Origin of the sequence: Thermoanaerobacterium sp. RBIITD, assembly GCF_900205865.1 — a bacterium.
In the GTDB taxonomy this organism is placed as follows: domain Bacteria; phylum Bacillota; class Thermoanaerobacteria; order Thermoanaerobacterales; family Thermoanaerobacteraceae; genus Thermoanaerobacterium.
Genome location: NZ_LT906662.1, coordinates 576714 through 634384, shown reverse-complemented (window position 1 = coordinate 634384; position 57671 = coordinate 576714). Strand labels below are relative to the sequence as shown.

The following is a 57671-nucleotide window of genomic DNA, read 5'->3' as shown; positions in this document are numbered from 1 at the left end:
AGTAATTGGTATCATTGTCTTTCCTATATCGTGCAGTAAACCACCCTTATAAATATAAAGTTGTTCACTTCTTTCTAATTGAATAATTTTAGATACCTTAAAGGATAATTTTGCAACTCTGATACTATGTAGATATGTTTCAATATGATAATTTTTTAAAGCATTTAAAAGATGTAATATAATTTTATTTTCTGTATAATGATTCATAACTCTTTTTTCCTCTTTTCGACACTGTTTTTATTAATATAACATAAATCGAGTTAATAGTCAAATTATGGCAGATATGTTACAAAATTTCAAAAAAAAAAAAAAAAAAAAAAAAAAAAAAAAAAAAAAAAAAAAAAAAAAAAAAAAAAAAAAAAAAAAAAAATTCAGAAAAGTGTTGTAAGGATTTAAAATATACCGAGATCTTGACTAAAACAAAATTTCCTTTATAATATAAATAGGAACTAATGTTCGTATAAAAGGAGAAATGAAAATGAGAGGCATTGAAATACCTGATATATATCTTGCAATTTTACCTGTTTATTTAGATGAATATGGAAATGGAACAGAGCTAATTAATATTGATGGCAAAACTACATATATAAAATGTAGGGTAAAAAGCTGTTTAAATAAGACATTAAAGAAATATGCAGTTGATATAAACGCAATAAGGGAAAAGTACGCAAAAAGCCTTGGAATAAGAAATGCCTTCCCAATTCCACTTGCACAGGATTTCACTTTAATACAATTAAAAGCAAGGATACCTAGAGTGGAGAAAGATACGGCATATGGATATGTATATTTTGAGAAAATAAGTAAAATCATCGAAAATGGTGCCTTTTGTACGATTTATATTGGTAATACAAGCATACAGATACTACAAAAAAAGGCATCGATAGAAAGACATATGAGAAATGCTTCTATGATGAAAACATTTTTTACTAATTTAAAGTCGTTAAATAATATTAATGATAAGGCGATGTATAATCTTCCTGCAACAAAAGCGGATATCGCACTTATATACGAAGAATTAGTCAAGATAAAATTTAGAATCGAAAAGATGTGATTTATACTTCAAATAATGACTAAAATAATGTACAATATTAATTGATAGAAATCGAAAAACTGAGAAGCAGGAGATAAACATGGTTGAAATAGAAGGTACGGTTGAAGAAATAATATATAAGAATGATCAAAATGGATATGCAGTACTTGAAATAAATTCGAAAGAAGACTCCATTACTGTAGTTGGATATATGCCATATGTCGGTATCGGTGAGACTTTAAAAATTGAAGGCGAATGGACAACACACCCAGATTATGGTGAGCAGATTAAGGTTTCAAAATATGAAATGGTTGCACCCGCAACGCTTTATGGCATGGAAAGGTTTCTCTCATCAGGCCTTATAAGAGGCATAGGACCTGTTATGGCTAAAAAGATAGTTACAAAATTCGGTCTTGAATCACTTAATATAATAGAGACACATCCTGAAAGGCTTACAGAAATACCGGGTATAGGCGATGAAAGAGTCAAAATGATATCAGAATCCTATGAGAAGCAAAAGGGACTTCGTGAAGTAATGGTATTTTTGCAAGGCTATGGCATATCTACTACAAATGCCATAAAGATATATAAACAATACGGAGACGATTCAATAAACCTAATAAAGCAAAATCCGTATAGGCTATCTGATGAGATATTTGGCATCGGATTTCGTACTGCTGACAAGATTGCATCTAGTATGGGTGTCGATGCACATTCAGCATATAGGATATCTTCTGGTGCGAGATATGTTTTGATGCAATACGCCGCAAATGGCCATACATACGTACCTATGGATTTGCTTGCAAAAGAGACTGCAAGATTACTCGATGTAACTGAGGATGAAGTAAATGATTCCCTTGTATTATTAGTACAAAACGGAAAGGCTATGTTTGAAACATTTGAAGATGGATCACATGGCGTTTATTACATTCCATATTATACTGCAGAAACAAATACTGCCGATAAAATAATGAAGATGACATTGACAGATGTAAAACCAGGCGACATCGATATAAAAAAAGAAATATCGAAAATAGAAAACGAGATGGGAATAAGATTAGCTGAAAATCAAAAAATCGCAGTAGAAGAATCTATAAAGAATTCTATACTTATTATAACAGGTGGTCCTGGGACAGGGAAAACGACAATTATAAACTTTATCATAAAACTTTTTAAAAAGTTTGGTAAATCAGTAGCTTTGGCAGCTCCTACAGGAAGAGCTGCAAAAAGAATGAGTGAAGCTACAGGTTATGAAGCAAAAACAATACACCGATTACTTGAATATTCCTATTCGGATGAAGAAGGAAGAGGATTTGGCAAAGATGACAAAGATCCAATAACAGAAGATGTAATAATAATCGATGAAGCATCTATGATAGATATTCTCTTAATGAATGCTCTTTTAAAGGCTATTCCTTTAAGCTCGAGGCTAATACTTGTCGGAGATGTTGATCAATTGCCATCAGTAGGTGCCGGGAATGTATTGAGGGATATAATAGACAGTGGTTTAGTAAAAGTAATAAGGTTAAAGGAAATTTTTCGCCAGGGGAAAGAAAGCCTTATAGTTGTCAATGCCCACAAGATAAACAATGGAGAGTACCCTACATTCAATGATAAAGAAAATGATTTTTTCTTTATAAATGCAAATAGCCAAGAAGATATCTTAAAAATTATTCTGGACCTTAATAAAAGGAGACTTCCTGATGCATACGGTTTTGATCCCATGTCAGACATACAAGTATTAAGCCCTATGAGAAAGGGGCTTATAGGCGTTGTAAACCTCAATAACGAACTTCAAAAATGCCTTAACCCACCAAAAAAAGGATTAAATGAAAAACCTATGAAAGACTTTATATTTAGGGTTGGCGATAGAGTTATGCAAATAAAAAATAATTACAAGATGAAATGGGTAAAAGGTGATGAAAAAGGTGAAGGGGTTTTCAATGGGGACATGGGAGTTATAGAGTCTATCGACAATGATGCACAGGAACTAAACGTATATTTTGACGATGATAAATATGTAAAATACGATTTTTCTGATATAGATGAGCTAAATCTTTCATATTGTGTTACGGTTCATAAAAGCCAGGGAAGCGAATTTCCTGCCGTAATAATGCCTATGAGCTTTGGCCCACCAATGCTATTGACGAGAAATCTTTTGTATACAGCTGTAACAAGAGCCAAAAAATTAGTTGTAATTGTAGGACAAGAAAAATATTTAAAACATATGGTAGATAATAACCTAATATCAAAAAGATATTCGGGTCTTTTGCCAAAACTAAGAAAAGCATTAAGCTTTATGGTGGAAAATTGATATATTTGTCCTTCAGAGTGAAATGATGAATCACAAATAAATGATTTAAAATATTAAAAAATATGCCGATATAAATATTAAATAGACAGATCGGAAGGATGCATTATGATATTTCTCGATTTACTATTTCCACCAAAGATAAATTGCATACTTTGCGGCAAAATAATTAAAGATGGCAGTGTATGTGAAGACTGCGAGAATAAATTACCATTTATAACTGGTAATAGATGCATTGTATGCGGTAAGCCAATAGAATTAGGCGAGAAATGTCCTGATTGCAAAGAAAATGACCATATATTTAAACGAAATGTAAGCGTATTTGAATATGACGATATGATGAAGTCACTAATAGCAAGGTTTAAGTATTACAAAGAAAGACAGTTGTCTGAGTTTTTTGCAAAATACATGCATAAATATTTGCTTAATACGGATATAAAATTTGATGTCATAGTACCGGTACCACTCCATAAAACAAAACTTGACGAGAGAGGATACAATCAGGCAGAACTACTCGCAAGAGAACTATCATATAGGTTTGATATAATATTGTCAAAACCTATTAGGCGTATAAAAAACACTAGATCACAGACTGCTTTAAATAAAGAAGAAAGAGCCAAAAATTTAAAAGGAGCTTTTAAAGTTGTATATAGCGAAATGGTAAAAAATAAAACAATTCTTCTTATTGACGACATATTAACGACCGGATCTACTCTTGATGAATGTGCAAAAGTGCTCATTGAAAGTGGTGCTATATGTGTATATACAGCCACAATTGCTACGGGAAGAAATGTATGAGGTGGAAATATGAATTTAAGAAATTGTAAAAGATGTGGGAAATTATATACATACAATGGTATAGACATATGTCCTGAATGCTATAAAAAAGATGAGGAAGACTTCAAAAAGATTAGGGATTATATTGATGCGAATCCATCAGCAACAATGATAGAGGTATCACGTGCGACAGAAGTGACAATAAAAAAGATAATGGACTTTCTAAAAGAAGGAAGGCTTATATTAGGATCACAAAACATCAATATTATACTAAAATGCGAAAGATGTGGGAGACAGATATTATCTGGAAGGTATTGCGAAGACTGTTCGAGAGAAATTGAAAAAACACTTAGGAAGGGATTATTTAACAATATTAATACAGAAGGCAGCGACGATCAAGATAAGCTATATTTAAGAGATAGAATTAAAAATAATAGAAAGAGAATATAGTTAAAGAAATTTTATAAATAGTCGATATAATTTACGAAAGGTGTGAGAATATTGAAAATTTATAATTATAATATTAACAATATTTATGAATTATATAAAGACTCTAATAACGAGAGGCAGACTATAAGAAAATCGGAAAGCCTCGATAAAATAGAAATATCAAATGGAGCATCGAAGATAAAAAAGAGCTTTGAAGATTATGAAAAGACAAGGGAAACTAAAATACAAAACCTAAAAGAAATGATTGATAAAGGCACATATTATGTAAAATCAGAAGATGTCGCAAAAGCGATAATTAAAGGGGTAATATTAGATAAAAAGATATAAGGATGGTATGAATTATGCAGAATATCAATGACCTTATTGATGTATTGAATGGGGAAATGCTTTTATATAAAGATTTACTTGAAATATCAGTGAAAAAGACGGATATTATAGTTCAAGGAAAGATAGCAGAACTTGATAACATAACAAAAGTTGAAGGAAATATATTCATGAAACTTGCAAAGCTCGAAGAAGAAAGAGAAGAAATATTAAAGAAGTATGATGAAGGGGAAAAAATTACTGTAACAAAATTATGTAAATTATTGCCAAATGATGAAGGGGAAAATCTTAAAAATGTAAGTAAAAATTTATCAGAAATCTTAAAAAAACTTCAAGAACAAAATAGCCTTAATAAATCGTTATTACAACAATCACTCGAATATATTAATTATTCCATTGGGGTCATATCAAGTAATTTGGAGCAGGATAATGGGATTTACGGGGATAAAGGCGGCATTAAACATTATAACAGCTTAATCGATAAAAAAGCATAAAAATGTGAATATGTACATACATACTCTACTTTCATTCTAAACGAAAGAGAAGATTTTCAGACCCTATAGGAATTCCTAATAAAAGCATATTCACATAATTCATGCTGTGAAAGGAATGAGAAAATCGTGTCTACATTTCAAGGATTAGAAATTGCAAAAACTGGGCTTTTTGCAAGCCAGCAAGCACTGGATCTAACAGGACATAATATTTCAAATGCCAATACACCCGGTTATACAAGACAAGTTATTGATTTGTCTGCGATTGCTCCATCTTCAACATTCGGTATGTATGACCAATGGGGTAAAGCGATTGGACATGGTGTCAATGTCGATGGTTATAGACAGATTAGAAATCAGTACCTTGATATGCAGTATAGGAGAGAAAACAAGACACTCGGTGAATGGGAGACAAAGTCAGAGACGTTGTCAGCAATAGAATCTATATTTAATGAACCATCAGATAGCGGTATTAGAACCGTACTTGATGACTTTTTTAATTCTCTGCAGGAGCTTAGTAAAAACCCTGAGAGTTTGACTGTAAGAGCAGAAGTAAGGGAAAGAGGCATTGCTTTAACAGATACGCTTAATTCAGTTTATCAACATCTTGATGATAAAGAAAATGAACTTAATAATACAATTGTAAGTCGGGTAAGTGAAATCAATTCATATGCAGATAGAATATCAAAGCTTAATAATGAAATATACAGGTTTGAACTCACAGGACAGACGGCCAATGACTTAAGAGACCAGAGAAATTTACTGGTTGACCAACTTTCAAAAATTGTAAATATAACTACATATGAAGATTCAAATAAAAATTTCAGAATAGATATTGGTGGACAAGCACTTGTTGATGGAAACAATGCATACACAATGAGTGTAGATGAAAAAGGCGCAGTAAAATGGGACCTTGCAGGAACAGATGTCAATCCATCAAGTGGCATATTAAAAGGGCTTTTAGATATGCGTGACGGAGACGGAACAAATGGAATTAAGGGGATACCATACTATAAAGAGCAGTGGAATATGTTAGCATATAATATTGCTACAGTTTTTAATGCTGCGCATAAAGTAGGTTATGGACTCGATAACACAACAGGAGTAAATTTCTTCAATATTACAGGATCATATAATCCATCAGTAGAATATGCTCACGATATAAAAGTATCATCGGAGATACTTGCGGATAATGGATTGCAAAAAATAGCTGCTGCGGGTGATGCAGCATCATTACCAGGTGATAACTCAAATGCAATAAAACTTATCGCATTAAGAGACCAAGGTGTTGTGGGATTAAATGGCGCATCATTTGACGATTTTGCCCGTTCACTAATCTCAAATCTTGGCGTAGATGCACAACAGGCGAATATGATGAAACAAAACCAAGATGTAATGGTAAAACAGGTTGATTTAAATAGACAATCAGTATCAGGAGTATCCCTCGATGAAGAGATGACAAACATGATAAAGTACCAAAAATCCTATGCAGCATCTGCAAGAATGATTACAACAATGGATGAACTTCTCGATACATTGATAAATAGAATGGGTGTAGTGGGAAGGTAGGTGTAAAAAGTGCGCGTAACGAATAACATGCTTATTATGAACTTCATGAACGACTACAACAATAACCTTGAACGCATGCAAAAAGACCAGGACATGTTGGCATCAGGAAAAAGGATTAATAAACCATCAGATGACCCTGTCGCTGTCGCAAATAGCCTTAGGATAAGGACAGACATGTCAAGAAATGATGCATATACAAAAAACGTCGATGATGCAAAATCATGGCTTGATCTTACTGATTCATCACTTGGCCAGATAGGTGACTTATTGCAAAGAACGAGAGACCTTGCTGTACAAGGTTCTAATGGTACATTGACACAAACTGATATGCAGAATATAGCAGCAGAAATAGATCAACTGAAAAAGCAAATGATACAGGTGGGGAATACCCAGTACAACGGTAGATACATATTCGCAGGATTTAAGACAGATACACAGCCATTTAATGAAACATCAAATACATATAGCGGAGACAATGGAACAATAAAATTTGAAGTAGGTGCAGGCGGTAATAAAATGCAGATTAATGTAACTGGTGATAAAGTATTTGATGTATCAAGTGGCACATCACAGCTTTTAAATATGATGGATAATCTTAAAAATGCATTAAATAGTGGTGATCATCAAGCCGTGAGCAATACCATTGCTGATATTGATAAAGAGCTTGAAAATGTACTTTCAATAAGAGCAGATGCAGGTGCCAAATCAAATAGACTTGATTTGACCAAAAATAGGCTACAAAGCGACAATTATAACTTTACAACACTTCTTTCAAAAAATGAAGATGCAGATATGGCTCAAGTTATAACAAACCTAAAGATGGACGAAAATGTCTATAGAGCTTCTCTTGCAGCAGGTGCGAGAATAATTGAGCCTTCACTTATCGACTTCTTAAAATAGTGCTTTTCCATTGTCATTCAGAGCGAAAGCGATGAATCTCTGGCCCAAAAGGGATACTATTGTTAATCCTTAACCATAATGGAGGAAATCATGAACATATCAATACATCAAACATACGGCAGGATAGGTATCGATACTACTCCTGCCGAAATTAATATAAATAACAAAAATGCAGACCTTGATATAAAACAAGTACCAGCAAAAATGGAGATAGACCATAAGCTTCCACAAGTACACATTGACCAGTATCAGTGTTTCTATGAATCCGGTTTAAAAAGCATATTCGACTTAAACCACGATGAAGCAGGAAAAAGTGCTGAAATCGGTCTTGAGGCAATAGGCAAAATTGTAGATGATGGTGATGCATTGGCATCAATAGAAAACCATCAGGATGTTATTACAGAGCTCGCACAAGAAGCGGGAATCCAGGATACAAATTTCAATGTAGATCTTATGCCAAAATCAAGACCAAAAATTTGGTTTGATGGATATTTGAATATAAACTGGATTGAGGGCGGAGTAGAAATAAATGCAATACCGCATAAACCAGAAATCAAGGCTATACCCGGTAGTATCAACATATACATGATCCAGTATCCCTCAATAAAGATAGACTACGTCGGTAAGAACTTTAACCGATCAATATGATCCTCTTTTTCATTCAGAGCAAAAGCGAAGGATCTCAGATTCTTAAATAGTGACCATAGAATTTATCCTATAAAAGAAAGCGAGGCAACAAAATGCAAATATCCACAAAAAACTTTGGACAAGTCCAGTACAATTCCGAGGATATAATCCACTTTGATGATGGAATACCAGGTTTCGAGGGATTCAAAGACTTTATTCTGTTAAGCACCGATGAGGATACCCCATTCAAATGGCTGCAGTCCCTCGATGATGCAAATATAGCCTTTGTTATACTTGACCCAAAGGTAATAAAACCAGATTATGCCGTAAATCTTGATGAAGGTACAATAAAATCCCTTGAAATAGAAGACATAAATCATATCCTTACATATGTGATCGTTGTAATACCAGAAGAGATAAAAAAGATGACAGCAAACTTAAAAGCCCCTGTAATCATAAATGCCAAAAACAATAAAGCTGTGCAGCTTGTACTTGATGATGATAGATATATGATAAAACATCCTATACTGGAGGAACTGAAAAATGCTCATACTCACTCGTAAGATCGGTCAATCATTGATTATAGGGGATGACATTGAGATAAAAATATTAAGCATTGATAGTGAAAACATAAGCATAGGAATAACTGCACCAAAAAATCTTTCCATAGTAAGAAAAGAACTCTTAGAAGTTAGGGATGAAAACAAAAAAGCCATAAATATAAATAAAGTAACATTAAGGCAGATAGAAAATTTTATCAAAAAAGACTAAACTAATATAAAAACATATCGATATATATAGTGTAACAAATGATAAGCAGTTGGCCAGCTGTTGAGTATCTTAAACAAAAGATAAAATCATATGAGAAAAACCAAATCAAATCATTAATGGCAGGGATGCCGAATAAAAATTCAAGGAGGAAGGAAAAATGATAATAAACCACAACATAAGTGCTTTAAATGCATGGAGAGCACTTTCCATTAATAACACAAACACACAGAAATCTTTAGAGAAACTTTCATCAGGCTACAGAATCAATAGAGCTGGTGACGATGCAGCAGGTCTTGCTATATCAGAGAAAATGAGAGGCCAGATCAACGGTCTTAACATGGCACAAAGAAATGCACAAGACGGTATATCACTAATTCAGACAGCAGAAGGTGCATTAAATGAGACTTCATCAATACTACAAAGAATGAGAGAACTTGTTGTACAAGCTGGAAATAGTACTAATACTCCAGATGATTTAAAAAATATTCAATCTGAATTAGGACAGTTAGCGGCAGAAATTAATAGAATATCAGGCCAAACTCAATTTAATACTAAGAATTTATTAGATGGAACAATTAGTGGAACTTCGGCTTTAACATTCCAAATTGGTGCAAATGGAAATCAAACAGTTCAGTTATCAATTAGCAATATGTCATCTGCTTCTATTTTAACAGTAGGTGCATTATCAGTTAGTGTTGACAATACTGGCGCTATAAGTGGAACATTATTAGCGGTTTCATCTTGCTATGACACAGCTTCAATAGCAAGTGATTTAAGTGCTATTGATAATGCGATAAATGCAGTATCAGCACAAAGAGGTAGTCTTGGTGCACTTCAAAACAGACTTGAACACACTATAAACAACCTTGGCACAGCATCAGAAAACTTAACAGCTGCAGAGTCACGTATAAGAGATGTTGATATGGCTAAAGAGATGATGGAATTCACAAAAGACAACATACTGAATCAGGCAGCGACAGCAATGCTTGAGGAAATGGCTGCATAAGCCGTTTCGCACAGGCGTCCTGAAGAGTAATTTTCAGGATTACTACCGGGTGAATTGCTGGGAAACCCTTAGAGCCTCGCACCCTACAACGTAATCCGAAAGGATAAGCGTGATAGGTTGAAAAGTGTAAGGATATGGGCAATCAGCAGCCAAGCTCCTGTACTGAAAGGTTGGAGAAGGTTCAACGATCAGGACATACCACCTAAAGGCATAAAGCCCTTGGTGATGAAGTCCGTAGGGATTAACCCGAAGTGCCCGGCTCCTATCAAACGATAGATAGGATGAAGATATGATCTATTCGGTATCCGAAAGGGACCGGCCTGGAAGAGCTCAGGCAAATCAACAACCACAGACAGTTTTACAATTACTCAGATAACAATAAGGGAGGCTTTGCCTCCCTTAAATCTTATCTTTCTTTTTTAGATCTCTTATTTTCCATACGATACCCCAATATGATCTATTTAACTTATTAGCAATTTCTCTATCGGAGTAACCATTATTTTTCAAATCAATAATTTTACTTATATCATCATTTGTATATGATAAGAATTTTCTATTGTAAAAATTACTTAAATTTATTCTATTATCCTTTTTACATTCTTCAATAATTCTTTTATCAATATTCCATTTATAATCCATACAGGATATTTGACAAGCATATGGTTTTACAATATCTGTAAAATTAAAGACCTCTTCTCTTTTTCCAATTGTTAAAATATATTTTTTACCATCTGGATGCTCTTTTAAATTGAATTTAACATTAAAAGTTTTATAAATATGTTCTTGTAAAATAATATTTTCTTTTTCATAGAAGTTTAAGGTATATAATGTTATAATAGGATTAACAGTTATATTAGGCTTTTTATTTTTTGAAATTACTAGGCTACAATCATCCATATAAAAACATGCAAGACCTACTGCATCATTAAGAAATTTAATATTATTATAAGTAATGGTTTTTCGATTATCAATATAAAATTTTTCATATAAATTTGAGAATATTGGATGAGATATTGATTGCAGAGTATTATTTTTATTTATCTTAAAGCCTAAATCTTTTAACTGTGTACATTTCCACAGTCTATATTCATATTGCTGTTGGCAAAAATGCTCTCTATAATAAGCATTCCTACTTCTCGGCGCGTATGATAAATTTCCATCACCCAAAATACTACCGACAATTATATTTAATTGATAATTAGTTGGTCGTATATTCGGAATAAGTGAAAGGTATTTTGCTTCTTTCACTTTTAAAAGTAATTCATGCTGCTTTTTTATGTATTCTGTACTTTTCTATATATTATTTTTTGATGCCAATCTTCTGACAGATTGCTCAGATATACCGAGATAATTTGCTAAAATTTTATTATCTGTATTAGGATAATATTTTTGTAGATATTCCATTTTATCCATAATAGCACCAACTTTCGAACATACGTTTTTTCTATTATAATATATTTAAAAAATAAAAGTCAAATTTTTGTTAAAAAATTTAAATTTGATACTATACTAATTTAGAAAGGTGGTGCCTGATTAAATAGATTACCTAATATGCCGCATCCGAATATAAACGCGTAATTTTTATTTTTCTACTTAATTTTGCGAAAAATTTGCCGATACATATAAACGGATAAACTATATGAGTGGTGATTATATGAAAGGAATTATATGGCAGGAGGAAATGGCTCAAGTTGTACCATGTTGATGACATAAATTTGACAGATTATAATGCACCAGCAAAAGGGTTAAAAAATTCTGTTCTTGATAATTATATGTTGAGACAAAGGTTTAATTATAAAATGCAACATTGGGAAGATGTATTAAAAGAGTGTTTAGATTACATATAAGATTTACTTTATGGGGAGGTAAATGTTATGGGTGCAGTATCAAGCTTTAGCCAAGTTTTAGTAGCTAATATGTCTATATTAAATTTCAAATTAAGACATAAGAACTTTATGAATGAATTAATTGAAATTATTCAAAAGTATAAAGATAATTATTTTATTTACACAAAATTTTCTTTAATATACAGAGATTTATTTAGAATCATTCTTGAAAGAGTTCATTTAGGAATTCGATACAAAGAACTTTATAATGAAATGCAAAGAGATGTTAGAGATCTAAAGAGAAAATATTACTCCGAGTTTTTGGAGTTCCAAGAGTTAGTAAGAAATAATGATATAGGTTATAACAATATAGTTAGACTTATTCTTGGTGAAAGTGCCAGCGATTTGTGCAATGATAAAATAATATAAGACCGGGTGATTAGATGAAGATATTATATATTAGTTCAGGATTTCCATGGCCTCATAATAATTTAGATTATGGTATAATAAATGGTTTTTTAAAGTTAGGTCAACAAATTATTTCTATTGAAGTAAGAGAAATAAAGAATAATCTATTTTATGAGACATTAGAACAATTTAATCCAGATTTTATATTTACACTACATGGTTTAAATTTGGATGTAAATAAAGTTATTGAAATTAGAAAATTAGGTTATAAAACAGGAGTATGGTTGGTAGATGATCCTTATGAAATTGACAGTAGTTTAAAATATGCTTTAAATTATGATTATATCTTTAATACAGAAAATTATGTTATAGATATATATAAAAGGCACACGCAAAATGCATTTTATCTTCCACTTGGAAGTAACGATAATGCTTTTAAAAAGGTTATCGATAATAGATATAGTTCTGATATTTGTATAATAGGATCAGCATTTAAAAATAGATTGGATGTAATTGATAATATATATGATTATTTAAAAAAATGCAATTATAATATAAAGATTATTGGTCAATGGTGGGAAAAATTAAGATGCTTTGATTATATAAAAGATAAAGTTTTTTCACATGTCATTACTGATGAAGAAGCAGCAAAATATTATTCAAATGCAAAAATTAATTTGAATATTCATAGAAGTTTTGATGATAAAACATTAGGTTTAAATAGGCAAAACATAAAAGCTGTCTCTCCTAATAACAGGACCTTTGATATATCAGCAGCAGGTGGATTTCAGATAACCGATTATAGAGAAGATTTAGATAGATTTTATAAAATTGGCGAAGAGATAGTGGTATATGATGATATTAAAGATTTAATTGATAAAATAGATTATTATCTAGGACATGATGAGGAACGTAATAAAATTGCTGAAAATGCATATCAAAGAACAATAAAAGAACATTTATTTACAAATAGATTAAGTAAAATACTTGAGATAATAAGCAAATAACATTAATTGATGAGGTGAAAATATTGAATTTGAAATTTAAGTTGTCAAACAATTTTGATAAATATCAGCTGTACGACACAATACCGAATATCGATTGGGAGCTTTTTTCTGTAAATGTTCATATACTGAATAACCAGATGTTCTTTGATTTATTATTATTTAGCGAAAAAAGTAATAAATTAGTACCTATATTTCTCAATACATTGAATGATTATGATGAAATAGAGATACCCTCAATGCTTATTTCTATAGATAACAATACGCTAAATAAAGTATATTTAGAAGCAGTAAATATTATAAGTAGTAAGAAGTCTATACGTCAACCTAATGATATTTTTTTTACCGACTTATTGAGTAAGGTAGATGTATTAAGGGCCAATATTAATCCACAAAGAAGACCAATAGTAGGACTTAATGATTATATGAATACAATAAAATTTATTTGTAACTATACTCATATAAGACAAATAATAGAGGACTTTGAGAAAGGAAATTATAACAAAAAATACAAGATATTAGATTGTGGATGTGGATGCGGATATGGTTCTATTATTTTAGGAGGGCTACCCAATTCTCAAGTTATTGGGGCAGATATTGACAATGAAGCGGTAACCCTGGCGAATCTAATAAATATTGAAAGGAAAAATGTAAGCTATGTAAAATCTTCTTTTGAGGGCTTGAGAGATAAAGGATATAAATTTGATTGTATTGTGAGTCTTGAGACTTTGGAGCACGTGGAAGCACCGGAGAAATTTGTGAAAGATGCTTTAAAACTGTTAAATAATGATGGTCTTTTAATTGTTTCAATTCCTCATTGGAGATACCATGGCACTGATTTAAATTCCGATCATGTAGCCAACTGGAGTATAGAAAAAGGCAAAAAGTTTTTTAGTAAGTTGTTTACTAGATACAAATTTTTTGTAACAGAAGTAGTTGATTTAAAAGATGTGCTAAATTCAACATTTGATTTTAAGGAAGTTAATGAATGCAATTATAAAAAAGTTGAACATATGTTTTTTATATGTAATAAAAGGGACATTAAAATCGATAATCAAGTAGTATCTATAAGTAGAAAACAAAAGTTAAGAATATTGTTTGTCAACCATTCAATACCACCTTATGAATATACAGGTACTCCTATAGCTACATATATGGAAATGAGATCACTGCAAAAATTAGGTCATGAAACGGCTGTATTAATACCTAACAAAGGTACATCGGTTGGTCCAATAAAAGAATTCGTAAACAATATTACTATATATAAAGTACCTTCATTAAGTTGGGGTCAAACTTTTTTAGAGGATGCTTATTTTGGATACAACATAAGAAATTATTTAAGTATAGTCGAAGATGTTATTAAGGATTTTAGCCCTGACATTGTACATATAAATGACTATGTTTTTATGTCTGCAAAAATTATAGAACTCTTTGAAGCTATAGGCTTACCCATGGTCAGGTTTGTACATGCTATGGAGGAATTATGCTTTAGAACACATCCATTTTACAAAGATGAACTTTGTAATGGTCCTGAAACACCTATAAAATGCGCTAAATGTATTTTAAAGGATAATTATAATAGAAATAATGTTTTTCGTTTGAGAAATGAATCCAATTATTTATGTAAAATAAATGCTAGATTTGAGTATATAAACTATCTCTATAGCAAATATGATGCAATTTTATTTATGACAGATAAATGGAAGGAATACATAAGTAAATTTATTAAGTATGACAAAACGAAGAGTTTTATAGTGCCGCTAGGTATTAATTTATCTGTAAAGAGAGAAGAACAGATAAAGAAAACTAATGATGTTATAAATTTTGTGTATATAGGAACTATGGCGAAAGTTAAAGGAGCCAATTTACTTTTAGATGTATTTAGTGATAAAGAAATATTAGAAAAAAACTTTACATTAAATATTTTTGGTGTTGCCGAGGACGATTTACAAAGCAAAATTAGAGATGTTGAAGTTATATCTAAAGGCAAAATAAGATATATGGGTCCGTATAAGAAGGAAAATTTATCACTATTATTAGATAAAAAAGATATGGGAATCATGCCTTCTTATAGTGAAACTTATTCAATTACAACAAGAGAGCTGTTGTATGTGGGTATTCCTTCAATAGTTTCAGATATATATGGAATTGCAGATATAGTTAAAGACGGGTACAACGGTTTAGTTTTTAAAACTGGAGATTTTCAAGGTTTGAAGCAAAAGGTAATGATGGTATTAAAGGACAAATCTTTAATTGATAAATTAAAGGAAGGGGCAATAAATACAAGTATACCTACACCTGAAGATGAAGCAAAGCAACTGGAAAATATATATTTAAATATATTGAGCAGTGATTAAAATTAGACTTGATGGAAGGAGAAAACTATGATTAAAGGGCTTTGTAGTATTATTATATTGACTTATAATCAACTGGATTACACAAAACAATGTCTTGACAGTATACGCAAATATACAGATGTACCTTATGAAATTATTGTTGTTGATAATGGTTCTACCGATGGAACTGTAGATTATCTTGAAAAGCAAAATGATATCACACTAATTAAGAATGGCGAAAACTTAGGATTTGCTAAGGGGTGCAACCAGGGCATCGATGTTTCCAAAGGAGAATTTATTGTATTACTAAATAATGATACGATAGTCACAAAAAATTGGCTCCGTAATTTGGTGGACTTTATGAATAATCATGAAGATGCAGGTATTGTAGGTCCTGTTACAAATAATATATCGGGTATGCAAAAAATCAATGTAGATTTAAAGACAATTGAAGATATTCATAAGTTTGCAGAAAAATATAATAACAGTGATTTAAAATATAAAAAGGTACTAAGGTTAGTTGGTTTTTGCATGTTGATTAGAAGACAATTATTAGATCAAATTGGCTTATTGGATGAAAATTTTGGCATTGGAAATTTTGAAGATGATGATCTTTGCCTAAGGATTATTTTAAATGGTAAATCTCTTTATATGTTAGAATCTACGTTTATTTTTCATTATGGCAGTGTGACATTTAGAAATAATGAGTTAGATTATAAAAAAATAATGGAAGATAATTTCAAATATTTTAAAAATAAATGGAAGTTCAACTTTGGTTATTTTGGAAACTCTAATTCTGTTATTGTTTCAAAGATTCCTGTAAAAACAAAACACTTATTAGATATTGGATGTGGATTAGGTGCATTAGGACTCGAATTAAAAAATCATAATAAAGATATTGAGGTACATGGTATAGAAATAAATGAAAGTGTAGCCAAAATAGCATCAATGCTATTAGATAAGGTATATATAGGAGATGCTGAACAAATAGTCAATGAACTTGAAGAAAATTATTATGATGTAGTGATCTTAGGCAATGTATTAGAGCATATGCATATTCCATGGGAGTTTATAAAAAAGATAAAAAGGTTATTAAGTAAGAATGGTATTATTGTTACAAGCATTTCGAATATAAACAATATCAGTATTATAAAAGGTCTTTTATCCGGAAAATGGGAATATGCAGATGCGGGATTATTAGATAGGACACATTTGAGATTTTTTACATATGAATCGATCAAAAAGATGTTTGATGATGCTGGATTTTATATAAAAGATGTTACAAAATTAGTTTCAGGAATCGAGTCATCAAGAGATAATACATTATTATATTATCTAGACAATATTTCAAGAATATTAGGTTATTCCTACAATTATAAAAATGAAGGTGATGCATTTCAATACGTAGTTGTAGCATGTGAAAAAGTTCCATCCACTCTCTCCCTCTGCCTTATTACCAAGGATGAAGAGAAAAACATTGCCAGATGCATAAACAGCGTTAAAGATATTGTGGATGAGATAGTTGTGGTGGATACAGGCTCAAAAGACAAGACGGTGGAGATCGCCGAAAGCTTTGGTGCCAAAGTTATAAATGCGAAATGGGAGGATGATTTCAGTAAAGCCAGAAACATTGCTATAGAAAATGCTACATCTGACTGGATATTATTCCTTGATGCTGATGAGGAGATTAAAAAAGAGGATGTCGGTAAGATAAGACTGCTCTTGAATGATGATACGGTCGAGGCGTATATATTAAAGTTTGTAAATTATGCCGGTACAAATTCAAGTAACGGCTTGACTGAAATTCATTACAATTTAAGGTTGTTCAGAAATAACGGCAAGCTTAAATATATTTATCCTGTACATGAGAATTTGAGAAATATTGAAGAAAATAGAGTACCAGTATCTAAAAATGCAGATGTAACTATACTGCATTACGGATATTTGTCCGAAATAAGAATTGAGAAGAATAAAACAGAGAGATATATTAATCTTATTTCAAAATATCTTCAGGAGCATCCAGATGATAAATTCCAGCAAGGCAATCTTGCGGTAGAATATTTTAATGCCGGTGATTATCACAAGGCATTGAAGCATCTTTTGATAGCGACAAAAGGCATGGATGTAAATTCATATGCCGCAACGAGGCTAATAAGATATTTGATAGCTACATATTCAGCATTGAAAGATTATGACACTGCATTGAGAATCATAAATGATGCAAAGGCGTATTATACCAATATACCTGATTTCAAATTTCTTGAAGGCATGATATACATTGATCAGAGGCGCTATGAAAAAGCGATTGAGATGTTTAAAGAATGTGTTGCAATGGGGGATTATAAAGGTATATTTATAACAATGGGTGGTACAGGCAGCTACAGGGCAAGATACATGATAGCTCTTTGCTATGAGAAGCTTGGAAGATTAAATGATGCGGTAAAAGAATATATGGAAATATTAAAAGAAAATCCGAATTATCAGGAAGTATTTATAAGACTTTTTGACATGTTTGTAAGAAATGAAGAAGCTGAAGCAGTCTATGATTTTTTTAATAAACATGTTGATACAAAGTCACCTGTAAATTTTGCAATAATGGCAAGACTTTATATTAATATTGGAAGATTTGATATTGCAAAACAATATACTGACAATATAAATATTGAGGTTGAAGGGCTTAATAATCTGAGAGGAATAATTTATATGGGCTTAAAAGACTATGAAAATGCAATAAAGCATTTTGAGTTGGAATATGGCAAAGCCAAGGAAGAGGCCAATTATCGTGAAGCCTTGTGCTACATTATATTAAAGGATATTAATAAGGCTAAGGGTTTGCTCTGGAAGATATCTGATTCATCTGATAAAAAGCTATATATGACGATAGTTGGGGAGATGAAGGCAAAATTTGATGAAGTTAAAGACAGCTATTTTAATCTGCTCGACTTGCTTTTAAAGCTTAAAGAATTTGATTTATATAATGAAGTATTAAGCTTATATGTTGGTAGGTTTGCAAGGGAAGAATATGAGAGATATGGGCAGATGATGATAAATTACGGTCTAGAGGATTTAGCTGTTGAAGCATATATAAAGGCTGCTGATTTAAACTGTCAAAATCCAGAAGTTTATAGATATCTTGCTGATAAAGCACTTAAACAAAATTTGTACAATGAAGCATTATCAATTGTAAGCAACGCGTTTAATATTGATAGGACGGATGTAGATACTTATAAATTGATATATAAGATTTATAAGGCTATGGGACAAAATGATAATGCAAAAGAAATAGAAACTATGTTAGAAGAGATATATCCCGAGGTGAAGCTTGAAGATGCAGCTTCTGTTCAATAAATCGAATAAGTAATAATATAATAAAGGGATTTGAAGTGATATCCTTAAATATAGGGCTATAAATGGAGGCATAGACATGAAAATTAACAATATTGAAACATTACTAATAAAAGCACCTGTTAAAAAGCCATTTAAAACTTCATTAAGGACTGTATTTGAAGTAGAAGATGTAGTTGTAAAGATGACCACTGATGATGGCTATATAGGTTATGGCGAAGCAGCTGAAACAGCTGTTATTACAGGTGATATTAAGGGATCTGTAATTGATGCAATTGAAAGATACATAAAGCCAACCATTATGGGTATGGACATCCTTGATTTTGATAATCTAATGCTAAAACTTGATAAGTGTATTTTGCACAATTCAAGTGCAAAAGCGGCATGTGATATAGCTATATATGATATACTTGGACAATACTATAAAACACCATTATATAGATATCTCGGAGGCTATAGAAATAGCATTAAGACAGACATAACTATAAGCCTCAATGACGTTGAAACAATGGTAAATGATACACTTGATGCGATTCAGGAAGGCTTTGATACGTTTAAAATTAAAGTTGGAGGTAATTACAAAAAGGATATAGAAAGAGTTAAAGCAATAAGAGATGCGGCGGGAAAGGATGCCAAAATACGCCTTGATGCTAATCAAGGCTGGAATGCGAAAGAGGCAATATATGTTATAAATAAGCTTTCTGACTATGATATTGAGCTTGTAGAGCAGCCTGTAATAGCACATGATATTGATGGGTTAAAAATGGTTACAGATAATGTTCCTATTCCGGTTATGGCAGATGAGAGTTTATTCTCACCGCAAGACGCTTTAATGATAATAAGCAAAAGAGCCGCGGATATCCTTAATATAAAGCTTATGAAATGCGGCGGAATACACAATGCACTAAAGATAAATGCGATGGCTGAAGCTGCAGGGATAGAGTGTATGATAGGAAGTATGATGGAGTGCAAGGTATCTGTTACAGCGGCTGCACATTTTGCTGCTGCATGCCACAACATTACAAAATATGACCTTGATGCCGCATATCTCTTAAAAGATGACCCTGTTATAGGTGGTGTTATTTATAATGGACCAGAGATATCTTTTTCTGATGGTACGGGACTATGCATAAAAGGAATAAAAAGCTAATATGTATACTTATTGATTTTTTAAAGATAACATCATGAATTTATTAAAGGCGTATTTTCAGTTTTACTTGTTTATATGCAAAATCTTTTTTAGCTTTTTACTGAACAAATAATGTAGATTTTATGATATTACTTAAAAAAGTTATAACAATGGTAAGGAAAAAATAATATTGATTATGTGCTTTGGTTTAGCAGCCAGCTATGCTTATGAGAGGAGTGGTATTATCAATAATATACCTGGAACCACAGATGAAATGCTTCATGCGGATTATTGGATCAGAAAAATTCATGATGCCGATAAAGTAATAATGACGAAAAATGAGATAAGCGAATTTAATCAAAAGATAATAGAAAGAATTAATAAAGTATATAATCTTGAAAAATACAAAGAAAGTCTTACAAAAGATGAATTGATGGAGTATATTAGTGAATACAAAGTCCCTACAAAAGAAAGATATTTTGCTAATGGAAATGCTGTGGCAAAAGATTTTTATGATTCTTTAATAGAAAATACAAATTTAGTTGGTATCAAAAAAATAAACCCTGTAAAATATGGTATAACTGTAAGAAATACTTCCATACGGACATTTCCGACAGATATCGGTATATACAGCATAAAAGGGGATATTGAATTTGATAGATTTCAAGAAACGGGATGTCAAGCAATAGAACCTGTTATTATACTTCATACAAGTTATGATGGTAAATGGTTTTTTGTGCAGATGTACAATTACAGGGGATGGGTTAAAAAAGATGATATAGCCATTGCTAAAGACAAAAAGGAAATATTTGATTATTTAGATACAAAGGACTTTATAGTTGTAACGGGTAATCACATAAGGACACAGTTTAACCCATTTGATAAAGATATTTCAGAACTAGAATTTGATATGGGTACAAGGATACCCCTAGAAAATAATAAGCTTGTAAGTATAGGTAATCAAAATACATTTGGAAATCATGTTGTTAAGTTGCCTACAAGAGATGTTAATGGAAATCTTGTATTTAAGGATGCATTGGTATCAATGTTGCAAGATGTAAATATAGGTTACCTTCCATATACGAGAGCAAATATTTTAAGACAGGCATTTAAACTTCTTGGTGATAGGTATGGCTGGGGTGACAGCTTTAATGGAAGGGATTGCTCAAGCTTTATAATGTATGTATATAAGACATTTGGATTTAGACTTCCAAGGAACGCCGATGAACAAGAAGGCGGTGTAGGTCTATCATATAAATTTGGAGAAGATACAAAAGCACAGGATAGAATAAAGCTTTTTAATGAAGTAAAACCAGGTGCCGCTATATATATGCCTGGTCATGCTATGATGTATATAGGAACTGAAAATGGGATTCCATATATTATACATGACTTTAGCGGATATGGTGTAAAAAAGGGTAATGAATATAAATTTGTTCCGGTAAATGAAGTTGGAGTGACATCGACGCTTTTACTGACTTCATCAGGAACGCCTTTTATTGAGAAATTTACATCAATTCTTCAATTTGAAGATAAGATTCGATAAATTGAACCGATACGGTATAAAATATATCCATTAGAGCAGGCATATTAAGACTTTTCTACTAGTAGATCCCAGTACTTCTTTGGCATGTTTTGTCTTTGAAGTCGGGGGTTTTTTCTTTCTTTTATGGCAATATTTTCATAATAAACCTTCCAGAGATTTTCGTAATTTTCTTCATCATTGGTTAACATAATATTTTCGGGTAACATATCTGTTATTATCCAATCATTTTTATCATATATCGCGGTTATATTTCTTCTGATGTCATTTATCATGAAATACTGGTTTTGAAATCTCGATGCGAAATGTGGCACTATAAGACATAAAACATTGTAGTCCGGATGTATCTTTGCATAATACAAACCTTTTTTTATTTCTTTAAACCTAATAAGTTCTATCATCTTATGTGACTCATGCGATACTTTTTGCCTAATTTTATGTACATTAAATACAGTTTCATTTGAGAGGTAGTTATCGATTTTTTTACCTAATTTAAATCCCATCCTTATATATTTGTATATTAAAATGTATGAACTGTCGAGTTCCGATAAATAGGCATAGAAAATATTTTTTAATGATTCACGGGATATTTTGTTCTTAATGGCATTTTGGACTTTTTCTGATTTTTCTATATCTGTTTCTATGTAAATATTTTGACTTAGCATATTTTGCTGCAATTCTCCTTTTATAATAATATTATCAGGTACTTGATGCTTATAATATGATTCATAGATAACTGTCATTAGACCATCAAATGATCCATCAAAAAGATAATTAAGCATATGTATTCATTCCTTTCCATATAAATCTTGCGTATTCCTAATGGGTCAGAGGTTCTTCGCTACGATCTGAATGACAGGCAAAGGAGCTCTTTGCTGTACATATTATGAAATCCATGATTATTTATGTTCTTAATACGGGCAAATTTGTTTCTGCAGAATTTTGAAATAAGCTAAATATAGAAAGCTGTTCATCTATTACATTGTTCTTTGTTGATAATTTATTTCTTATCATATTATCATCTAACTCGCATCCACCATAATATTTGCCATTGCAAGTTATAAAATATTTTGCCCTTTTTAAGACGACACCTATATTTTTAAGTGCATCATAATTTAAGGAACAAACACGCCTTGCGGCAATTATACGCTTTGCTGTTTTCACGCCGATTCCTGGGACTCTTAGAAGCATATTGTAATCAGCAATATTTACTTCAACAGGAAAGAGATGAAGATTTTTAAGTGCCCAATCGCATTTTGGATCCAGAGATGAATCAAAGTTTGGATTTGATTCATCTAGCAATTCATCTGCGTTAAAGCCATAATACCTTAAAAGCCAGTCAGCCTGATATAGGCGGTGTTCCCTCAATAATGGCGGTGATGATATAGCCGGAAGATTAGCACCCGATGCAACAGGGATATATGCAGAGTAATAGACTCTTTTTAGATTGTACTTCATATATAGATTTTCAGAAAGTTTTAGTATTGTTCTATCGCTTTCAGGTGTTGCACCGATTATAAGCTGTGTTGTCTGACCCGCTGGTACAAATTTATCTATATGACGAATGAGCTTTTTTGACTCCTTATTTTCTACTAACTGATTATGTATATATCTCATGGGCTTTAAAATTGCCTCTTTTTTCTTTTGCGGTGCTAATAGCTTCAACGATTTTTCAGATGGAAGTTCTATATTGACGCTCATACGATCTGCATAAAGACCTGCTAACCTTATTAAGTTTATATCAGCGCCTGGTATCGCTTTAAGGTGTATGTATCCATTAAAATTGTATTCTTCCCGCAGTTTTTTGACTGTTTTTATTAAAAGCTCCATAGTATAATCAGGACTTTTGTACACTGCTGAGCTTAAAAATAATCCTTCTATGTAATTGCGACGGTAGAAATTAATCGTGAGATCTGCAAGCTCATCTGGTGTAAATGCTGCTCTTTCAACATCATTTGTACATCTGTTTACGCAATAGGAACAGTTATATATGCAGATATTTGTAAATAATATTTTTAGAAGTGATATGCATTTTCCATCATCTGACCAGCTATGGCAAATGCCATAATATGCGGCATTGCCAATACCACCATTATTATTTTTTCTATTGCTACCGCTCGACGAACATGATACATCATATTTTGCTGCATCAGACAGGATTCTTATTTTATCAAAAAGATCCATACAGCTACACCTCTATCATTTTTATATACATATTATAGCACAAACATTTGTTCATTAAAAATTATAAAAGAGCTTTTTGGATAGCTCTTTTATAATAAAAAATAATCGCATAGATAGTAAAGCCGCTTTATAAAAAGGTCATTCGTAAATTGCTGCTCATATATTATATATTGTATTAATGTATGCTATACTGTATTATCTTTTCCTATGAGTTTAAATTGATTTACTTATACTAAAGTAATATTATAATCTTTTAGCCAGAAATTAATCTGAACAAGATATGCGAAAAGCTGCGGTCCTCCCATAAGTTGTGAGAACCATGCCGGATCAAATGCTTTTGCGTCTGCATCGATTAGCTTTTGTACTTCTTCTTTATTTATCAGTTGTAAAAGGGGTGAGGTAGGATCATCTATTATCTCTTGTACCCATCTTCTTACTACATTTCTAAATATCGGATTGTGTGTTTTTGGATACGGGCTCTTTTTTCTTTCAACTACTAAATCAGGTATATAACCTTTTAAAGCATGCCTTAACAATCCCTTTTCTCTGTTATTTAGATTTTTCATTTCCCAGGGAATGTTCCATACGTATTTGACAAGCCTGGGGTCCAAGAATGGAACACGAACCTCTAAGCCAGATGCCATACTCATCCTGTCCATACGATCAAGAAGCATGGATAGAAATCTTGTAAGATTAAGGTAAAATATTTCTCTCATGCGTGCGGCATGTTTATCTTCGCCAGGAAGGTGTGGTACTTCATTGAGTGCCTCTGTATATCGGTCATTTAGGTATTCAATTGGACGGATTGATTCTACAACATAGGGTGAGAGCAGTTTCATCCGCTCATTTACCATTCTGATCCATGGAAAAGTATTTGATTCTATTGCACTTTTATTCCTAAACCATGGATACCCGCCGAATACTTCATCGGCACCTTCACCTGAAAGTGCTACTGTTACATCTCTTTTGACTTCCCTTAAAAAGAGATATAATGATGAGTCTACATCAGCCATCCCAGGCAAGTCTCTTGCATATAATGCAGGTTTTAATGCGTCTGCTAATTTTTCATTGTCAATAAAGACGTAATTGTGCTTCGTATCTATCTCTTTTGAAACCTTACCTACAAAATCTGCATCTGTATTTGGCTGGAATTGATTCGGCTTAAAGTATTTATCATTTCCTGCATAGTCGACAGAATATGTTATAAGCCTACTTCCAAGTTTTTTTAGTTTTTCATTTGCAAATGTAGATACTGCAGTAGAGTCAAGGCCACCTGATAATAGTGAACACAATGGTACATCTGATACAAGCTGACGTTTAGAAGCATCATCCAGAAAAAAGCGGACTTTTTCTAAAGTTGTATTAAGGTCATCTTCATGTGGATGGCTTTCAAGTGACCAATATTGATTTGTTTGTATCCCATTGCGGTTGTATATTAGATAATGACCTGGCTTAAGTTCATATATGCCTCGGAATATTCCATTGCCTGGTGTTCTTGTCGGTCCCATGACAAATATTTCTGCAAGGCCTTCCGGACCTATTTCTGCTTTAATATCGGGATGCGCTAAAATAGCTTTTATTTCAGAGCCAAAAAGGAGAGAACCATTTTTTAATGTATAAAAAAGAGGTTTTATGCCCAAGTGGTCTCTTGCGAGAAACAGCCTATTTTCATGATCATCCCAGACTGCGAAAGCATAAATGCCGTTTAGCTTATTTACACATTCAGGACCCCACTCAATATATGATGTCAAAAGGACATCTGTATCAGAGTGTCCGCTAAAAGTATGTCCAAATGATTTTAGTTCATCTCGCAATTCATCTGTATTATAAAGTTCACCATTATATACAATAACATATGTCCTACTGCCAAATTTTTTGATCATAGGCTGGATTCCACCTTCAGGATCTATTACGATGAGCCTTCTTTGTGCAATGGCACAATGGGGTGATAACCACATTCCAGAGCTATCAGGTCCTCTATTAATAAGTTTTTCTCCCATTGCTGCAAGTATTTTATCTTTATGTGATAAGTCTATTTCAAAATTTACCCATCCTGCAATGCCACACATTCTAATGCCCCCTCAAAAATAAATTGTTAAGATAGTGAGAATAAAATCAAATGAAATTGACTTTCATCTGTAAATAATATATGAAAGTCTTATGTAAAGGGTGAGAAATTTTGTTATAAAATCTTAATAAAATTTTAATTTATCCGATATATAATATATGATATAATGTGGATATCATAATATTATGGAGGAAAATATGGCAAAGGTTATAAAAGAACACTATTTTAAAAAAGATGATGTTGAAAGGAAGATAAAATGCCTAAAGGGGGAGTTAAATAAGTGCAATATTGATAAGCCAAAAGCGCTTGAAATAAGTCAGGAACTTGATAAGCTTATTGTAGAATATATGGAACGAAAAAAAAGTAGCGGAGAATGAATCCGCTAATTTTTTTAATTGCTTTGCCGATATAAAAAATAGTACATTATAACAAAGGATAAAAAGTTTTTAGGAGGTAATTTAAGTGATTAAGGGAGTTTCTTTAGAAGGAGGAAAGAACAATTTCGTAGACAATGTATTGTCTGACGAGATAAATAAAGTAAAGGACATATTAAAAAGACCAATTAATGATAATTCTTTAAAAGACGAGATAAATAATGAAAATAATAGGATAAAAAACAGCAATGGAACATATTTTGAATTTTCTGTACATAAACCAACAAATACGATAGTTGTAAAAATTGTTGATAGTGCTACGAATGAGGTAATTGACGAGATACCACCAGAAAAAATATTGGATTTGGTCGCAGGGCTATGGAAGATTGCCGGAATATTTGTTGATAGAAAAATATAGGAGGGAAAATTATGGATCCAATTAGTATGCAAAGCTATAACACTAGCAATTTGTTAAGAGTAAGCGGACTTGCATCTGGGCTCGATACAGAATCAATGGTGAAACAGCTTATGCAAGCTGCGAGTATACCACTTGACAAGCTGAGCCAGCAGAAACAGTGGCTACAGTGGCAGCAGGAAGATCTAAAAGACATTAATACACAGCTTTTAGCTTTAAGAGACAATAATTTATTTAAGATGAAACTGCAGGGAACATATCTTGCAAAAAGTGTTACATCATCAAATACTGCAGTTGCAACTGCAACGGCAGGTAGTGGCGCAGTAAATGGAACATACACTTTGACAGTAAAACAACTGGCATCAGCGGCAACTGCAACAAGTAGTGTAATTTCTTCTACCGATAATTTAAATACAACGACTCAAGATATAACATTTACATTATCAAATGGAGAAATTAATACATCAGCAACTATAAGAATAAAACCTGGTGCTACAATAAATGATGTTGTTACAGCAATAAATGATGCAACTAGTACAACCCATATAAGTGCTACATATGATAGTAATTTGGGCAGGCTATTTTTAATTTCAAATACTACGGGTTTAAAATCGCAGATTAATTTTAGTAATGATACTTCTTCATTTATTACTAATACTTTAAAATTGTCGATAATACAAGGTAAAGATGCACAGTTTACGTTGAACGATACTTCTACTAATGCAATAGTTTATTCAGAAAATACAAATAATTTTCAATTACTTGGCATCAACGTTAATCTAATAGGAACTGGAACAACAACTCTTTCAGTCCAAAACGACACAGATACGATATACAATACCATAAAGAGCTTTGTTGACAGCTATAATAATATAATAACAAAGATAAATACAAAATTATCTGAAAAAAGATATTATGATTATCCGCCACTTACAGATGCCCAGAAACAGGCAATGAAGGATAACGATATAACATTGTGGGAACAAAAGGCGAGAAGTGGTGATTTAAACGGCAATGACAGCCTTACATCAATATATTATTCATTGAGAAATGTTATATCAGGTACTGTAACGGCTTCTGACGGAAAAAGTGTGACGTTGAGCTCAATTGGAATTACGACGGGACAGTGGTATGAAGGAGGAAAACTATATATAGATGAAACTAAGCTAAAAGATGCTATACAAAATAACCCACAAGAGGTAATTGACCTGTTTACGAAAGTAACAGATTCTACAAAACCAGGTGCAAATAGTACTGACGGAATAGCATCACGACTTTATTATGCAGTTAATAAAGGCATAGATTTGATTACTAATGAGGCAGGAGGCGGGCAATATCAATTATACGATAATAGTTTCATAGGTCAGCAAATAAGAGAATTGGACCAAAGAATGGCAGACATGCAAGACCATTTAAATACACTTGAACAGCAGTATTATGCCCAGTTTACACAGCTCGAGACATATATAGGACAGATGAATTCGCAGAGTCAATGGTTGAGTCGTCAGCTTGGCGGTACTTCTGGTTAACTTATATAAAAAAAGAAAGGGGAATTTATAAATGTTTGATCCATACATGGAGTACAAACAAAATTCTATAATGACAGCGAGCCCAGAAGAATTAGTTTTGATGCTATATAATGGCGTTATTCGTTTCATAGAAGAAGCAAAGTTAGCCATAAAAGATAAAAATATCGAGAAGGCTCATAATAGTATTATGAGAGCACAGGATATAGTTTTAGAACTAATGGCGACGCTTGACATGCAGTATGATATATCAAAAAATCTTTATAATATATATGAATATATTTCAAGAAGGCTTGTAGAAGCAAATCTAAAAAAAGATACAGAAGCTCTTGATGAGGTAAAAACATTAGTAAGTGATTTAAAGGATACGTGGACAAAGGGTGTAAATAAAGTTCGTTCAAAAGTATATTCAAAGGGTTGATATAATGATTAGCGATGTAAAAAGGCTCATAGAATTAGCAGAAGATAAGTTAAAATTTTTAGAAACTTTACTAATCCTTAATGATGATCTAAACACAGCCATAAATTCACAAAATCTCGACGATATCAAAAATCTGTTAATAAAAAAGCAAGGTATTATAGACAATATAGATAAGATTGATACAGATTTTATACCAATGTATAATTTATATAAAAAGGTTAATAAGATAGACAGCATATTTAATACATCTAATAATAATACTGATAAAAGCAAATTAAAAGGCATATTAATAGATATAAAGTCAACATTATCAAAGATTAAGGAAAAGGACGACAAAAATATGGAAGACATAAATAAAACCTTTAAAAAGGTTGAAAGCAAGCTAAATGAATTATCAAAAGGTAAAAATGGTTACATTGAATATGTGAAATATTATTCTCCAGATAGCTATTTCGTTGATAAAAAGCGATAACTTCTAATAAAGTTTGATAAAAAAATTTATACAATTAAAAAGTTTTTTAAATTTTGTTGATAAAATTTTGTTGTGGTGGTATAATATTACCGTATAATCTAAGTGATTATACGGTAAATTAATTAAATCAAAGTGAGGGGATTATTTATTATGTATCAAGACAAGACATTGGTCTGCAAAGACTGTGGGGCAGAATTCGTTTGGACTGCCGGCGAACAAGAATTTTACGCGCAAAAAGGTTTTCAAAATGCACCAGTAAGATGTAAAGCTTGCAGAGATGCAAAAAAACAAAGAAACAATCAGTTTAACTCCAGAAGAGACAGAAGAGTTGCTGGAGTAAATAAGTAATCCCCTTCACTTTTACCACAAATAAAGTAAAGAGGATTATTAGGGGCATCTATAGAATGGATGCCCTTTAATCTTTTTTTAATGAACATTTCAAATCACGTATCTTTTACATTAATCCTTCGAGTATGACTCAATATAAACAGCTTTTTATAAATGGTATAATAATGACAATTGAACTGACACATATATCAGTCGCATTTGGTGCAATATTGGGTCTACTTGTGGCACTTTTAAAAATGTCAAACATAAAGATTGTAAGTTTTTTAGGAACGACTTCCACATAAAATGAGGTTTGCAAGGGAAGTAGCAGATAAAGTGGTTTTTGTTAATGATGGGAAAATATTAGATTAAGGGGTACTATCAGAAGTTTTTAAAAATGTTCAAAACAAAGACAAGAGAATTTTTAAGTAAAATTTTATGATACCGAATTAATCGGTATTTTTTTAATTATATGGATTTTATTTTACAATAGAGGTTTGAGTTATCACGCCCTTAAATATTTGAATAATGATGATTTATCTAAATAAACTTCAGAAATTAAATATAATTAGCTAACAATACTTCTTTTAGAACTTGCAGGGATATTATTTTTTGTGTAGAATTATTATAAACACAGAGAGAAAGGAGTTGTATAAAATGAAAATAACAGTAAGCGGGAAAAACGGAATGATAATAACGGATGGGCTTAGAAATTCAGCTAATAAAAGTCTTAGCAAGATTGAAAAGCTTTTTACCGAAGATACTGAAGCAAGGGTTGTACTAAGCGTTCAAAAAAATAATCAGATTGCTGAGGTTACGATACCATTTAAGGGAATGATTTTTAGAGCTGAAGAAGTAAGCGATGATATGTATGCTTCTATTGATAATGTAGTTGACAAACTCGAAAAGCAGATATTGAAATACAAGACAAAGATAAAAAATAATTTTGCAACTGAATCTATAAGATTTGATATTCCACAGGATTACATAAAGAATGGATCATCAGAGGAAAACGAATTTGAGGTAGTTAAGACAAAGAGATTCTCAATTAAACCTATGTCAATTGAAGAAGCTATACTTCAAATGAATTTACTTGGACATAATTTCTTTGTTTTCACTAATTCTGAGACAGACGATTTTACAGTCGTATATAAGAGAAAAGATGGGCGATATGGTTTAATAGAACCGACAATGTAGGGCAAAAAAATTTGAGGGTAAAACCTCAAATTTTTTTTATTTAAAAAGAAGGAATATAGCAGTTTTTGTAGAATATATTTTTATATGTGAGTATGGATATTTATAGATAGGGTGTGAATATTGTGGCTGAATTAACTAATGATGTCATCAGTTCCATGGAAGAATTGATAAATAAAGTGCAAAGTGTGATTTCAAGCAAAGTTGTTGCAAATGGAAATGAGATAGTAGAAATTCATGTCCTCTCAGATAACTCTAGAAGTGCTAAGCAGATAGCAAGAGACGTACAGTCTGTATTAATGGCTGAGTTTAACATAGATATTAATTATAAGATAATTAGTGTTGCACAGATTGAGACAGGTGGTAGAGCATATAACGATAATAGACTTGCTTTTGTCAGCCTTACATGTGTGAACACGGGAATAAATATGGAAGCGACTGTTACATTGACACGTGGTACTGAAATATATGAAGGGGTAGCTCGTGGTCTCAATACTTCAAGGAATAAAAACAGGATAATCGTAAATGCAACAATTGACTGCTTATCCAAGATAATTTCTGATGAACACAATCTCATTTTAGAAGATGTTGATATATTTCCAATTGCAAAAAATCATGTTGTAGTTGTTGCCCTTACACATGCGACACATCAGTATGAAGAAATGCTTGTTGGATCCTGCCTTATTAAAAAAGATGAGGGTGAAGCAGCTGTAAAGGCGACATTGGACGCTTTAAATAGGCGTCTTATAACAATCCTTAACAATTAAATAGTTTATTTTTAACCCAAACCTTTATTTAGCGTAGCGTTTCGCCTGAAGCTAAAGAGCAGAGGAGCAACTTGGTTAAAGGAGGGTTTCAGGATGAAAAAGGCAACATTAATAAAAGTATTGTTTGCTTTATTAGCATTAGCACTTGCTGGTGGTGCAAATTTCACTTGGGGATAAACGGTTTGGGTATATTTTTATGGAGGATGATATTTTGAGTAAAAAGTTGATTTTTTATATAACATTTATTATAATTATTGGTATTTCGGTTATAATATATTCAATAGTTAATATTAATATACATTATATCAGTGATATTCTGATTTTAATTATCTTTTCAGCTATTTGTGAATCTTTACCAATATACATAAATAATAATGTTTCGGTTTCTGTTGCCTATGCAGTAGATTTAATGGCTATATTATTATATGGTCCTCTAGAAGGCGCAATAATAGCTTCAATTGGTAACTTGCTTCTGATTAGACATGTTAATAGGAAAATGAAATGTGCGTTAAATACTCCATACTATAAAACTTTATTTAATATTTCACAAATAACTATAAGTGTGTTTTTGGGCGGATTCGTTTATAAATATTTGGGTGGTGTCCCTGGAAGGTACGTATATCCAAAATATTTAATTCCAGCGATTATAGCTTCCGCGGTATATTATTTTTCAAATTCTGGTATTGTAGCTGTTCTTCTCTCTTTTTTGCTTAAAAAACCAATTTTGTCAATATGGACATCTGATTTCAGTTGGACCTTGATCAATTTCTTATTTCTAGCTTTTATAGGTATATTAATGGCATCGGCTTTTATAGCATATGGATATATTACACTCGTTATATTTTTTGTACCGCTTTTAATGGTAAGGTATATGTTTAAACTTTACATGGATTTAAAGCGTTCATATTATGATACAATAAATGCCCTCACAAAAGCATTGGAAGCAAAAGATAAATACACTTTAGGACACTCAAAAAGTGTTGAAAAATTATCTGTTTATTTGTGCAGAGAAGCAGGATTCAGTGAGGCACATACAGAGATGGTACGCATTGCAGCTCTTTTACATGATGTAGGTAAAATAGGCATAATAGAAAATATTTTAAATAAACCTGGCAAACTTTCAAAAGAAGAGTATGATTATATTAAGATGCATCCTATGAGTGGATATGAAATATTAAAGGATGTACCATTTCTGAAAAATGTCCGATATTGGGTAAGGTATCATCATGAGTGGTACAATGGAAAGGGTTATCCCGACGGTATAAGCGGAAAGCAGATACCGCTTGAAGCAGAGATACTTTCTATCGCAGATGTTTTTGATGCACTTGTTTCGGACAGGCCATATCGTGACGCATATACAAGAGATGAAGCATATAAGATAATAGTTGATAGTGAAGGCACACAGTTTAGCCCAAGGATAATAAATCTTTTTAAGAAAGCATATGAAAAGAATAAGGAGGATTTTAAGCATGATTTTTGATTCTCTTGGTGCATCATTGATATATGGATTAATAAGAAGAGGTAAAATCAGCGGTATCGCAGAAATAGACATAAAGAAGCCTATTTTTTTTATACTTGGATTTGCATTGGAATTTGGAGTATTAAATTTAACCGATAGATTTCCAATTATTATGACATATAGGGCATATATACATTTCCTTGACTATCTTATGTTGTTTTTCGGATTATGGTATAATAGACATAATAAGTATATGATGATAATTACAGTTGGGATCATTTTAAATTTTATAGTTATATTTGCAAATGGAGGAAGGATGCCTGTTTCTTTAAATGCACTGAAAGAGGCGGGGCTGAATAATTTAATACCGACATTGCAAAAAAACATCGTTCCTACGCATCAAGCCATGACATCAGCAACAAGACTTAAATTTTTGGCAGATGTACTTGTGCTGCCTAAGCCATATCCGCTTCCAAAGACTTTTAGCATTGGCGATCTTTTTATCGCATCGGGTATTTTTTTGATGGTCACAAATGCTATGGTTAAAGGTGTTAAAAGAGTACATTCTTGATTTAGTAATAACTGCATCATTCATTAGAAGGAGATGCATCTTTTTATGAATACTTTTGAAAGAAGAAATAAAATTAAAGAAATCCTAAAAAATACCAAAGGGCCTATTAAAGGCACGTCTTTAGCATCAATGATGGATGTTACAAGACAGGTTATCGTTCAAGATATAGCAATATTAAGGGCAGAAGGTTTAAAGGTTTTATCGACACCACAGGGATATGTTCTTGATGTATTAGAAAAAAGCAAGCTAAAGCGAGTGATAGCCAGCAAACATTACTATGATAGGACAGAAGAAGAATTAAATATTATTGTAGATAACGGTGGGAAGGTCTTAGATGTAATTGTAGAACATCCTTATTATGGTGAATTAAAAGGACTTTTGATGCTTTCATCAAGGTATGATGTAGAAAAATTTATGGAATGTTTGAAGGATGGTAAGGCATCACTTCTATCATCACTAACAGAAGGTATTCACTTGCATACGATAGAAGCGGATTCTAAGGAAACTTTGGACAGGATAGAAAAAGAGCTTAAAGCAAAGGGATTTTTGATAGAATAAGGTGCATATGATGGTTATCATAATAATATTAATCATGCCATTGTCAAGTATATTTCCTAAGTATAATGTATAAGTATGAGAGGAGGAGTTGTTATGATTAAATGGCAGGATACTTTATCTGTTGGCATAGAGATGATAGATGAAGAGCATAAGGAACTGTTTAAAAGGGTAAATGATGTTTTTGATGCCTGTATGAGACAGCAGGGACAGGAGAAAGTTTACGAAATAATTGGCTTTTTGAAGCAATATACCGTAAAACATTTTGGAGATGAAGAAAGACTTCTTGAAAAGTATAAGTACCCTGAACTACCTATACATAAAAAACTACATGAGAAATTTGTAGATGATATAAAAGAAATAGAGAAAGATATAAAAGAAAATGGTGTCAATGTCTCAATTATAACTACATTAAACCGTAAATTAGTTGATTGGCTTATAAATCACATAAGTAAAGCTGATAAAAGATATGGAGAGTACATAAAAGCACATTCTGCTGATTGAAGTCAGCAGATTTTTCTTTTATTGATATAAATATAATAAAATGTTATAATATATATTTGATTGATACTAACCTTGAGAAGGTGATTAAATGTTAGGAGTTTTAGAAAAATTATTTGGCAACTATAGTGAGAAGGAAGTTAAGAGGATCGAACCGATAGCCGATAAGGTTTTGTCATATGATGAAGAAATGTCAAAGCTTTCTGATGATGAATTAAGAGCAAAAACACAGGAATTTAAAGATAGACTAAAAAATGGTGAAACACTTGATGACTTATTACCAGAAGCTTTTGCAGTAGTTAGAGAAGCTGCATGGAGAACTTTGAAGATGAAGCACTTCAGAGTCCAGGTAATAGGCGGTATAGTACTACATCAAGGTAGGATAGCCGAGATGAAGACAGGCGAAGGCAAAACGCTTGTTGCAACACTTCCGGCTTATTTAAATGCCCTCGAAGGGAAAGGTGTTCACATCGTAACAGTCAATGATTACCTAGCAAAAAGGGACCGTGACTGGATGGGAAAAATCTATGAGTTCCTTGGCATGAGCGTTGGTGTTATTCTTCATGATATGGATTCAGATGAGAGAAAAAGAGCATATGCTGCAGATATAACTTATGGAACAAATAACGAATTCGGCTTTGATTATTTGAGAGACAACATGGTTATTTACAAGGAGGAAATGGTACAAAGACATCTTAACTATGCTATCGTCGATGAAGTCGACAGCATATTGATTGATGAGGCAAGAACACCTCTTATCATTTCAGGTGTTGGAGAAAAATCAACTGATTTATACAAACAAGCAGATACTTTTGTAAGGACACTTAAAAATGAAGAAGACTATACAATAGATGAGAAGGCACATGCTGTAAGTTTAACGGAAAAGGGTGTCTCAAAGGCAGAGAAATTTTTCAATCTAAAAAACTTAGCTGACCTTGAGAATATTGAGATTTCTCATCATATCAACCAGGCATTAAAAGCACATGCAATAATGAAAAGAGATAAAGATTATGTTGTAAAAGATGGTGAGGTTATAATTGTCGACGAATTTACCGGGAGGCTTATGTTTGGAAGAAGATACAGTGAAGGACTTCACCAGGCGATAGAAGCAAAAGAAGGTGTTAAAGTTGAAAGAGAGAGCAAAACTCTTGCAACTATAACATTCCAGAATTATTTCAGGATGTACGATAAGCTTGCAGGTATGACTGGTACAGCACAGACAGAAGAGCAGGAATTTAGAGCAATATATGGACTTGATGTTGTTGTGATACCAACAAACAAAGAAATGATAAGAGTAGATGATTCTGATGTAATTTATAAGACAGAGGATGCAAAATTTAAAGCGGTTGTAGAGGATATATTAGAGCACCATAAAAAAGGACAGCCTGTACTTGTTGGCACCATTACAATAGAAAAATCTGAGAAATTAAGTAATATGCTTAAAAAGCTTGGTGTTAAGCACCAGGTTTTAAATGCTAAATACCACGAAAAAGAAGCAGAAATCATAGCACAGGCAGGTAGAAAAGGTGCTGTCACAATCGCGACAAATATGGCTGGACGTGGTACAGATATCATCCTTGGTGGCAATCCTGAATTTCTTGCAAAGAAGAAAATGATCGAAGAAGGGTACTCCCCTGAGGACATTTCAGAAGCATCTGGTTATGGCCCATTAAAAAGTGAGGAACTAATAAAGGCAAGACAAAGATACCAGGAACTGTTAAGCGAGATGAGGAAAGAAACCGAGAAAGAACACGAAGAAGTCGTTAAGCTCGGCGGTCTTTATATAATAGGAACCGAAAGACATGAATCAAGAAGAATTGATAATCAGTTAAGAGGGCGTTCAGGACGTCAAGGGGACCCTGGCGAATCAAAGTTTTATATATCCCTAGAGGATGACCTTATGAGACTCTTTGGCTCAGAAAGAATTAAAAACATGATGAATACTCTTGGGATAGAAGATGACCAGCCTATTGAGCATAAGATTTTGACTAAACAGATTGAACAGGCACAGAAAAAAGTTGAAGGAATAAACTTTGATGTCAGGAAAAATGTCCTTGAATATGATGATGTAATGAATAAACAAAGGGAAATAATATATAAAGAGAGAAGAAAAGTCTTGGAAGGTGAAGATTTAAGGCAGTACATCCTTGACATGGTAAAAGAAATAATAAAGAGAAATGTTGAGATATATACTGCTGGTAGCAAATATCCCGAGGAATGGGATATTGATGGACTTTTAAACCACCTTTATGATTTATTCTTAGAAAAAGATAGTGTAGTAATAGATGTAGATTTTGGAAGACTCGATAAGGAAATGCTTACAGATATAATTTATGAAGAAGCTGTAAGGCAGTATGAAAGAAAAGAACAACAGATTGGTCCACAGATGAGAGAAATAGAAAGAGTTGTACTCTTGAAAGTCGTTGATACAAAATGGATGGATCACATTGATGAGATGGACCAACTGCGCCAAGGAATTGGCTTAAGAGCATATGGACAGATTGATCCTGTTATAGAGTATAAAAAAATCGGATTTGATATGTTTGAAGATTTAGTAAACTCTATACAGGAAGATACTGTAAAATTCCTCTACCATATAGAGATAAAGAATGACAATATGCCACATAGGGAACAGGTTGCAAAGCCTGTAGCAACGAGCCAAGGCGGCAATAATGAACCTAGAAAGCCTATTGTGAAGAAGAAAAAAGTCGGCAGAAATGATCCATGTCCATGTGGCAGTGGCAAAAAATATAAAAAATGCTGTGGTGCAAATCTATAGTAAAAATCTAGGCAGGAGATGGTTTCGTGTCCTGTATTATTATCAAATAGATAAAGGAGATGACGTGGTGTTAGAGGATTATAAAGCAGAAGTTGCAAATATGATAAACACTATAAACGAAATGGGGGCTTCTCTTTGACATAGAAGGTGCCAAAAGAGAAGTTGCAGAAATAGATAAAAAGATGGCAGATCCAGATTTCTGGAATGACCTTAAGAAATCTCAGGAGCTATCTAAAAAATCTAAAGACTTAAAAGAGCTTATATCAGAATATAATTCACTTGTAAAAGCTTGGGAAGATTTAAATGCATTGATAGAATTAGGGCTTGAAGAAGATGATGAATCACTTACACATGAGGTTGAACATGAGTATAAAGAGCTTGATAAAAGGATAAAAGAGATGAAGATAAAGACACTTTTAAGTGGACCTTATGACAGAAGCAATGCTATACTTTCTATACATGCTGGTGCAGGTGGTACAGAAGCACAGGATTGGACAGAGATGCTCTTACGCATGTATATGAGGTGGGCTACTCAAAAAAATTATGAAGTTGAAACAGTAGATTATCTGCCCGGTGATGATGCAGGTGTTAAAAATGTCACTATAATGGTAAAAGGTGCTTTTGCATACGGATACCTTAAATGTGAAGCTGGTGTCCACAGATTAGTCAGGATATCTCCATTCGATGCAGCTGGTAGAAGGCATACATCTTTTGCACTTGTTGAAGTTTTACCTGAGATAGATGACGACATCCATGTAGATATTAGACCAGAAGATTTAAAAGTAGATACCTACAGGTCATCAGGTGCCGGTGGCCAGCATGTCAATAAGACTGAATCAGCCATAAGGATAACGCATTTACCAACGGGAATTATCGTTCAATGTCAATCAGAGCGTTCCCAGATATCCAACAAGGAGACAGCAATGAAGATGCTTAAGGCAAAATTGATGGACCTTATGATAAAGGAGCAGAAAGAAAAGATAGATGACCTAAAAGGTGAACACAAAGAAGCAGGATGGGGAAACCAAATAAGGTCCTATGTATTTCAACCGTATACACTTGTAAAAGACCATAGGACGAATTATGAAGTAGGGAATGTCAATGCCGTAATGGATGGGGATATTGACGAATTTATCAATGCGTATTTGAAGCAGCAAGTATCATAAGGGATATCATTTGATATCCCTTTTAATATAAGAATAAAGGAGAATTATATGGATAGGATAACCTTGACTTTAAAACAGGAGTTTAATTTAAAGGATTTTCAGGTTCTAAATACTATAAAGCTTATTGATGAAGGTAATACGATACCATTTATTGCAAGATACAGAAAAGAAGTGACAGGAAGCCTTTCTGACGAAGTTCTAAGAAATTTTTATGATAGGCTTACATATTTGAGAAATCTTGAAGAGAAAAAGCAGGATACAATAAGATTAATCGATGAGCAAGGAAAACTTACTGATGACATAAAAACAAAAATCGAAAATAGCAAAACACTACAAGAAATTGATGATATATATAGACCATTCAGACCCAAAAGACGAACAAGGGCAACTATTGCGAAAGAAAAAGGTCTAGAAGGATTAGCTAAATTGATTGCCGATGGAAACATAAAAGAAGGCAATCCAGAAGATTATGCATTGAAATATTTAAATGAAAATGTGCAAACTATTGAAGAAGTCTATCAGGGAGCACAGGATATAATAGCTGAAGATATTTCAGATAATGCGGAAATAAGAAAATACATAAGGGATTACACGTGGAATAATGGATTAATAATAACAGAAGCTTTGAAAGAAGAAAAATCACCGTATGAGATGTACTATGACTATAAAGAGGCTGTTAAAAAAATACCATCACATAGAATTTTGGCTATTAATAGGGCTGAGAGAGAAAAATTTATTTCAGTGAAAATTGATGTAGATACTAACAAGATAATAAATGACATAATAACTTCTAATGTCAAAAATGATTCAATTTTTAAGGAATATCATATAAATGCTATAAATGATTCATACAAAAGGCTTATATCACCATCTATAGAAAGAGACATTAGAAATACACTAACAGAAAAGGCAGAAGAAAAGGCCATCAGCGTATTTAAGCAAAACCTAAAAAGCCTTCTCCTACAACCTCCTGTAAAAGGGTATGTTGTAATGGGATTTGACCCTGCGTATAGGACGGGATGTAAAATAGCAGTAGTTGATGTGACAGGCAAGCTTCTCGATACTGCAACGGTATATCCCACACCACCGCAAAATGACATTGAAGGTGCTAAAAAGGTATTAAAAGATTTAATTGAGAAGTACAATGTAGGTCTAATATCTCTTGGAAATGGTACAGCATCACGAGAAAGTGAGCAATTCATAGCAGATCTTATTAAAGAGTTAGATATGTCATTGAAACATGTCATCGTAAATGAAGCAGGTGCATCGGTTTATTCTGCATCAGAACTTGGAACGGAGGAATTTCCTGATATCAATGTAAGCTTAAGAGGAGCAATATCAATGGCGAGGAGGCTACAGGATCCGCTTGCAGAACTTGTGAAGATTGATCCAAAATCGATAGGTGTTGGACAGTATCAGCATGATGTAAATCAAAAAATGCTCGGTGAGGCACTAAATGGAGTTGTCGAGGATTGTGTTAATAGCGTTGGTGTGGATTTAAATACGGCATCTGTATCACTTTTAAAATATGTATCTGGAATAAATTCATCTATTGCTAAGAATATAGTTGAATATCGCAACGAAATTGGCGTATTTAAAGACCGAAAACAGCTGAAAAAAGTAAAAAGGCTTGGGGAAGCTGCGTTTACTCAATGTGCTGGCTTTTTAAGGATAATTAATGGCGATAATATCTTTGATTCGACAGGAGTTCACCCCGAAAGATATGAAGTATTAGATACACTACTTGAAAAGTTTAAATATAAAAAAGATGAATTAAATTCTAATAATTTGAGGGAATTTGCTCATAGACTTGAAGATTATGGGTTAAATAAAATCTCAGAAGAATATGAAATAGGCTTACCAACTTTAAAAGATATCGTAAATGAGCTGAAAAAACCCGGAAGAGACCCTAGAGAAGAGCTTCCAAAACCTATACTTATGTCAGATGTAATGACAATAGAACAGCTAAAACCTGGTATGGAGCTTATGGGTACAGTCAGAAATGTTGTTGATTTCGGATGCTTTGTTGATATAGGTGTGCACACTGATGGGCTCGTTCATATATCGGAGATGTCACAAAATTATATTAAACATCCATTAGATGTAGTATCTGTAGGTGATATTGTAAAAGTGAAAGTTCTTGATGTAGATATTGATAGAAATAGAATATCCCTTTCAATGAAATAAAAGGTGCATGTGTGTTTTATTATTACAAAATTTTGACATTAATTATAGCATAAAAAATTGACCATTGATTAGCAGGTGAGTAAAACAACCTGCTATTTTAAGTTTTATTGCAACTATTAAGTAATCTATATTATAATATAATTGATGTTATATTTTGTAAAAAATATAATGTTCATATAACTTATATATTACTTTTTTAAAAAGAGGAATAATAATAAAGAATATTATTTCTTTATGGAGGTATTAATTTGACGGCGTATGATATTATTGGCGATGTTCATGGATGTTATGATGAATTAATAAAACTGATTGATATGTTAGGGTATAAATTAAAAGATGATGTATATACGCACCCTAGTGGCAGAAAACTTGTTTTTCTTGGTGATATAACAGACAGAGGGCCGGATTCCGTCGGTGTCATAGAATTAGTTTATAAAAATGTAAAGAGTGGCAATGCTTTGTATATACCTGGAAATCATTGCAATAAACTTTATAGGTATTTTTTAAACCATAAAGTTAAGATAATACATGGACTTGAGACAACCGTTGCCGAAATTAATGAATTAAATGAGACAACAAGGCAAATAATTATAGCTCATTTTACTGAACTATACGAAAGTGCACCACTATACCTCATACTTGACAATAGAAAACTTGTCGTTGCACATGCTGGAATACGTGAAGATTATATCGGATACTATGGGAATAAGGTTAAACAGTTTGTCTTATATGGTGATATAACTGGTGAGAAAAATCTTGATGGAACACCAGTAAGGCTTGATTGGGCAAAAAGGTATAAGGGAAGTTCTTTTGTTGTTTATGGGCATACACCAGTTAAAGAGCCGCGATTTACAAATAAAACCGTAAATATTGATACAGGTTGTGTATTTGGTGGATACTTGACTGCTTTAAGATATCCTGAAATAAAAATAGTAAATGTAAAATCAGCTATGCCATACGATGAAAGTAGATTTAAAGACATTGATAATAATACAATGTTTATATAATAATAAAAATTGGAGGGTAATCCCGTGAAAAAAGACAAAAGAAAATTGATATTAAATGGGATATTGATAATTGCATTTATCTTCTTATTTGTGTGGATTTTGCTGACATATGGTAAAGACTTGACATATCTTTTAAAAAATCCAGTAAAATTTGAAAGATGGATAAAAAATTTCGGCACTGTTGGTATATTAATTTTTATTGCGATACAAATAATTCAGGTCGTGATATTTGTGATACCAGGCGAAGTAGTCCAGATTGCAGGCGGGTATCTCTACGGCACATTTTTTGGATCTATATATTCGATAGTTGGTATTACCATTGGTTCTTTAATATGTTTTATTGTTGCACGATTGCTAGGGTTTGACTTTGTAAGAAACTTATTATCAGAGGAAAAGCTAAATAAATTTGATTATATTATAAACAATGAAAAAGGCGAATTTGTATTATTTCTTTTGTTTTTTTTACCAGGACTTCCTAAGGATGCTCTATCATATATAGCCGGTTTAACACCTGTTAAATTCATTAATTTCTTTATAATAACACTTATAGCTAGATTGCCTGGGATTGTAATTTCGGCATATATCGGTGCAAACTTGGAAATTAAAAACTATACTATAGCTATAATAATCTCAATAATAGCGATATTATTATTTACTATAGGATTATATAATAAGGATAAGGTAATGAAAAAATTAAGAGATTATAATAAATGATGTTTACAATATCACGAATTTTAATATTATAGTTAGGTAGATGGAAAATAATATTATTTATGGCATGCACCTCTTCTCACAAGAAGGCTAATAAAATTATATCACATGTTGATAATCATTTCATGGATTTCATTTCATTGTATGATATAATATTTTTAAGATTCTTTTATCAAGAAAAATCATTTAATGGCGCAAAAATAACATTGCGCTTAAACACTGAGGGGGTATACATAATGTATCTTTTAAAAGGTGGAAAAGTCCTGACAATGGCAGGTAAAAATTATGATAAAGCAGATGTACTTATAGATGATGGTAAAATTCTTGATGTAGGTGAAGATATTATTGCACCACTAGATGCTGATGTGATTGATGTTACTGGTCTTACTGTTATGCCTGGTATGATTGATGCTCATTGCCATCTCGGAATGTGGGAAAATGCCATGGGATTTGAGGGCGCTGATGGAAACGAGGCAACGGATCCTATAACACCACAGATGAGGGCTATCGACGGGATAAATCCAATGGATAAATACTTTGAAGAAGCATACGAAGCTGGTGTAACGACTGCAGTTACAGGGCCTGGTAGTGCCAATGTAATAGGAGGACAATTTGCGGCGATAAAAACATATGGTAAAAGAATAGATGATATGATAATAAAGGCACCTGTAGCAGTTAAAGTTGCCTTTGGCGAAAATCCAAAGACGGTATACAATGAACAACATAAAATGCCGACTACAAGAATGGCTGTTGCAGCATTATTAAGACAAGAACTTATAAAAGCACAGGAATATATGGAAAATATGGAGAAGTATGCTGATGATGATGAGAAAAGACCTAGTAGGGATTTGGGACTTGAGGCTTTAGTAAAAGTATTAAAGCATGAAATACCTCTAAAGGCTCATGCCCATAGAGCTGATGATATATTTACGGCACTAAGGATTGCGAAGGAATTTAATGTTGATATAACACTTGACCATTGTACAGAAGGACACCTAATCGCAGATTATCTCGTAAAGGAAAATGCAAAAGTAATTGTTGGGCCATCTCTTTCTGAGAGGTCAAAGATAGAACTTATAAATCTTACATTTAAGACACCGGGAATCTTATCAAAAGCAGGCCTAGATGTGGCAATTATGACAGATCATCCGGTGATACCACTAAATTATCTACCAATATGTGCTGGACTTGCAGTAAAAGAAGGAATGGATGAGATGGAGGCTTTGAAGGCAATAACGATAAATCCCGCAAAGATTGTAGGTATATCTGATAGAGTTGGAAGCATTGAAAAGGGCAAAGACGCCGATATTGCGGTTTTTGATGGAAGCCCGATTGAAATAAAAACAAAGACTAAATATGTATTTATAAATGGTGAAATAGTATATAAAGCATAAAGTCTTTACTATGAATTATTAATAATATAAAATTAAGTAGATGAATACATAAGGAGGAAAATAAATGGCATTTAATTTAAAAGGCAGATGCTTATTAACATTAAAAGACTATACGCCGCAAGAGATAAGATACCTTCTTGACATTGCGAAAGAAGTAAAAGCTGAAAGAAGAGCAGGGATTGTTCATCAGAGATTTCTTGGTAAAACAATTGCGCTGATATTTGAAAAGCGTTCAACAAGGACGAGATGTGCATTTGAGACGGCTTTTGGTGAGGAAGGTGGATATCCAGTATTTTTGTCGACAGATGATATTCAGCTTGGTGCGAAAGAATCAATAGAAGACACTGCAAGAGTCCTTGGAAGGATGTTTGATGCAATAGAATTTAGGGGTTTTAAGCAAAGCACTGTTGAAGCACTTGCAAAATATTCTGGTATACCAGTATTCAATGGACTAACTGATGAATATCATCCAACACAGGTTTTAGCAGACCTCATGACTGTCGAAGAGGAGTTTGGATTTCTTAAGGGCACTAAGTTAGTGTTTGTCGGCGATGGAAGAAATAATATGGCAAATACATTAGCGATTGGGTGTGCAAAGATGGGTATGGACTACGTCATAAATTCTCCAAAGGAGCTATGGCCATCTGATGCATACATAAATGAAGTAAAAGAAATGGCAAAGGAGAATGGAGCTACTTTTACAATAACAGATGTACCTGGTGAAGGTGTAGATGGTGCACATGCTATATATACTGATGTATGGGCATCGATGGGGGAAGAAGCCAAACAGAAGGAAAGAGAAGCATTGCTAAGGCCATTTCAGGTTAATGAAGATTTAATGAGAAAGACGGGAAGAGATGATACTATATTCCTTCATTGTTTACCGGCGATAAAGGGTCAGGAAGTGACACTTGATGTAATAGAAGGAAAACAATCGAGGGTATGGGATGAAGCTGAAAATCGAAAACATACGATAAAGGCTGTAATGCTTGCTACAATGCTATAAATTTATAAGAAGATATCCGAGCAATATGTGTTCGGATATTTATTTTTCTACTATTCAAAACATGAATAAAATGATATAATGTAGAATGTTATTAATTGCTTATGTAGGAGGATAACATGGAGGAAAAAGTAGTTATAGCACTTGGGGGAAATGCTTTGCAGGATAAAAATACTCCGCCTACTGCGGAAGCTCAGCTTGATGTCGTTAAAAGGACAGCAGGATATATTGTAGATATAATAGAAAAAGGCTATTCTATCATAATAACACATGGAAATGGCCCGCAGGTTGGTAATATTGTAATACAAAATGAAACAGCTTCAAATGTAATACCTGCCATGCCATTTGATGTATGTGGTGCTGAAAGTCAAGGTATGATAGGATATATGATACAGCAATGCCTTGGAGAAGTTTTTAAGGAGAGAAATATAGATAGAGATGTTGCAACAATTGTTACACAGGTTGTAGTTGATAAAAATGATCCGGCTTTTTTGAAACCAACAAAACCAATAGGACCATTTTATTCAAAAGAAGAAGCCGAAATACTTAAAAAGTGCAAGGGCTATGAAATGGTAGAAGACAGTGGAAGAGGTTATAGAAGAGTAGTTGCATCACCTGACCCTAAAGAGATCGTAGAACTTAAAACGATAAAACTTCTTGAGAATAATGGTGTTATAGTAATAACAGCAGGTGGCGGTGGTATACCTGTTATTAGAGAAAATGGAAGCTTGAGGGGAGTTGCCGCTGTTATTGATAAAGACCTTGCATCTGAAAAACTTGCGGAGGATATAAATGCAGATATTCTTTTGATACTTACCGCTGTTGAAAAAGTCTATATCAATTATAAAAAACCTAATGAAAAAGCACTCGGTGAGATTTCTGTAGAAGAAGCACAAAAATATTTAGATGAAGGCCAATTTGTACCGGGTAGCATGTTGCCGAAAGTAAAGGCTTCCATAAGATTTGCAAAATCAAAACCTGGAAGAAAAGCGATAATAACATCATTGGAAAAGGCTTCTGATGCACTTTCTGGAAGAGCAGGGACTGTTATAAAAAGTTGATTGAATTAGAATTCTTAAAGGAAGGATAAAAATTATCTTGACAAAATGATATTTTTGTGAAAAAATATATGTTGAAATAAATAAATAATAAAGAATATCTTCAGGGCAGGGTGAAATTCCCGACCGGCGGTAAGCAAAAGCAAGCCCGCGACCCGCGGAAGCGGTGGACTTGGTGTGATTCCAAGGCCGACAGTAAAGTCTGGAGGAAAGAAGATTTTATTTTTATTGTGATACAAAATCCTGAAGATATATTCTTCAGGATTTTTGATATGGAGGGGTTATTATGGAGTATAGTAAAACAAGAGTAATAGTAACTGTGGGGTTATTGTCGGCAATTGCATTTGTACTTATGTACCTTGAGTTCCAGGTACCATTATTTCCCAGTTTTCTAAAATTCGATTTCAGCGATATACCACCGCTTTTAGCATCCTTTGCATTAGGACCCATATATGGTATTTTTGTAGAGATTGTTAAAAACGTAATACATTTACCTGTAAGCCAGACAGGTGGTATCGGAGAGATCGCAAATTTTATTGTAGGCTCAATATTTGTTTATACTGTAGGAACTATCTACAAGAAAAATAAATCGAAAAAAGTTGCATTAATTGCAATGCTGGTTGGAACAATTGCCATGGCTTTTGCAGGTTCAATACTCAATTATTATGTATTTTTGCCGTTATATCAAAAAATTATGGGATGGCCGCTAAGTGCCATTATCGGGATGGGAAAAACTGCCAATAGTCATATTGTTGATTTGAAGACACTCATATCATATGGCATATTTCCATTTAATATACTAAAAGGACTTGTACTATCGCTTATTACATTCCTTATATACAAAAAGCTTTCACCAATGTTGCATATGTAAATTAAGAATTATTTAAAATGGCGGATTTTATCCGCTTTTTTTATTGGCATACTATGCGTTTGATTTGTGTTATACTTGGTATATAATAATTGTATAAAATTTATGGTGGTGTAAAATATGAAAATAAAAATTGCAACAAAAAATGCTAAAGAAACCGAAAATTTGGGTGTTAAACTAGGAAAATTATTAAAAAAAGGTGATATAGTATTACTTTCAGGAAATCTCGGTACCGGTAAAACTGTTTTAACAAAAGGTATTGCAAAAGGTATGGGGATTTTAGATTATGTGACAAGCCCGACATTTATGATTGTGAATGAACATATGGGCAATACACCATTATACCATTTTGATGTTTACAGGATAGAGGATTATACGGAATTATACGATATAGGTTATGAGGAGTATTTTTACGGCAATGGTGTTTGTGTTATAGAGTGGCCTGAAAAAATAAAACCGCTTATTCCCAAAGAATATCTTTACGTACATATAGATTCAGGTTCTACCGATGATGAAAGAGTTATAGAAATTGCGCCTTGCGGGAAAAAGTATGAAGATATACTTAAGGAGATGAAATGATGAAGATACTTGCTATAGATTCTTCCTCAAAGACAGCCACCGTCGCTATTGTTGATGAAGAAGGTGTAATAGGTGAATTTTCAATAAATCATTTAAGGCATTCGGTAATATTAATGCCTATGATCGATGAAATACTTAAAATGGCTGAAACAAAAAAAGAAGAAATAACGCATATTGCAGTATGCGAAGGACCCGGTTCGTTTACAGGGCTTAGAATTGGAGCTGCTACAGCAAAGGGGCTTGCACAGGCATTGAGTGTACCTATTGTTGGTGTGTCTTCCCTTGACGGTCTTGCATTTAATGTTAGTGAATTTAAAGGCATAATATGCCCTGTTATTGATGCGTTAAGAGGCTATGTGTATACATCTTTTTATAGAGGTGGCAATGAACTTAAAAAGCTATCTGATACGATCCTCATGAAGGCTAAAGACTTACCTGATATAATTAAAAATTATAACTCAGATGTTATGTATATTGGTGATGGTGTTACATCATATAAAGAATTTTTAAATAAAAAATATGATTTTAATACATTTTTTGCATCATCTGTTGATAATATAGCTAGGGCATCGTCGATAGGTATTCAAGCTATAGAGAAAATCAAATGTGACGAATTAAACACATATATAGATTTTAAACCATATTATATAAGAAAACCGGCAGTTTTAGAAAACACTAAATAATAAATATTCTTTAAAAGTAATGAGGGGTTGAATTTATATATGTTGATTAATATTCGTTGCATGAAAAAATGCGATATTGATAAGGTTTTAGAGATAGAAAATTTATGCTTTTCAGTACCGTGGACAAGAGAATCTTTTTTAATGGAGATAACAAAAAATAAATGTGCACACTATATTGTAGCCGAAGTTGATGGCAAAACGGTCGGATATGGCGGTTTTTGGGTTGTTATTGATGAAGGCCATATAACAAATATTGCGGTACATCCTGATTTTAGAGGATTGGGAATCGGTTCTGCGATTGTCGAAGGACTCATTAATTTGGCAAAGAAAAAGGGAATCACCTCCATGACGCTGGAAGTTAGGGCAACAAACTTTATAGCACAATCATTGTATAAAAAATATGGATTTAGACCTGTAGGAAAGAGAAGAGGTTATTATCAGGACAATAATGAGGATGCAATAATAATGTGGAAATACGATATGTAAGGAGGTATTTTATGCATCAGGATTTACTTGTATTAGGAATTGAAACATCTTGTGATGAAACATCGGCGAGCATCGTCGAAAATGGCAAGTATGTAATGTCGAATGTAATATATTCTCAGATAGAAATACATAAAAAATACGGTGGTGTAGTACCTGAGATAGCATCGAGGAATCATATAGAAGTAATAGGAGAAGTTGTGACAAAAGCGCTTGATGATGCATATATTACGCTTGACGATGTAAATGTTGTTGCCGCAACATATGGACCTGGACTCGTCGGTGCATTACTAGTAGGACTTTCATATGGAAAAGCGCTGGCATATGGAAAAGGATTGCCTTTTGTTGGTGTAAATCATATCGAAGGACATATTTCAGCTAATTATCTTGGTGGTGACTTTGAACCACCATTTATTTGCTTAATAGCATCTGGCGGACATAGTCACATTGTTCATGTAAAAGACTATGGAGTTTATGAAGTTTTAGGAAGGACCGTTGATGATGCTGCTGGTGAAGCCTTTGACAAAGTTGCAAGAGCCTTAGGGCTTGGCTATCCAGGAGGCCCTAAAATCGACAAAATAGCGAAAGAAGGAGATCCTGAAAAGTATAAGTTTCCCAAATCTTTCATGGAAAAAGATAACTTCGACTTCAGTTTTAGTGGATTAAAGACAGCTGTAATAAATCAGCTCAATCATGAAAAGCAAAAAGGGTATTCAATAAATATTGCCGATTATGCTGCAAGCTTTCAAAAAAATGTAGTTGATGTCTTAACATATAAGCTTGTTAAAGCCGCTAAATATAAAAACTTAAAAAAGATTTCCATTGCCGGTGGTGTTGCATCAAATAGCCTCTTAAGGGCAAGGCTTGATGAAATAGCTAAGGAGGAAGGATTCCTACTGCATTATCCTAAGCAAATTTTTTGTACTGATAATGGTGCAATGATAGCAAGTGCTGGATATTTTGACTTTGTTCGCGGAAAAACGTCAGGGCTAGACTTAAATGCCATTCCTTATTTAAAACTTTTTAATTGTTGACGAAAAAGATGTGAACTTTGTGGAAAAATGTCTATAGAGCTTTGACAGTATGTTGTTATAGCTGTGGATAACTTTGTGGATATTGTGATTAACTTTAATACTTTGGATTATATGTAATGAAATGGAATAAAAATTTAATATAATAAAAGTACGTTATTTTATTGATATGGAGGAATATCGCTTTCTATAGAGAATATTTATTATATAGGTGGTGCATTATGAACAATATACTTTTTTTATCAAAAGTCAATAAAAAGTACTTAGAGGAGATTAAAAATTATGTTAATCAATTTTATGTGGTCAGTGTAGATGGACGGGAAGATGCTGAAAAATATATTAATAATACAGAGATATTGATATGCTACGATGGCGATGTAGACATTGAACTTATCAAAAAAGCAGATAAGTTAAAATGGATTCACCTATTGAGCGCCGGTGCCGATAATATGCCATTTAAGACATTAAAAGAACGTGGGATAATATTAACAAATTCTAGGGGCGTCCATAAATACCAAATATCAGAACAAGTTTTAGGATATATGCTTATGTTTGAAAGAGGCTTAAATACCTTTTTGAGAAAGCAGTTAAATAAAGAGTGGGATCGCTCAATTAGAGTTTCAGAGCTTTTTGGGAAAACAATTTGTATTATAGGTATTGGAAGTATAGGAGAAGAAATCGCAAGACTTTCAAAAGAATTTGGAATGAAAACAATAGGTGTTAGAAGATCAGGTAAACCATCTAAATTTATTGATGAAATGTATAATGATGAAGATTTGCTTAAAGCTGTATCAAAATCAGATTATGTCATATGTGCTCTTCCACTTACTGATGACACATATCACATGCTAAATAAGGAATTTTTTGAAAATATGAGGGAAGGCTCGTATTTTATAAATATTGGAAGAGGCAGAGTAGTAGATGAAAAGGCTTTAATAGACGCACTAAAAAATAAAAAGATAGAAGGTGCTGCCTTAGATGTATTTGAAGAAGAGCCATTGCCTAAGAATAGTCCTCTATGGGACATGGAAAATGTGATAATAACGCCTCATATGGCGGGAATTTCGCCATATTATATGAAAAGAGCACTTGAAATTATAAAAAGCAATTTAAAGGCATATTTGTCTGAAGGTGAATTTATCAATCTTATAGATCTAAGTAGACAGTATTAAAGCGGGTATCTTACCCGCTTAAATTTTCCCATTCATCATATAAATTATTTAGCTTTTCCTTTAAATTATTGTATTCTTTTTGTGTTTTCACAATCTCGCCATTTTTATATATTTCTGGATCGCACATTTTTTCTTCTAACTCTTTTATCCTATCTTCAATTTCAATAATCTTATTTTCTATGCTATTAATATACTCCTTTTGCTTTTTAGCTACTTTTTGTTTTAACTTTTCACGAACTTTTTCATTTTTTATTTGCGTCTTCGTCTTTTTCTCAGCCTCTTCTTGATAACTATTATTTTCGCTTTTCTTTTCAAGATAGTATGAATAATTTCCATAGTATTCTGTAATACCATCACTTGAAAGTTCTAAAACTTTTGTAGCTATTTTATCGATAAAGTATCTGTCATGGGATACAAATAACAGTGTACCGTCATAATCAAGTAAGGCTTTTTCAAGGACTTCCTTAGATTTTAAATCGAGGTGGTTTGTTGGTTCATCCATTAGAAGAAAATTTGCTTTTGACAAAATAAGTTTTAATAAAGATATGCGGGCTTTTTCACCACCGCTTAATTTGTCAATTGTTTTAAACACATCATCGCCACTAAAAAGGAATGATCCTAATAATGTTCTTATTTCAGTTTGAGTAAGATATGGATTTTCATCCCATATCTCATCAATTACTGTTTTATCATTATTTAGATTTGTTAGTTCTTGTTCATAATATCCTGTCACAACATTTGTACCAAAGCTTACAGTTCCATCGTATTTATCTAAAATTCCCAATATAATCTTTAGCAAAGATGTCTTTCCTACGCCATTTGGCCCGAGTATTGCGATTCTGTCTCCCTTTAGGACTTCAAAGCTTACATCATGAAATATTGGCTTTTCAAAACTCAATGATAAATTAGCAACTTTAAGGACATCATTGCCGCTTTTTTCGTCAAAATCAAATGATAATTTAATAGAATTATTGTTTATTATAGGCTTTTCAATCTTTTCCATTCTATTCAACATTTTTTGTTTACTTTCAGCCATTTTAACTGACTTTTCGCGGCGACGGTTTTTTTGTATCATTATCATTTCTTGAATTCTTTTGATTTCTTTTTGCTGTTCTTCATAAGCCTTCATCATTATATTTAATTCTTCATTCTTTTTTCTTAGGTATTCTGAATAATTGCCGTCATAAGCTTTTAAAGTTTTATTCTCAATTTCAAAGATGCGGTTAGCAACCTTGTCGAGGAAAAACCTATCATGGGATATTACCATTACTGTACCTTTATAAAACCTTAAATATTGTTCAAGCCATTCAATAGATGGTATATCAAGGTGGTTTGTCGGCTCGTCTAAAAGAAGTACATCTGGATTTTTTAATAATGTCTTAGCCAACATTAGCCTTGTCTTCTGTCCACCACTTAATACTGAAACAGATGTATCAAACTGAGATGGCAGAAACCCTAAGCCGATTAAAACACCTCTTACTTTACTGTCGACAGAATACCCTTCATTTTTATTGTATTCGTCTATTAAATTAGAATATTCTTCAAGAAGTTTATTTAATTCGTTTCCATCTTTAGTGTTTGCAATTTTATTTTCTAAATCTTTTATATTTCTTTCAAGTTCAAAAACATCATTAAATACGGTTTTGACTTCGTTGTATATGGATTGAGAACTTGAAATATATGCATTTTGCTCAAGATATCCTGGTTTAATCTGTGGCATCGATATACTTCCTGTATCAGGCTCTAAATTACCTACTAATATTTTAAATAATGTTGATTTGCCTGCACCATTGTCACCAACGATACCTATTCTGTCCCCTTCATTTACTATGAATGATATATTTTCTAATATAGTATCGATGCCATATGAAATACTTATATTATTTACTGTTATTATAGCCATTTATTATTCCTCCTGTTATAATAAATATATCAAAGATTATATATAATTTAAAGTTTTGTAGTATTTAATTTTTATCATGATAATGTCGATATTATACATAAGGTGAATTAGAGAGGGGAATAACTATGGATTTTGCGACATTATTAGGAATTATAATTGGTATTGGTTCACTGATTCTTGCATTTACATTAGAAGGCGGTGTAGTTGCTTCGCTAGTAGGCTTATCAGCGGCTATTATTGTTTTAGGAGGCACACTTGGTGCTACAATGGTATCATATTCTATGAAGGATATATTAAAGATACCAAAGCTTATTGGCAAGGCATTTAAAGAAGAGAACGATAATTATTTAGATATAATTAAATACTTTGTATATCTTTCACAGAAGGCCAGGAGTGAAGGACTTTTAAGCCTCGAGCAAGAGATACAATCTGATGAAATAAAAAACTTTGATCCTATTTTAAAAGAATGTCTTGAACTGGTAGTAGATGGTGCGGACATTGAACTCATTAAAACTACAATGGAAAATAAGATATACATAGAAGATACAGCTATGAAAAAAGAAGCTGGAATCTTTGAATCCGCTGGCGGTTATTCTCCGACAATGGGGATAATTGGTACTGTTATGGGACTTGTACATGTTCTTGGAAGTTTGAGCGAACCGGATAAGCTTGGACCGGCAATCGCTGTTGCTTTTATTGCAACATTGTATGGCGTTGGAATGGCAAATTTCGTATGGCTTCCAATAGGTCTGAAACTTAGAAATAAAGCTTCAGTAAAAAGGACAGAAAAAGAAATTATTTTAGAAGGTAGTCTCTCATTACAGGCTGGAGAAAATCCAAAGATAGTTGAGAAGAAACTAAAAACCTTTATGGTGGAACATGTGATAAATGAAAATACTTCAGATTTGAAAGGTGACATATCCGATGAGAAAGTATGATGATGATAATGACCAAAAGACAAATAAAGAAAGATGGCTTCTTACATATTCTGACATGATTACATTGTTGATGATATTTTTTATACTTCTTTATACTATAAGCAGTGTCAACTCAACTAAATTTTTACAAGTTGCGACATCACTTAATAAAACTTTCGAAGGGACTAATTATGTCATAGGACAATATAGCGGTAATAGTATAATTAATAGCATACAATCAAATAATAACGAAAATAACATCGAAATAAAACTGAATGAATTTATAAAACAGAATAATCTCCAAAATATGGTAACATACAAGATAGATGAAAGGGGACTTGTAATAAGCCTCAATGATGCATTATTATTTGATACTGGTTCTGCAGATATAAAACCAGAACAAAAAACTACCCTAATGAGGATTGGCAACATGCTTAAAACGATGCCAAATTATATAAGAGTCGAAGGATATACAGATGATGTACCAATTAACAATGATAAATTTCATTCAAATTGGGAATTATCTGTTATAAGGGCTACAAATGTCGTTAAAATACTTGTAGATGATGTTAACATGGATCCAAAAAAGATTTCTGTTGTCGGATATGGTGAGTATAGGCCCATTGTTCCGAATGATAATGACAAAAATAGACAGCTTAATAGAAGAGTAGATATTGTTATTATGAATACAGACTATAATAAATGGGAGCCAAATAAATAACTATTGCCAACTTGACAAATTATTTACAAAATCATATAATTTTATTATATGATACGATATCTGAGGTGATTTTATGACGAAAAAGACAATCGTATCCATGGCTGTCGTTAGAAGACTTCCGCGTTATCATAGATACTTAGAAGAACTTTTGAAAAATGATATAAAAAGGATATCATCAAAGGAATTAAGCGAAAAGATGGGTGTTACCGCATCTCAAATAAGACAGGATCTAAATAATTATGGTGGCTTTGGACAGCAAGGATATGGGTACAATGTGGAAGAATTGTATAATACTCTAACAAGAATATTAGGACTTGATAAGTCGTACAGCACAATTATAATAGGAGCTGGGAATCTTGGACAGGCTATTGCCAATTATACGAATTTTGAAAGAACCGGATTTAACTTAAAGGGTATATTTGATATTAACCCTAAGCTCTTTGGACTGAAAATAAGAGATATTGAAATTATGGATGTTGACAACTTAGAAAGTTTTTTATCAAACAATAGAATTGATATTGCTATCCTTTGTATACCGAAAGACAATTCACAAATAATGGCTAATAGGCTTGTAAAAGCAGGAGTTAGAGCTATTTGGAACTTTTCTCCTATTGATTTAGATGTTCCTAATGACGTAATACTTGAAAATGTCCACTTAAGTGATAGTCTCTTGACTTTATCATATCGATTAAACGAAGACGAATTGCTAAAAAAGAACAATGAAGAAAAATAAATGGATATTTTTTATCCATTTATTTTTTTTATAATTGCTTTTTAAATTTTATTGTTATATAATATTAACTGTAGTTGTTAAATGTATAACAAATATAGCGTTTACTTCAATTCATCATTTCAAGCTGGCACGTTTTTTGCATATTATTCTTATGAGCAGATTTAAATAAAAAGATGTAAAGGAGGATATTTATGGATTATAAGAATGTTTCATTAAAAAAAGAAGATGGCATTGCTTTAATTACGATAGAGCGCCCAAAGGCTTTAAATGCCTTGAACTATGAGACATTAAAAGAGCTTGAATGTCTATTGAATTCAGCAAGAAATGATGAAGAAATAAAGGCTGTCATAATAACAGGCGGTGGTGAAAAGGCTTTTGTAGCTGGTGCTGATATCGCTGAAATGAGTAAAATGACGCCAGTTGAAGCTAAAAAATTCTCTGAATTTGGACAACATGTGTTTAGAGAAATAGAATTACTTAGTAAGCCAGTTATTGCGGCTGTTAATGGATTTGCTCTCGGTGGTGGGTGCGAGCTATCTATGGCATGTGATATACGAATTGCAAGTAAGAATGCCAAATTTGGTCAACCTGAGGTTGGTCTTGGAATAATACCTGGTTTTTCAGGTACTCAAAGGCTTCCACGTCTTGTAGGCACATCAAAAGCAAAGGAACTTATTTTTACCGGTGATATGATTAACGCAGAAGAAGCTTATAATATAGGGCTTGTATCAAAAGTGGTTGAACAATCAGAGCTTATTAATGAAGCAAAGAAGATTGCACAAAAAATTATGTCTAAAGGACAATTAGCAATAAAACTTGCAAAAGAAGCTATAAACAAAGGTATTGAAACAGATATTGATACAGGAAACACAATTGAAGCAGATGCTTTTGCATTATGTTTCTCGACAAATGACCAAAAAGAAGGAATGGGTGCATTTCTTGAGAAGAGAACACCAAAATTTGAAGGCAAATAAAGCATAATTGTTTGCTATTAAAATATCAATAAGGAGGCAATTTTATGGATTTTTCATTGACAAAGGAGCAAGAGATGGTCAGAAAAGTAGTACGCGAATTTGCTGAAAAAGAAGTTGCTCCAAAAGCTAAAGAAATAGATATTACAGAAGAATTTCCATGGGATACAGTAAAAAAGATGGCTCAAAATGATATGATGGGTATCCCATATCCTGAGGAATACGGTGGTGCAGGCGGAGATTACTTGAGCTATATTATTGCAGTTGAAGAATTATCAAGGGCATGTGCAACAACCGGCGTAATTCTTTCAGCACATACTTCACTTGGAAGTTTCCCTATATATCAATGGGGTACTGAAGAACAGAAGAGAAAATATTTAGTTCCACTTGCAAAGGGTGAAAAACTTGGTGCCTTCGGTCTTACAGAACCTAATGCAGGTACAGATGCATCGGGACAACAAACAACAGCGGTTCTTGATGGTGACCATTATGTACTTAACGGATCAAAGATATTTATAACAAATGGAGGAAAAGCTGATATATATATAATTTTTGCCATGACAGATAAATCTAAAGGAACAAGAGGCATAAGTGCATTTATAGTTGAGAAAGATTTCCTTGGCTTTAGCATTGGCAAAATTGAAGAAAAGATGGGTATTAGAGCATCATCAACAGCAGAACTTGTTTTTGAAGACTGCATAGTTCCAAAGGAAAACCTCCTTGGCAAAGAAGGACAAGGTTTTAAAATCGCAATGGCTACACTTGATGGAGGAAGAATAGGAATAGCTGCACAGGCACTTGGCATAGCACAGGCTTCACTTGATGAAGAAATAAAATATGCAAAAGAAAGACAGCAGTTTGGAAGACCAATAGGGAAATTCCAAGGTATACAATGGTATATAGCAGACATGGCTACTCGTATAAATGCTGCAAGATGGCTTGTGTACAATGCAGCATGGAGAAAACAGACAGGTCTCCCATATACAATGGAAGCAGCTATGGCAAAACTTTATGCATCGGAGACGGCAATGTTTGTTGCGACAAAGACAGTGCAGATATTTGGTGGTTACGGATTTACTAAGGACTATCCAGTAGAAAGATTTATGAGAGATGCAAAGATTACAGAAATTTACGAAGGTACATCGGAAGTTCAAAAAATGGTTATTTCCGGTAACCTATTGAAAATGTAAGGAGGTCATACTTATGAATATACTTGTACTTGTTAAGCAGGTTCCGGATACAAACGAAGTAAGAATTGATCCTGTTACAAAAACACTTGTACGTGAAGGTGTTCCAAGCATAATAAATCCTGATGATAAAAATGCTTTAGAAGAAGCCATTAGATTGAGAGAAAAAAATGGTGGAAAGGTTACTGTAATATCTATGGGACCACCGCAGGCCGAAGTTGCTTTAAGAGAGGCACTTGCAATGGGTGCTGATGAAGCATATCTTTTAACAGATAGAGCTTTTGCCGGTGCAGATACTTATGCAACAGCTAAAGCACTTTCAAAGGCTATAGAAAAGTTTGAATATGACATTGTTTTTTGTGGAAGACAGGCAATAGATGGGGATACGGCACAAGTTGGACCGCAAATAGCAGAACAGTTAAATATACCACAGGTGA

Annotated in this window: 57 protein-coding genes and 1 riboswitch (2 of these 58 cut by a window edge); of the genes, 51 read left to right on the top strand and 6 right to left on the bottom strand. The window is 32.8% G+C overall.

All coding sequences use genetic code 11. The features are described 5' to 3' along the window. A protein-coding gene (locus tag CPG45_RS03075) for an HD-GYP domain-containing protein (RefSeq protein ID WP_096230579.1) crosses the window boundary here: on the bottom strand, positions 1 to 207 show its start. It extends 381 nt beyond the left edge of the window; only the first 207 of its 588 coding nucleotides appear in the window; it begins with the start codon at positions 205 to 207; its stop codon lies off the left edge, out of view. A 271-nt stretch (positions 208 to 478) separates the two neighbouring features. Between CPG45_RS03075 and CPG45_RS03070 the strand changes: the two genes are divergently transcribed. The 12 genes from CPG45_RS03070 (at position 479) to hag (ending at position 10256) form a co-directional block, all read left to right on the top strand. After that, positions 479 to 1051, top strand: a complete 573-nt coding sequence (locus CPG45_RS03070) for a hypothetical protein (RefSeq protein WP_096230578.1) — start codon at positions 479 to 481, stop codon at positions 1049 to 1051. A 79-nt stretch (positions 1052 to 1130) separates the two neighbouring features. Next, positions 1131 to 3344 carry an SF1B family DNA helicase RecD2 gene (gene recD2, locus CPG45_RS03065; protein ID WP_096230577.1) on the top strand — a complete coding sequence of 738 codons (2214 nt, stop codon included), beginning with the start codon at positions 1131 to 1133 and terminating at the stop codon, positions 3342 to 3344. 105 nt (positions 3345 to 3449) lie between these two features. Further along, complete coding sequence (locus CPG45_RS03060; RefSeq protein ID WP_096230576.1) at positions 3450 to 4139, top strand: ComF family protein; 690 nt, start codon at positions 3450 to 3452, stop codon at positions 4137 to 4139. 9 nt (positions 4140 to 4148) lie between these two features. Continuing rightward, a complete protein-coding gene (locus CPG45_RS03055) occupies positions 4149 to 4568 on the top strand; it encodes a TIGR03826 family flagellar region protein (protein ID WP_096230575.1) in 420 nt (139 codons plus the stop codon). 51 nt (positions 4569 to 4619) lie between these two features. Next, complete coding sequence (locus CPG45_RS03050) at positions 4620 to 4895, top strand: flagellar biosynthesis anti-sigma factor FlgM (protein WP_096230574.1); 276 nt, start codon at positions 4620 to 4622, stop codon at positions 4893 to 4895. A gap of 14 nt (positions 4896 to 4909) precedes the next feature. Continuing rightward, complete coding sequence (locus tag CPG45_RS03045; protein ID WP_096230573.1) at positions 4910 to 5386, top strand: flagellar protein FlgN; 477 nt, start codon at positions 4910 to 4912, stop codon at positions 5384 to 5386. Between the two features lie 126 nt (positions 5387 to 5512). After that, positions 5513 to 6952, top strand: coding sequence for a flagellar hook-associated protein FlgK (gene flgK / locus CPG45_RS03040; RefSeq protein ID WP_096230572.1), 1440 nt, complete (start codon positions 5513 to 5515; stop codon positions 6950 to 6952). A gap of 9 nt (positions 6953 to 6961) precedes the next feature. Continuing rightward, complete coding sequence (gene flgL / locus CPG45_RS03035; RefSeq protein ID WP_096230571.1) at positions 6962 to 7852, top strand: flagellar hook-associated protein FlgL; 891 nt, start codon at positions 6962 to 6964, stop codon at positions 7850 to 7852. A 90-nt stretch (positions 7853 to 7942) separates the two neighbouring features. Beyond that, positions 7943 to 8500, top strand: a complete 558-nt coding sequence (locus tag CPG45_RS03030) for a DUF6470 family protein (RefSeq protein WP_096230570.1) — start codon at positions 7943 to 7945, stop codon at positions 8498 to 8500. Between the two features lie 92 nt (positions 8501 to 8592). Beyond that, positions 8593 to 9042 carry a flagellar assembly protein FliW gene (fliW, locus tag CPG45_RS03025; RefSeq protein ID WP_096230569.1) on the top strand — a complete coding sequence of 150 codons (450 nt, stop codon included), beginning with the start codon at positions 8593 to 8595 and terminating at the stop codon, positions 9040 to 9042. Beyond that, a complete protein-coding gene (locus CPG45_RS03020; RefSeq protein ID WP_096230568.1) occupies positions 9023 to 9250 on the top strand; it encodes a carbon storage regulator in 228 nt (75 codons plus the stop codon). The genes fliW and CPG45_RS03020 overlap by 20 nt, the downstream gene beginning before the upstream one ends. A gap of 157 nt (positions 9251 to 9407) precedes the next feature. Further along, positions 9408 to 10256, top strand: coding sequence for a flagellin Hag (gene hag / locus CPG45_RS03015; RefSeq protein ID WP_096230567.1), 849 nt, complete (start codon positions 9408 to 9410; stop codon positions 10254 to 10256). Between the two features lie 399 nt (positions 10257 to 10655). On the opposite strand, the gene CPG45_RS03010 is transcribed toward hag, so the two are convergent. Continuing rightward, on the bottom strand, positions 10656 to 11504 hold the full coding sequence (locus CPG45_RS03010; protein WP_231968955.1) for an endonuclease: 849 nt from the start codon (positions 11502 to 11504) through the stop codon (positions 10656 to 10658). Between the two features lie 443 nt (positions 11505 to 11947). On the opposite strand from CPG45_RS03010, the gene CPG45_RS16730 reads away from it, so the two are divergent. From CPG45_RS16730 to CPG45_RS02980, 7 genes are all read left to right on the top strand, one after another. After that, positions 11948 to 12103 carry a sugar nucleotide-binding protein gene (locus CPG45_RS16730; protein WP_157732316.1) on the top strand — a complete coding sequence of 52 codons (156 nt, stop codon included), beginning with the start codon at positions 11948 to 11950 and terminating at the stop codon, positions 12101 to 12103. Positions 12104 to 12130: 27 nt separating this feature from the next. After that, positions 12131 to 12511 (top strand): hypothetical protein, encoded by a 381-nt coding sequence (locus tag CPG45_RS03005; RefSeq protein ID WP_096230566.1) that lies wholly within the window; start codon positions 12131 to 12133, stop codon positions 12509 to 12511. Between the two features lie 14 nt (positions 12512 to 12525). Further along, the gene (locus CPG45_RS03000; protein ID WP_096230565.1) at positions 12526 to 13497 is read left to right on the top strand and encodes a CgeB family protein; all 972 of its coding nucleotides are present in this window, start codon (positions 12526 to 12528) and stop codon (positions 13495 to 13497) included. A gap of 23 nt (positions 13498 to 13520) precedes the next feature. Beyond that, positions 13521 to 15851 carry a glycosyltransferase gene (locus CPG45_RS02995; RefSeq protein WP_096230564.1) on the top strand — a complete coding sequence of 777 codons (2331 nt, stop codon included), beginning with the start codon at positions 13521 to 13523 and terminating at the stop codon, positions 15849 to 15851. Between the two features lie 27 nt (positions 15852 to 15878). Beyond that, a complete protein-coding gene (locus CPG45_RS02990; protein ID WP_096230563.1) occupies positions 15879 to 19178 on the top strand; it encodes a glycosyltransferase in 3300 nt (1099 codons plus the stop codon). A 76-nt stretch (positions 19179 to 19254) separates the two neighbouring features. Next, positions 19255 to 20325, top strand: a complete 1071-nt coding sequence (locus tag CPG45_RS02985; protein WP_096230562.1) for a dipeptide epimerase — start codon at positions 19255 to 19257, stop codon at positions 20323 to 20325. 253 nt (positions 20326 to 20578) lie between these two features. Further along, positions 20579 to 21850 carry an SH3 domain-containing protein gene (locus tag CPG45_RS02980; protein WP_231969067.1) on the top strand — a complete coding sequence of 424 codons (1272 nt, stop codon included), beginning with the start codon at positions 20579 to 20581 and terminating at the stop codon, positions 21848 to 21850. A gap of 44 nt (positions 21851 to 21894) precedes the next feature. On the opposite strand, the gene CPG45_RS02975 is transcribed toward CPG45_RS02980, so the two are convergent. From CPG45_RS02975 to asnB, 3 genes are all read right to left on the bottom strand, one after another. After that, on the bottom strand, positions 21895 to 22629 hold the full coding sequence (locus CPG45_RS02975) for a TIGR03915 family putative DNA repair protein (protein ID WP_096230561.1): 735 nt from the start codon (positions 22627 to 22629) through the stop codon (positions 21895 to 21897). Between the two features lie 121 nt (positions 22630 to 22750). After that, a complete protein-coding gene (locus CPG45_RS02970) occupies positions 22751 to 24031 on the bottom strand; it encodes a putative DNA modification/repair radical SAM protein (RefSeq protein ID WP_096230560.1) in 1281 nt (426 codons plus the stop codon). Positions 24032 to 24258: 227 nt separating this feature from the next. Beyond that, complete coding sequence (asnB, locus tag CPG45_RS02965) at positions 24259 to 26100, bottom strand: asparagine synthase (glutamine-hydrolyzing) (protein ID WP_096230559.1); 1842 nt, start codon at positions 26098 to 26100, stop codon at positions 24259 to 24261. 196 nt (positions 26101 to 26296) lie between these two features. On the opposite strand from asnB, the gene CPG45_RS02960 reads away from it, so the two are divergent. From CPG45_RS02960 to CPG45_RS02835, 26 genes are all read left to right on the top strand, one after another. Then, a complete protein-coding gene (locus CPG45_RS02960) occupies positions 26297 to 26476 on the top strand; it encodes an aspartyl-phosphate phosphatase Spo0E family protein (protein ID WP_096230558.1) in 180 nt (59 codons plus the stop codon). An 85-nt stretch (positions 26477 to 26561) separates the two neighbouring features. Then, complete coding sequence (locus CPG45_RS02955) at positions 26562 to 26891, top strand: flagellar protein FlaG (protein WP_096230557.1); 330 nt, start codon at positions 26562 to 26564, stop codon at positions 26889 to 26891. Between the two features lie 11 nt (positions 26892 to 26902). Then, positions 26903 to 28417: a flagellar filament capping protein FliD gene (gene fliD, locus CPG45_RS02950; RefSeq protein ID WP_096230556.1), complete on the top strand. Its 1515-nt coding sequence runs from the start codon at positions 26903 to 26905 to the stop codon at positions 28415 to 28417. A 31-nt stretch (positions 28418 to 28448) separates the two neighbouring features. Further along, positions 28449 to 28835: a flagellar export chaperone FliS gene (gene fliS, locus CPG45_RS02945; RefSeq protein ID WP_096230555.1), complete on the top strand. Its 387-nt coding sequence runs from the start codon at positions 28449 to 28451 to the stop codon at positions 28833 to 28835. Positions 28836 to 28839: 4 nt separating this feature from the next. Continuing rightward, the gene (flgN, locus tag CPG45_RS02940) at positions 28840 to 29307 is read left to right on the top strand and encodes a flagellar export chaperone FlgN (protein WP_096230554.1); all 468 of its coding nucleotides are present in this window, start codon (positions 28840 to 28842) and stop codon (positions 29305 to 29307) included. 150 nt (positions 29308 to 29457) lie between these two features. Continuing rightward, positions 29458 to 29655 carry a zinc-ribbon domain-containing protein gene (locus tag CPG45_RS02935; RefSeq protein WP_096230553.1) on the top strand — a complete coding sequence of 66 codons (198 nt, stop codon included), beginning with the start codon at positions 29458 to 29460 and terminating at the stop codon, positions 29653 to 29655. 636 nt (positions 29656 to 30291) lie between these two features. Beyond that, complete coding sequence (gene hpf, locus CPG45_RS02930; protein ID WP_096230552.1) at positions 30292 to 30831, top strand: ribosome hibernation-promoting factor, HPF/YfiA family; 540 nt, start codon at positions 30292 to 30294, stop codon at positions 30829 to 30831. A gap of 122 nt (positions 30832 to 30953) precedes the next feature. Then, complete coding sequence (locus CPG45_RS02925; protein WP_096230551.1) at positions 30954 to 31595, top strand: hypothetical protein; 642 nt, start codon at positions 30954 to 30956, stop codon at positions 31593 to 31595. 208 nt (positions 31596 to 31803) lie between these two features. Beyond that, a complete protein-coding gene (locus CPG45_RS02920) occupies positions 31804 to 33075 on the top strand; it encodes an HD-GYP domain-containing protein (RefSeq protein WP_172856611.1) in 1272 nt (423 codons plus the stop codon). Further along, the gene (locus tag CPG45_RS02915; RefSeq protein ID WP_096230549.1) at positions 33065 to 33625 is read left to right on the top strand and encodes a DUF5317 domain-containing protein; all 561 of its coding nucleotides are present in this window, start codon (positions 33065 to 33067) and stop codon (positions 33623 to 33625) included. The genes CPG45_RS02920 and CPG45_RS02915 overlap by 11 nt, the downstream gene beginning before the upstream one ends. Before the next feature lie 45 nt (positions 33626 to 33670). Continuing rightward, positions 33671 to 34183, top strand: coding sequence for a transcription repressor NadR (locus tag CPG45_RS02910; RefSeq protein WP_096230548.1), 513 nt, complete (start codon positions 33671 to 33673; stop codon positions 34181 to 34183). A 93-nt stretch (positions 34184 to 34276) separates the two neighbouring features. Beyond that, positions 34277 to 34684: a bacteriohemerythrin gene (locus CPG45_RS02905; RefSeq protein WP_096230547.1), complete on the top strand. Its 408-nt coding sequence runs from the start codon at positions 34277 to 34279 to the stop codon at positions 34682 to 34684. Between the two features lie 88 nt (positions 34685 to 34772). Next, complete coding sequence (secA, locus tag CPG45_RS02900) at positions 34773 to 37460, top strand: preprotein translocase subunit SecA (RefSeq protein ID WP_096230546.1); 2688 nt, start codon at positions 34773 to 34775, stop codon at positions 37458 to 37460. Between the two features lie 67 nt (positions 37461 to 37527). After that, a protein-coding gene (prfB, locus tag CPG45_RS02895) for a peptide chain release factor 2 (RefSeq protein WP_096230545.1) occupies positions 37528 to 38626 on the top strand; the annotation gives its coding sequence in 2 pieces (ribosomal slippage) (positions 37528 to 37596 and positions 37598 to 38626; 1098 coding nt in all). A gap of 48 nt (positions 38627 to 38674) precedes the next feature. Next, complete coding sequence (locus tag CPG45_RS02890; protein ID WP_096230544.1) at positions 38675 to 40813, top strand: Tex family protein; 2139 nt, start codon at positions 38675 to 38677, stop codon at positions 40811 to 40813. A 248-nt stretch (positions 40814 to 41061) separates the two neighbouring features. Beyond that, positions 41062 to 41820, top strand: coding sequence for a bis(5'-nucleosyl)-tetraphosphatase PrpE (prpE, locus tag CPG45_RS02885; protein WP_096230543.1), 759 nt, complete (start codon positions 41062 to 41064; stop codon positions 41818 to 41820). 24 nt (positions 41821 to 41844) lie between these two features. Beyond that, positions 41845 to 42534, top strand: coding sequence for a TVP38/TMEM64 family protein (locus CPG45_RS02880; protein ID WP_096230542.1), 690 nt, complete (start codon positions 41845 to 41847; stop codon positions 42532 to 42534). 233 nt (positions 42535 to 42767) lie between these two features. After that, positions 42768 to 43925: an amidohydrolase gene (locus tag CPG45_RS02875; protein WP_096230541.1), complete on the top strand. Its 1158-nt coding sequence runs from the start codon at positions 42768 to 42770 to the stop codon at positions 43923 to 43925. Positions 43926 to 43989: 64 nt separating this feature from the next. Continuing rightward, a complete protein-coding gene (gene argF, locus CPG45_RS02870; protein WP_096230540.1) occupies positions 43990 to 44931 on the top strand; it encodes an ornithine carbamoyltransferase in 942 nt (313 codons plus the stop codon). 116 nt (positions 44932 to 45047) lie between these two features. After that, positions 45048 to 45989 carry a carbamate kinase gene (gene arcC, locus CPG45_RS02865; RefSeq protein WP_096230539.1) on the top strand — a complete coding sequence of 314 codons (942 nt, stop codon included), beginning with the start codon at positions 45048 to 45050 and terminating at the stop codon, positions 45987 to 45989. 92 nt (positions 45990 to 46081) lie between these two features. After that, a riboswitch (FMN riboswitch) is annotated at positions 46082 to 46208 on the top strand. A gap of 64 nt (positions 46209 to 46272) precedes the next feature. Further along, positions 46273 to 46857, top strand: coding sequence for an ECF transporter S component (locus CPG45_RS02860; RefSeq protein WP_096230538.1), 585 nt, complete (start codon positions 46273 to 46275; stop codon positions 46855 to 46857). Between the two features lie 117 nt (positions 46858 to 46974). After that, on the top strand, positions 46975 to 47433 hold the full coding sequence (gene tsaE / locus CPG45_RS02855) for a tRNA (adenosine(37)-N6)-threonylcarbamoyltransferase complex ATPase subunit type 1 TsaE (RefSeq protein WP_096230537.1): 459 nt from the start codon (positions 46975 to 46977) through the stop codon (positions 47431 to 47433). Then, positions 47433 to 48116 carry a tRNA (adenosine(37)-N6)-threonylcarbamoyltransferase complex dimerization subunit type 1 TsaB gene (tsaB, locus tag CPG45_RS02850; protein WP_096230536.1) on the top strand — a complete coding sequence of 228 codons (684 nt, stop codon included), beginning with the start codon at positions 47433 to 47435 and terminating at the stop codon, positions 48114 to 48116. Before tsaE ends, tsaB begins: the two co-directional genes overlap by 1 nt. Positions 48117 to 48155: 39 nt before the next feature. After that, entirely contained in the window at positions 48156 to 48602 is a 447-nt protein-coding gene (rimI, locus tag CPG45_RS02845) for a ribosomal protein S18-alanine N-acetyltransferase (protein WP_096230535.1), read from the top strand. Between the two features lie 11 nt (positions 48603 to 48613). Beyond that, positions 48614 to 49633 (top strand): tRNA (adenosine(37)-N6)-threonylcarbamoyltransferase complex transferase subunit TsaD, encoded by a 1020-nt coding sequence (tsaD, locus tag CPG45_RS02840; RefSeq protein ID WP_096230534.1) that lies wholly within the window; start codon positions 48614 to 48616, stop codon positions 49631 to 49633. Between the two features lie 218 nt (positions 49634 to 49851). Then, complete coding sequence (locus CPG45_RS02835) at positions 49852 to 50802, top strand: D-2-hydroxyacid dehydrogenase (RefSeq protein WP_096230533.1); 951 nt, start codon at positions 49852 to 49854, stop codon at positions 50800 to 50802. Positions 50803 to 50812: 10 nt separating this feature from the next. Here CPG45_RS02835 and abc-f read toward each other — a convergent pair whose 3' ends face one another. Continuing rightward, a complete protein-coding gene (gene abc-f, locus CPG45_RS02830) occupies positions 50813 to 52705 on the bottom strand; it encodes a ribosomal protection-like ABC-F family protein (protein ID WP_096230532.1) in 1893 nt (630 codons plus the stop codon). Positions 52706 to 52830: 125 nt separating this feature from the next. On the opposite strand from abc-f, the gene CPG45_RS02825 reads away from it, so the two are divergent. The 6 genes from CPG45_RS02825 to CPG45_RS02800 form a co-directional block, all read left to right on the top strand. Then, the gene (locus CPG45_RS02825) at positions 52831 to 53643 is read left to right on the top strand and encodes a flagellar motor protein (protein ID WP_096230531.1); all 813 of its coding nucleotides are present in this window, start codon (positions 52831 to 52833) and stop codon (positions 53641 to 53643) included. Next, positions 53630 to 54343, top strand: coding sequence for an OmpA/MotB family protein (locus tag CPG45_RS02820; RefSeq protein WP_096230530.1), 714 nt, complete (start codon positions 53630 to 53632; stop codon positions 54341 to 54343). The genes CPG45_RS02825 and CPG45_RS02820 overlap by 14 nt, the downstream gene beginning before the upstream one ends. Positions 54344 to 54416: 73 nt before the next feature. Continuing rightward, a complete protein-coding gene (locus tag CPG45_RS02815) occupies positions 54417 to 55076 on the top strand; it encodes a redox-sensing transcriptional repressor Rex (protein WP_096230529.1) in 660 nt (219 codons plus the stop codon). Between the two features lie 191 nt (positions 55077 to 55267). Further along, positions 55268 to 56050, top strand: coding sequence for a short-chain-enoyl-CoA hydratase (locus CPG45_RS02810; RefSeq protein ID WP_096230528.1), 783 nt, complete (start codon positions 55268 to 55270; stop codon positions 56048 to 56050). 44 nt (positions 56051 to 56094) lie between these two features. Further along, a complete protein-coding gene (locus CPG45_RS02805; protein WP_096230527.1) occupies positions 56095 to 57237 on the top strand; it encodes an acyl-CoA dehydrogenase in 1143 nt (380 codons plus the stop codon). A gap of 13 nt (positions 57238 to 57250) precedes the next feature. Then, positions 57251 to 57671, top strand: partial view of an electron transfer flavoprotein subunit beta/FixA family protein gene (locus CPG45_RS02800; RefSeq protein WP_096230526.1) — the 5' portion only. It continues 362 nt past the right edge of the window; 421 of the gene's 783 nt are visible here — the first part of the coding sequence; it begins with the start codon at positions 57251 to 57253; its stop codon lies beyond the right edge, outside the window.

What these genes read in the sequence shown, in the direction of transcription:
- CPG45_RS02970 (WP_096230560.1), bottom strand. Translation starts at nt 24,031, where the DNA reads ATGGATCTTTTTGATAAAATAAGAATCCTGTCTGATGCAGCAAAATAT.
- CPG45_RS03000 (WP_096230565.1), top strand. Translation starts at nt 12,526, where the DNA reads ATGAAGATATTATATATTAGTTCAGGATTTCCATGGCCTCATAATAAT.
- CPG45_RS03005 (WP_096230566.1), top strand. Translation starts at nt 12,131, where the DNA reads ATGGGTGCAGTATCAAGCTTTAGCCAAGTTTTAGTAGCTAATATGTCT.
- CPG45_RS03060 (WP_096230576.1), top strand. Translation starts at nt 3,450, where the DNA reads ATGATATTTCTCGATTTACTATTTCCACCAAAGATAAATTGCATACTT.
- recD2 (WP_096230577.1), top strand. Translation starts at nt 1,131, where the DNA reads ATGGTTGAAATAGAAGGTACGGTTGAAGAAATAATATATAAGAATGAT.
- CPG45_RS02890 (WP_096230544.1), top strand. Translation starts at nt 38,675, where the DNA reads ATGGATAGGATAACCTTGACTTTAAAACAGGAGTTTAATTTAAAGGAT.
- CPG45_RS03030 (WP_096230570.1), top strand. Translation starts at nt 7,943, where the DNA reads ATGAACATATCAATACATCAAACATACGGCAGGATAGGTATCGATACT.
- secA (WP_096230546.1), top strand. Translation starts at nt 34,773, where the DNA reads ATGTTAGGAGTTTTAGAAAAATTATTTGGCAACTATAGTGAGAAGGAA.
- rimI (WP_096230535.1), top strand. Translation starts at nt 48,156, where the DNA reads ATGTTGATTAATATTCGTTGCATGAAAAAATGCGATATTGATAAGGTT.
- CPG45_RS02985 (WP_096230562.1), top strand. Translation starts at nt 19,255, where the DNA reads ATGAAAATTAACAATATTGAAACATTACTAATAAAAGCACCTGTTAAA.
- fliD (WP_096230556.1), top strand. Translation starts at nt 26,903, where the DNA reads ATGGATCCAATTAGTATGCAAAGCTATAACACTAGCAATTTGTTAAGA.
- CPG45_RS02825 (WP_096230531.1), top strand. Translation starts at nt 52,831, where the DNA reads ATGGATTTTGCGACATTATTAGGAATTATAATTGGTATTGGTTCACTG.
- CPG45_RS02875 (WP_096230541.1), top strand. Translation starts at nt 42,768, where the DNA reads ATGTATCTTTTAAAAGGTGGAAAAGTCCTGACAATGGCAGGTAAAAAT.
- tsaE (WP_096230537.1), top strand. Translation starts at nt 46,975, where the DNA reads ATGAAAATAAAAATTGCAACAAAAAATGCTAAAGAAACCGAAAATTTG.
- CPG45_RS03045 (WP_096230573.1), top strand. Translation starts at nt 4,910, where the DNA reads ATGCAGAATATCAATGACCTTATTGATGTATTGAATGGGGAAATGCTT.
- CPG45_RS02960 (WP_096230558.1), top strand. Translation starts at nt 26,297, where the DNA reads ATGGCAAAGGTTATAAAAGAACACTATTTTAAAAAAGATGATGTTGAA.
- asnB (WP_096230559.1), bottom strand. Translation starts at nt 26,100, where the DNA reads ATGTGTGGCATTGCAGGATGGGTAAATTTTGAAATAGACTTATCACAT.
- arcC (WP_096230539.1), top strand. Translation starts at nt 45,048, where the DNA reads ATGGAGGAAAAAGTAGTTATAGCACTTGGGGGAAATGCTTTGCAGGAT.
- CPG45_RS02935 (WP_096230553.1), top strand. Translation starts at nt 29,458, where the DNA reads ATGTATCAAGACAAGACATTGGTCTGCAAAGACTGTGGGGCAGAATTC.
- CPG45_RS02975 (WP_096230561.1), bottom strand. Translation starts at nt 22,629, where the DNA reads ATGCTTAATTATCTTTTTGATGGATCATTTGATGGTCTAATGACAGTT.
- argF (WP_096230540.1), top strand. Translation starts at nt 43,990, where the DNA reads ATGGCATTTAATTTAAAAGGCAGATGCTTATTAACATTAAAAGACTAT.
- CPG45_RS02905 (WP_096230547.1), top strand. Translation starts at nt 34,277, where the DNA reads ATGATTAAATGGCAGGATACTTTATCTGTTGGCATAGAGATGATAGAT.
- CPG45_RS02805 (WP_096230527.1), top strand. Translation starts at nt 56,095, where the DNA reads ATGGATTTTTCATTGACAAAGGAGCAAGAGATGGTCAGAAAAGTAGTA.
- tsaB (WP_096230536.1), top strand. Translation starts at nt 47,433, where the DNA reads ATGAAGATACTTGCTATAGATTCTTCCTCAAAGACAGCCACCGTCGCT.
- fliW (WP_096230569.1), top strand. Translation starts at nt 8,593, where the DNA reads ATGCAAATATCCACAAAAAACTTTGGACAAGTCCAGTACAATTCCGAG.
- fliS (WP_096230555.1), top strand. Translation starts at nt 28,449, where the DNA reads ATGTTTGATCCATACATGGAGTACAAACAAAATTCTATAATGACAGCG.
- CPG45_RS02860 (WP_096230538.1), top strand. Translation starts at nt 46,273, where the DNA reads ATGGAGTATAGTAAAACAAGAGTAATAGTAACTGTGGGGTTATTGTCG.
- CPG45_RS02820 (WP_096230530.1), top strand. Translation starts at nt 53,630, where the DNA reads ATGAGAAAGTATGATGATGATAATGACCAAAAGACAAATAAAGAAAGA.
- CPG45_RS02815 (WP_096230529.1), top strand. Translation starts at nt 54,417, where the DNA reads ATGACGAAAAAGACAATCGTATCCATGGCTGTCGTTAGAAGACTTCCG.
- hpf (WP_096230552.1), top strand. Translation starts at nt 30,292, where the DNA reads ATGAAAATAACAGTAAGCGGGAAAAACGGAATGATAATAACGGATGGG.
- CPG45_RS03070 (WP_096230578.1), top strand. Translation starts at nt 479, where the DNA reads ATGAGAGGCATTGAAATACCTGATATATATCTTGCAATTTTACCTGTT.
- CPG45_RS02990 (WP_096230563.1), top strand. Translation starts at nt 15,879, where the DNA reads ATGATTAAAGGGCTTTGTAGTATTATTATATTGACTTATAATCAACTG.
- CPG45_RS02980 (WP_231969067.1), top strand. Translation starts at nt 20,579, where the DNA reads ATGCTTCATGCGGATTATTGGATCAGAAAAATTCATGATGCCGATAAA.
- CPG45_RS02910 (WP_096230548.1), top strand. Translation starts at nt 33,671, where the DNA reads ATGAATACTTTTGAAAGAAGAAATAAAATTAAAGAAATCCTAAAAAAT.
- hag (WP_096230567.1), top strand. Translation starts at nt 9,408, where the DNA reads ATGATAATAAACCACAACATAAGTGCTTTAAATGCATGGAGAGCACTT.
- abc-f (WP_096230532.1), bottom strand. Translation starts at nt 52,705, where the DNA reads ATGGCTATAATAACAGTAAATAATATAAGTATTTCATATGGCATCGAT.
- tsaD (WP_096230534.1), top strand. Translation starts at nt 48,614, where the DNA reads ATGCATCAGGATTTACTTGTATTAGGAATTGAAACATCTTGTGATGAA.
- CPG45_RS03055 (WP_096230575.1), top strand. Translation starts at nt 4,149, where the DNA reads ATGAATTTAAGAAATTGTAAAAGATGTGGGAAATTATATACATACAAT.
- CPG45_RS02915 (WP_096230549.1), top strand. Translation starts at nt 33,065, where the DNA reads ATGATTTTTGATTCTCTTGGTGCATCATTGATATATGGATTAATAAGA.
- flgN (WP_096230554.1), top strand. Translation starts at nt 28,840, where the DNA reads ATGATTAGCGATGTAAAAAGGCTCATAGAATTAGCAGAAGATAAGTTA.
- CPG45_RS02835 (WP_096230533.1), top strand. Translation starts at nt 49,852, where the DNA reads ATGAACAATATACTTTTTTTATCAAAAGTCAATAAAAAGTACTTAGAG.
- CPG45_RS02810 (WP_096230528.1), top strand. Translation starts at nt 55,268, where the DNA reads ATGGATTATAAGAATGTTTCATTAAAAAAAGAAGATGGCATTGCTTTA.
- CPG45_RS03020 (WP_096230568.1), top strand. Translation starts at nt 9,023, where the DNA reads ATGCTCATACTCACTCGTAAGATCGGTCAATCATTGATTATAGGGGAT.